The sequence below is a fragment of the Stenotrophomonas sp. YJH_SMC_43 genome (assembly GCF_059372535.1).
The window spans coordinates 395314-451341 of record NZ_JCAFVQ010000002.1 but is presented as its reverse complement, the minus strand read 5'-3'; the positions used below and the strand labels follow the sequence as shown (position 1 = coordinate 451341).

Annotated in this window: 51 protein-coding genes and 1 tRNA gene (2 of these 52 cut by a window edge); 24 read left to right on the top strand and 28 right to left on the bottom strand. The window is 66.4% G+C overall.

Annotated elements, in window-relative coordinates; all coding sequences use genetic code 11:
- From AC5QAH_RS08390 to radA, 3 genes are all read right to left on the bottom strand, one after another.
- A protein-coding gene (locus tag AC5QAH_RS08390; RefSeq protein WP_495232257.1) for a hypothetical protein crosses the window boundary here: on the bottom strand, positions 1 to 1388 show its 5' portion. The gene continues 919 nt to the left of window position 1, outside the view; the window shows 1388 of its 2307 coding nt (coding positions 1-1388); its start codon is at positions 1386 to 1388; its stop codon lies beyond the left edge, outside the window.
- 48 nt (positions 1389 to 1436) lie between these two features.
- Complete coding sequence (locus tag AC5QAH_RS08385; RefSeq protein WP_241873782.1) at positions 1437 to 3293, bottom strand: ATP-binding protein; 1857 nt, start codon at positions 3291 to 3293, stop codon at positions 1437 to 1439.
- Between the two features lie 238 nt (positions 3294 to 3531).
- Positions 3532 to 4908 carry a DNA repair protein RadA gene (radA, locus tag AC5QAH_RS08380; RefSeq protein WP_005408586.1) on the bottom strand — a complete coding sequence of 459 codons (1377 nt, stop codon included), beginning with the start codon at positions 4906 to 4908 and terminating at the stop codon, positions 3532 to 3534.
- Between the two features lie 150 nt (positions 4909 to 5058).
- Between radA and AC5QAH_RS08375 the strand changes: the two genes are divergently transcribed.
- Positions 5059 to 7116 (top strand): putative bifunctional diguanylate cyclase/phosphodiesterase, encoded by a 2058-nt coding sequence (locus AC5QAH_RS08375; RefSeq protein ID WP_010483277.1) that lies wholly within the window; start codon positions 5059 to 5061, stop codon positions 7114 to 7116.
- A 137-nt stretch (positions 7117 to 7253) separates the two neighbouring features.
- Here the strand turns inward: AC5QAH_RS08375 and cyoD are convergent, their stop codons facing one another.
- Genes cyoD through cyoA form a run of 4 tightly spaced genes read right to left on the bottom strand, consistent with a single transcriptional unit; the run spans position 7254 to position 11270 of the window.
- The gene (gene cyoD / locus AC5QAH_RS08370; protein WP_005408584.1) at positions 7254 to 7595 is read right to left on the bottom strand and encodes a cytochrome o ubiquinol oxidase subunit IV; all 342 of its coding nucleotides are present in this window, start codon (positions 7593 to 7595) and stop codon (positions 7254 to 7256) included.
- Positions 7595 to 8233: a cytochrome o ubiquinol oxidase subunit III gene (gene cyoC, locus AC5QAH_RS08365; protein ID WP_005408583.1), complete on the bottom strand. Its 639-nt coding sequence runs from the start codon at positions 8231 to 8233 to the stop codon at positions 7595 to 7597. Before cyoC ends, cyoD begins: the two co-directional genes overlap by 1 nt.
- On the bottom strand, positions 8230 to 10227 hold the full coding sequence (gene cyoB / locus AC5QAH_RS08360; RefSeq protein ID WP_005408582.1) for a cytochrome o ubiquinol oxidase subunit I: 1998 nt from the start codon (positions 10225 to 10227) through the stop codon (positions 8230 to 8232). The genes cyoC and cyoB overlap by 4 nt, the downstream gene beginning before the upstream one ends.
- Positions 10228 to 10229: 2 nt before the next feature.
- Entirely contained in the window at positions 10230 to 11270 is a 1041-nt protein-coding gene (cyoA, locus tag AC5QAH_RS08355) for a ubiquinol oxidase subunit II (protein ID WP_241873781.1), read from the bottom strand.
- Positions 11271 to 11621: 351 nt separating this feature from the next.
- Here cyoA and AC5QAH_RS08350 point away from each other — a divergent pair, with 351 nt between their 5' ends.
- Positions 11622 to 12257 (top strand): GyrI-like domain-containing protein, encoded by a 636-nt coding sequence (locus AC5QAH_RS08350; RefSeq protein WP_049482724.1) that lies wholly within the window; start codon positions 11622 to 11624, stop codon positions 12255 to 12257.
- A 13-nt stretch (positions 12258 to 12270) separates the two neighbouring features.
- On the top strand, positions 12271 to 12606 hold the full coding sequence (locus AC5QAH_RS08345) for a hypothetical protein (RefSeq protein ID WP_043396699.1): 336 nt from the start codon (positions 12271 to 12273) through the stop codon (positions 12604 to 12606).
- A 118-nt stretch (positions 12607 to 12724) separates the two neighbouring features.
- Here AC5QAH_RS08345 and AC5QAH_RS08340 read toward each other — a convergent pair whose 3' ends face one another.
- The 4 genes from AC5QAH_RS08340 to AC5QAH_RS08325 all read right to left on the bottom strand — a co-directional run bounded on the left by AC5QAH_RS08340 (position 12725) and on the right by AC5QAH_RS08325 (position 17452).
- Complete coding sequence (locus tag AC5QAH_RS08340) at positions 12725 to 13159, bottom strand: putative periplasmic lipoprotein (RefSeq protein WP_043396702.1); 435 nt, start codon at positions 13157 to 13159, stop codon at positions 12725 to 12727.
- A gap of 194 nt (positions 13160 to 13353) precedes the next feature.
- A tRNA-Thr gene (locus AC5QAH_RS08335) sits at positions 13354 to 13429 on the bottom strand.
- 50 nt (positions 13430 to 13479) lie between these two features.
- Entirely contained in the window at positions 13480 to 14484 is a 1005-nt protein-coding gene (locus tag AC5QAH_RS08330; RefSeq protein ID WP_191850892.1) for a 2-hydroxyacid dehydrogenase, read from the bottom strand.
- Between the two features lie 97 nt (positions 14485 to 14581).
- The gene (locus tag AC5QAH_RS08325; protein WP_313312160.1) at positions 14582 to 17452 is read right to left on the bottom strand and encodes an autotransporter outer membrane beta-barrel domain-containing protein; all 2871 of its coding nucleotides are present in this window, start codon (positions 17450 to 17452) and stop codon (positions 14582 to 14584) included.
- 254 nt (positions 17453 to 17706) lie between these two features.
- On the opposite strand from AC5QAH_RS08325, the gene AC5QAH_RS08320 reads away from it, so the two are divergent.
- Genes AC5QAH_RS08320 through AC5QAH_RS08300 form a run of 5 tightly spaced genes read left to right on the top strand, consistent with a single transcriptional unit; the run spans position 17707 to position 23710 of the window.
- On the top strand, positions 17707 to 18216 hold the full coding sequence (locus AC5QAH_RS08320) for an RNA polymerase sigma factor (protein WP_029379863.1): 510 nt from the start codon (positions 17707 to 17709) through the stop codon (positions 18214 to 18216).
- A complete protein-coding gene (locus tag AC5QAH_RS08315; protein ID WP_049482715.1) occupies positions 18213 to 19181 on the top strand; it encodes a DUF4880 domain-containing protein in 969 nt (322 codons plus the stop codon). Before AC5QAH_RS08320 ends, AC5QAH_RS08315 begins: the two co-directional genes overlap by 4 nt.
- An 11-nt stretch (positions 19182 to 19192) precedes the next feature.
- Positions 19193 to 21991 carry a TonB-dependent receptor plug domain-containing protein gene (locus AC5QAH_RS08310; protein ID WP_495232256.1) on the top strand — a complete coding sequence of 933 codons (2799 nt, stop codon included), beginning with the start codon at positions 19193 to 19195 and terminating at the stop codon, positions 21989 to 21991.
- A 46-nt stretch (positions 21992 to 22037) separates the two neighbouring features.
- Positions 22038 to 22994, top strand: a complete 957-nt coding sequence (locus tag AC5QAH_RS08305) for a hypothetical protein (RefSeq protein ID WP_010483300.1) — start codon at positions 22038 to 22040, stop codon at positions 22992 to 22994.
- Positions 22991 to 23710, top strand: coding sequence for a hypothetical protein (locus AC5QAH_RS08300; RefSeq protein WP_049455613.1), 720 nt, complete (start codon positions 22991 to 22993; stop codon positions 23708 to 23710). Before AC5QAH_RS08305 ends, AC5QAH_RS08300 begins: the two co-directional genes overlap by 4 nt.
- An 82-nt stretch (positions 23711 to 23792) precedes the next feature.
- On the opposite strand, the gene AC5QAH_RS08295 is transcribed toward AC5QAH_RS08300, so the two are convergent.
- The 7 genes from AC5QAH_RS08295 to murJ all read right to left on the bottom strand — a co-directional run bounded on the left by AC5QAH_RS08295 (position 23793) and on the right by murJ (position 33478).
- Positions 23793 to 24458, bottom strand: coding sequence for a lysoplasmalogenase (locus AC5QAH_RS08295; RefSeq protein ID WP_313312153.1), 666 nt, complete (start codon positions 24456 to 24458; stop codon positions 23793 to 23795).
- Positions 24455 to 26338, bottom strand: a complete 1884-nt coding sequence (locus AC5QAH_RS08290; RefSeq protein WP_143994794.1) for a M61 family metallopeptidase — start codon at positions 26336 to 26338, stop codon at positions 24455 to 24457. Before AC5QAH_RS08290 ends, AC5QAH_RS08295 begins: the two co-directional genes overlap by 4 nt.
- A 182-nt stretch (positions 26339 to 26520) precedes the next feature.
- Entirely contained in the window at positions 26521 to 27471 is a 951-nt protein-coding gene (gene ispH, locus AC5QAH_RS08285) for a 4-hydroxy-3-methylbut-2-enyl diphosphate reductase (RefSeq protein WP_010483308.1), read from the bottom strand.
- A gap of 27 nt (positions 27472 to 27498) precedes the next feature.
- On the bottom strand, positions 27499 to 28023 hold the full coding sequence (gene lspA, locus AC5QAH_RS08280) for a signal peptidase II (protein ID WP_188488382.1): 525 nt from the start codon (positions 28021 to 28023) through the stop codon (positions 27499 to 27501).
- Positions 28023 to 30854 carry an isoleucine--tRNA ligase gene (ileS, locus tag AC5QAH_RS08275; RefSeq protein WP_495232255.1) on the bottom strand — a complete coding sequence of 944 codons (2832 nt, stop codon included), beginning with the start codon at positions 30852 to 30854 and terminating at the stop codon, positions 28023 to 28025. The genes lspA and ileS overlap by 1 nt, the downstream gene beginning before the upstream one ends.
- Positions 30851 to 31798 carry a bifunctional riboflavin kinase/FAD synthetase gene (locus AC5QAH_RS08270; protein WP_495232254.1) on the bottom strand — a complete coding sequence of 316 codons (948 nt, stop codon included), beginning with the start codon at positions 31796 to 31798 and terminating at the stop codon, positions 30851 to 30853. The genes ileS and AC5QAH_RS08270 overlap by 4 nt, the downstream gene beginning before the upstream one ends.
- 75 nt (positions 31799 to 31873) lie before the next feature.
- Entirely contained in the window at positions 31874 to 33478 is a 1605-nt protein-coding gene (murJ, locus tag AC5QAH_RS08265; RefSeq protein WP_495232253.1) for a murein biosynthesis integral membrane protein MurJ, read from the bottom strand.
- Positions 33479 to 33595: 117 nt separating this feature from the next.
- Between murJ and rpsT the strand changes: the two genes are divergently transcribed.
- A complete protein-coding gene (gene rpsT, locus AC5QAH_RS08260) occupies positions 33596 to 33865 on the top strand; it encodes a 30S ribosomal protein S20 (RefSeq protein WP_005408560.1) in 270 nt (89 codons plus the stop codon).
- Between the two features lie 216 nt (positions 33866 to 34081).
- Here rpsT and cgtA read toward each other — a convergent pair whose 3' ends face one another.
- The 3 genes from cgtA to rplU form a co-directional block, all read right to left on the bottom strand.
- Complete coding sequence (gene cgtA, locus AC5QAH_RS08255; protein WP_392422527.1) at positions 34082 to 35134, bottom strand: Obg family GTPase CgtA; 1053 nt, start codon at positions 35132 to 35134, stop codon at positions 34082 to 34084.
- Positions 35135 to 35327: 193 nt separating this feature from the next.
- On the bottom strand, positions 35328 to 35591 hold the full coding sequence (rpmA, locus tag AC5QAH_RS08250) for a 50S ribosomal protein L27 (RefSeq protein WP_005415704.1): 264 nt from the start codon (positions 35589 to 35591) through the stop codon (positions 35328 to 35330).
- Between the two features lie 18 nt (positions 35592 to 35609).
- Positions 35610 to 35918 (bottom strand): 50S ribosomal protein L21, encoded by a 309-nt coding sequence (rplU, locus tag AC5QAH_RS08245; protein WP_005408557.1) that lies wholly within the window; start codon positions 35916 to 35918, stop codon positions 35610 to 35612.
- A gap of 337 nt (positions 35919 to 36255) precedes the next feature.
- Between rplU and uvrA the strand changes: the two genes are divergently transcribed.
- The 3 genes from uvrA to AC5QAH_RS08230 all read left to right on the top strand — a co-directional run bounded on the left by uvrA (position 36256) and on the right by AC5QAH_RS08230 (position 40464).
- A complete protein-coding gene (uvrA, locus tag AC5QAH_RS08240; protein WP_126560280.1) occupies positions 36256 to 39246 on the top strand; it encodes an excinuclease ABC subunit UvrA in 2991 nt (996 codons plus the stop codon).
- On the top strand, positions 39246 to 39653 hold the full coding sequence (locus tag AC5QAH_RS08235; protein WP_010483330.1) for an acyl-CoA thioesterase: 408 nt from the start codon (positions 39246 to 39248) through the stop codon (positions 39651 to 39653). The genes uvrA and AC5QAH_RS08235 overlap by 1 nt, the downstream gene beginning before the upstream one ends.
- Before the next feature lie 85 nt (positions 39654 to 39738).
- Positions 39739 to 40464, top strand: a complete 726-nt coding sequence (locus AC5QAH_RS08230; RefSeq protein WP_495232252.1) for an enolase — start codon at positions 39739 to 39741, stop codon at positions 40462 to 40464.
- A gap of 72 nt (positions 40465 to 40536) precedes the next feature.
- On the opposite strand, the gene AC5QAH_RS08225 is transcribed toward AC5QAH_RS08230, so the two are convergent.
- Positions 40537 to 40983: a copper chaperone PCu(A)C gene (locus AC5QAH_RS08225; protein ID WP_010483333.1), complete on the bottom strand. Its 447-nt coding sequence runs from the start codon at positions 40981 to 40983 to the stop codon at positions 40537 to 40539.
- Between the two features lie 34 nt (positions 40984 to 41017).
- On the opposite strand from AC5QAH_RS08225, the gene AC5QAH_RS08220 reads away from it, so the two are divergent.
- The 4 genes from AC5QAH_RS08220 (at position 41018) to AC5QAH_RS08205 (ending at position 44758) form a co-directional block, all read left to right on the top strand.
- The gene (locus tag AC5QAH_RS08220; protein ID WP_010483336.1) at positions 41018 to 41794 is read left to right on the top strand and encodes an enoyl-CoA hydratase/isomerase family protein; all 777 of its coding nucleotides are present in this window, start codon (positions 41018 to 41020) and stop codon (positions 41792 to 41794) included.
- A gap of 87 nt (positions 41795 to 41881) precedes the next feature.
- A complete protein-coding gene (gene tesB, locus AC5QAH_RS08215; protein ID WP_005408551.1) occupies positions 41882 to 42802 on the top strand; it encodes an acyl-CoA thioesterase II in 921 nt (306 codons plus the stop codon).
- A 4-nt stretch (positions 42803 to 42806) separates the two neighbouring features.
- On the top strand, positions 42807 to 43316 hold the full coding sequence (locus AC5QAH_RS08210) for a pathogenicity-like protein (RefSeq protein ID WP_495232251.1): 510 nt from the start codon (positions 42807 to 42809) through the stop codon (positions 43314 to 43316).
- A 224-nt stretch (positions 43317 to 43540) separates the two neighbouring features.
- On the top strand, positions 43541 to 44758 hold the full coding sequence (locus AC5QAH_RS08205; protein ID WP_043396739.1) for an RNA polymerase sigma factor: 1218 nt from the start codon (positions 43541 to 43543) through the stop codon (positions 44756 to 44758).
- A 51-nt stretch (positions 44759 to 44809) separates the two neighbouring features.
- Here AC5QAH_RS08205 and AC5QAH_RS08200 read toward each other — a convergent pair whose 3' ends face one another.
- A complete protein-coding gene (locus tag AC5QAH_RS08200) occupies positions 44810 to 45370 on the bottom strand; it encodes an EF-hand domain-containing protein (RefSeq protein ID WP_099560426.1) in 561 nt (186 codons plus the stop codon).
- Positions 45371 to 45525: 155 nt separating this feature from the next.
- Here AC5QAH_RS08200 and AC5QAH_RS08195 point away from each other — a divergent pair, with 155 nt between their 5' ends.
- Positions 45526 to 46281 (top strand): arginyltransferase, encoded by a 756-nt coding sequence (locus tag AC5QAH_RS08195; protein ID WP_010483343.1) that lies wholly within the window; start codon positions 45526 to 45528, stop codon positions 46279 to 46281.
- A 38-nt stretch (positions 46282 to 46319) separates the two neighbouring features.
- The gene (locus AC5QAH_RS08190) at positions 46320 to 47537 is read left to right on the top strand and encodes an endonuclease/exonuclease/phosphatase family protein (RefSeq protein ID WP_342787326.1); all 1218 of its coding nucleotides are present in this window, start codon (positions 46320 to 46322) and stop codon (positions 47535 to 47537) included.
- Positions 47538 to 47683: 146 nt separating this feature from the next.
- Here the strand turns inward: AC5QAH_RS08190 and purT are convergent, their stop codons facing one another.
- Positions 47684 to 48871 (bottom strand): formate-dependent phosphoribosylglycinamide formyltransferase, encoded by a 1188-nt coding sequence (purT, locus tag AC5QAH_RS08185; protein WP_257471548.1) that lies wholly within the window; start codon positions 48869 to 48871, stop codon positions 47684 to 47686.
- A 137-nt stretch (positions 48872 to 49008) separates the two neighbouring features.
- On the opposite strand from purT, the gene AC5QAH_RS08180 reads away from it, so the two are divergent.
- Genes AC5QAH_RS08180 through AC5QAH_RS08160 form a run of 5 tightly spaced genes read left to right on the top strand, consistent with a single transcriptional unit; the run spans position 49009 to position 51707 of the window.
- Positions 49009 to 49890 carry an SPFH domain-containing protein gene (locus tag AC5QAH_RS08180; protein ID WP_019659308.1) on the top strand — a complete coding sequence of 294 codons (882 nt, stop codon included), beginning with the start codon at positions 49009 to 49011 and terminating at the stop codon, positions 49888 to 49890.
- A gap of 45 nt (positions 49891 to 49935) precedes the next feature.
- Complete coding sequence (locus AC5QAH_RS08175; protein ID WP_010483358.1) at positions 49936 to 50115, top strand: type II toxin-antitoxin system antitoxin; 180 nt, start codon at positions 49936 to 49938, stop codon at positions 50113 to 50115.
- Complete coding sequence (locus tag AC5QAH_RS08170) at positions 50112 to 50291, top strand: DUF4177 domain-containing protein (protein ID WP_010483360.1); 180 nt, start codon at positions 50112 to 50114, stop codon at positions 50289 to 50291. The genes AC5QAH_RS08175 and AC5QAH_RS08170 overlap by 4 nt, the downstream gene beginning before the upstream one ends.
- A 3-nt stretch (positions 50292 to 50294) precedes the next feature.
- Positions 50295 to 50888: a PH domain-containing protein gene (locus tag AC5QAH_RS08165; protein WP_197577189.1), complete on the top strand. Its 594-nt coding sequence runs from the start codon at positions 50295 to 50297 to the stop codon at positions 50886 to 50888.
- 9 nt (positions 50889 to 50897) lie between these two features.
- A complete protein-coding gene (locus tag AC5QAH_RS08160; protein ID WP_010483364.1) occupies positions 50898 to 51707 on the top strand; it encodes a M15 family metallopeptidase in 810 nt (269 codons plus the stop codon).
- Between the two features lie 159 nt (positions 51708 to 51866).
- On the opposite strand, the gene AC5QAH_RS08155 is transcribed toward AC5QAH_RS08160, so the two are convergent.
- From AC5QAH_RS08155 to AC5QAH_RS08140, 4 genes are all read right to left on the bottom strand, one after another.
- A complete protein-coding gene (locus tag AC5QAH_RS08155) occupies positions 51867 to 52238 on the bottom strand; it encodes a DUF423 domain-containing protein (RefSeq protein WP_010483366.1) in 372 nt (123 codons plus the stop codon).
- A 103-nt stretch (positions 52239 to 52341) separates the two neighbouring features.
- Positions 52342 to 53415, bottom strand: coding sequence for a polyketide cyclase (locus AC5QAH_RS08150; RefSeq protein ID WP_021203110.1), 1074 nt, complete (start codon positions 53413 to 53415; stop codon positions 52342 to 52344).
- 234 nt (positions 53416 to 53649) lie between these two features.
- Positions 53650 to 54291 (bottom strand): response regulator, encoded by a 642-nt coding sequence (locus AC5QAH_RS08145; RefSeq protein WP_005408537.1) that lies wholly within the window; start codon positions 54289 to 54291, stop codon positions 53650 to 53652.
- Complete coding sequence (locus tag AC5QAH_RS08140) at positions 54291 to 55493, bottom strand: sensor histidine kinase (RefSeq protein ID WP_010483369.1); 1203 nt, start codon at positions 55491 to 55493, stop codon at positions 54291 to 54293. The genes AC5QAH_RS08145 and AC5QAH_RS08140 overlap by 1 nt, the downstream gene beginning before the upstream one ends.
- 153 nt (positions 55494 to 55646) lie before the next feature.
- Between AC5QAH_RS08140 and AC5QAH_RS08135 the strand changes: the two genes are divergently transcribed.
- Positions 55647 to 56028: the 5' portion of a GNAT family N-acetyltransferase gene (locus AC5QAH_RS08135; protein ID WP_010483371.1), read on the top strand. The gene runs 215 nt beyond the window's last position; 382 of the gene's 597 nt are visible here — the first part of the coding sequence; its start codon is at positions 55647 to 55649; its stop codon lies beyond the right edge, outside the window.

Below are 56028 nucleotides of genomic sequence, written 5' to 3'. Positions count from 1 at the left end.
GCCAGCTGACGCAGGCCCTCGTCGTCGCCCTGCTCGGTCAGCCAGCGCATCAGCGTGTAGGCGGCCGGGCCATCATCCTGATCGTGTGCGCGCACGAATCGCCACAGCAATGCGCGCGCTTCCGCCTGCGCACCACAGGCGCTCAATGCCGAGGCAGCCATCTCAGCCAGCGCCTCGTCATCGGGCAGCTGCGCCTGTGCCTGCAGCAGCCACTGGGCCTCGCGCTCCGGATCGCGCGACTGGTTCTGCTCCCCCTGCTCGTTCAGCCAAGCCAGCAGTTCGCTGGCCGGCACCGGCAGCGGCGCAACGTCAGGCAATGCATCGATACGCCCGGCCAGGTCGGCCACCAATGCTGCCGCACCACGGTCCTGGCGCAGCTGCGCCAGATGGGTACGCGCCAGTTCCAGCTGGCGCAATGCCACCCAGCGTGCACCTCGCTGCAGCGCCAGTTCAAGGCTCAGCGCAGCAACTTCGATCAGCAGGCGGTGCGAGCCAACCTCGGCAAAATGTTCGATGACGGTGTTGAAGCGCGTGCCCAGATCCCAGGTATTGCGTGCAGGATCGCGCCGGCACAGCGCTGCGGCCGTGTTCGCCCACAGTCGCCAGTAGGTAGGCGTCAGTTCGCTCCACGGCACCAGCTGCTGCACGGCCTCTTCGTCGCGGCCCAGCTGGGCCAGCGCCCATGCCTTGGACAGGCGGCGCGGCACCGTGCAGTTGGCCGGCTCGTACTCGCCGGACGCGGCCACTTCGGCCTCTCGCTTCTCGATCAGCAACAGCGCTTCTTCGGCGCGGCCCATGCCCAGCAGGATCTTGATCTGCATTTCCGGGAAGCTGTCGAACACTTCCTTGCCGCAGGCCTCGATCGCATCCGACTGCACCTGCAGGTAATCCAGCGCATCCTGGCCGCGGCCATCATCCAGCAGCGCATCGGCCTTTTCGCAGCTCAGGCACTGGAAGCAGGCCCAGCTTGGATCGATGCGTGCAAGCGTTTCATCGCACACCTCGACACGTTCGGGAACCCAGCCCGGGCCATCGATGTTGCCGTAGCAGGCAGCCAGATCCTGGGTCACGCAGATCGACTGCGGGCACTCCATCGTGTCCTCACGATGCGCACGCTCGAACAGCGCCACGGCTTCGCCCAGCGCGCTTTCGCCTTCGACGCGGTTGCCGACGCGATTGCGCAGCGCCCAGTGGCCGACGTAGACGTCGACCCACGGGTTGTCCAGCGCCTTGCCCAGCGCACGCGCTTCAGGCAGCAGCGCGTCGACGCGGTCGACACGCAGTTCGCTCACCTCGTCGGCGAGACGGTTCAGCAGGTGCGCGTTCTGCGCCTGGCCCGCCTGGCGCAGGTCACCCTGCAGTTTTTCGACCCAGTTCCAGATGTCCATGGGGTAAGTGCTCCTGTCTAGCGAAGGCTGGATGAGAAGGTACGGTGCTCAGCGCAGCATCTGCTGCAGGGCACCGGCGATATCGGTAAAGGCGCCGTTGAGATCCGGGCCGGGCGTAGGGTTCGCGCGTGCCAGCGGGCGGCCCTGCGCGGCGACGATGATCTTCAGTGAGCGCAGCAGGCGGGCTGCGGCTTCGGCCTGTGGATGCCCCTCGCGCTGGGCGCGCAACAGCGCCTGCACGGCCGGGTTGTCGAGGTTGAGGTACAGCCGCGACGGTGCGCGCGATTCGATGCGCGCGGTGAACTGCCGGGCCAGGCGCAGCGCGGCCATCGAAACGCGCTTGTCGTTCTCGTCGTCTTCCAGGCGCTGCTTCAGCTCGGCTTCGCGGTCGGGCACCACCACCACCGGCAGCGACTCGGGGCTGAAGCGTGCCGGCAGCAGCTGTTCGCCATCACCGAGCTGCTCGCGCAGCCATGCCAGCTGCGCCTCGTCGAGGCTGTCATCGCTGCGGAACAGTGCACGGTTGCCCTGTTCGGTCCCCAATTCAACCAAGCGCAGGCCCTTGGCCTGGGCCCAACGGCGCAGGAACGGCACCACCGCATAGCGATGGCCGTGCGCGACCGGCACGCCCATCGCGCGGAACAGCATTTCCTCGAAGCCGCCGCCGTTGTCGAGGATCACGTGCACGGCGCCACGTGCGGGCAGCGCACTGGCCGGCAGGTCGCCCTGCGAGGTCGGCACGCGCACGTGCTCCAGCAACAGGTCGAACAGGCGATCATCGCACAGCGCTGCGCCCAGCAAGGCCTCATTGTGGCGCGTGAGAACGCGTCGCCAGGCCTCCGGCTGCTGCCGCGCGACGTCGGCCAGGCCATCAATCAGCGCTTCCAGCAGCGCATGCTGCACGGCGCGGTACTGGTCGTCGCGCTGCAGATCTTCGCGGCTGGCGGTAGGCGTCAGCCGCGAGGATTCGATCACCCCGCCAATGAACCCAGCCCAGGGCGGCAGCAGGTCGCGCGCATCGTCATCCAACAGCATGCCGCGCACGAACACCGACAGGTTGCGGTTGTCGCTGGTGCCGTAGGTAGCGCCGTCCTGCACCCACAGCAGGCCGGTGGCATCGCTGTTGCCATCGGCACGCAACGGCACGGTGACGATCGGCTCGAAATCATGCTCGAAGCGCGCTGCGAACTGCAGCGCCTGGCGGCGCGCCTGCACCGGATGCAGAGCAACATCCCCCTGCCCACGCCACGGCGGCGGCTCGGGATTGAGCGCCTCGCCCGCAGCGCCGATGAAGATCGGCTCGGACAGCAGCGCACAGTAACGGCCCAGCACCTCGTGCAGGCGCGCTTCGTTGGCCAGCGGCAGGAAATCCGGATGCAGCTCCAGTTCCACCTCGGTACCGATCGCACGTGCCGGCACCTCACTGACGGTGTACTGCTCGGCATTGCTGGACACGTACAGGTGACCCAGTTCCGGCGTCTGGTACGAGGTGGTACGCACGCTGACCCGGCGCGCCAGCACGAAGGCCGACAGGAAACCGAGGCCGAACATGCCGATCAGGCCTTCATCGTCCTCGCCGCCCTGGCGCAGGCCACGGGTGTAGCCGACGCCGACGGTGGCCAGGTAATCGTGGATTTCCTGGCGGGTCAGGCCGGCACCGGTGTCGGTGATGCGCAGTACGCCAGCGGCGGCATCGACCTGCACCGAAATGCGCGAAGGCACTTCGATGCCGGGCTGTTCGATGCGGCGACGGATGATCGAATCGTGCGCGTTCTGCACCAGCTCCCGCAGCGCCACCACCGGGGTGGAATACAGGTGCTTGCCCAGCACCGTCATCAGTCCATTGAGATCGACCCCGGCGCGACGGATTTCGGCGTTGGGGGCGGTGAGCGCGGTGTCCTGCATGTAATCGTTTACTCCTGGGCACGGAAAGACGCCAGAGGGCGTCTTCGTCGAGCGGGAAAAACTAGCACAGGGAAGCTGACCGTTGCTGCATTGGACATGTGTAGAGCCGAGCCGATGCTCGGCTGCTGTTCGCTCTTTGTAGCGTCGAGCCATGCTCGGCTGCTGTTCGACCACCCGTCGACATGGCTCGACGCTACAGAAAGCAGCCGGGCGTGGGCTCGGCTCTACAGTGCTGGCATCACGCCGCGTCGATGGCCTCGGACAGGCGCTCCACCGCGATCACTTCCATGCCTTTCACCGAACCGCCCTTCGGCGCATTGGCCTTGGGCACGATGGCGCGCTTGAAGCCATGGGTGGCCGCCTCGCGCAGGCGGTCTTCGCCATTGGGCACCGGGCGGATCTCGCCGGACAGGCCGACTTCGCCGAAAGCAATCGTCTTCTCCGCCAGCGGGCGGTCCTGCAACGAGGACAGTACGGCCAGCAGTACCGGCAGGTCGGCCGCGGTCTCCTGCACGCGGATGCCCCCGACCACGTTGACGAACACATCCTGATCGCCGACCAGCACACCGCCGTGGCGATGCAGCACCGCCAGCAGCATGGCCAGCCGGTTCTGCTCCAGGCCAACCGCGACACGGCGCGGGTTCGACAGCGGCGACGCATCAACCAGCGCCTGCACCTCCACCAGCAGCGGCCGGGTGCCCTCGCGGGTGACCATCACGCAACTGCCCGGTTGATGGGTGCTGCCACCGGACAGGAAGATCGCCGATGGGTTGGAGACCTCCTTCAGGCCCTTGTCGCCCATCGCGAACACGCCCAGCTCGTTGACTGCACCGAAGCGGTTCTTGAAGGCGCGCAGCAGGCGGAAGCGGCTGCCGCTCTCGCCTTCGAAATACAGCACCGCATCGACCATGTGTTCGAGCACGCGCGGGCCGGCGATGCCGCCCTCCTTGGTCACGTGACCGACCAGGAACACGGCGGTGCCGGTTTCCTTGGCGAAGCGCACCAGCCGCGCAGCACTCTCGCGTACCTGGCTGACCGAGCCCGGCGCGGCGGTCAGGCTCTCGGTCCACAGGGTCTGCACGGAATCGGCCACGATCAGCCGCGGTCCAGCCCTGGAGGCATGCTGCAGGATCGACTCGACGCCGGTCTCGGCCAGCGCATTGACGCCATCCAGCGGCAGCTCCAGGCGATGCGCGCGGCCAGCCACCTGCGCCAGCGACTCCTCGCCGGTGACGTACAGCACCGGCAATTCAGCCGCCATCTTCGCCACCGCCTGCAGCAGCAGGGTCGACTTGCCGATGCCGGGGTCGCCACCGACCAGCACCACCGCGCCTTCGACCAGGCCGCCGCCGAGCACGCGGTCGAACTCGCCGATGCCGGTGCTGACCCGGCGGTGCTCGGTCTGCTCCACGTCCTTCAGCGCGGTGATCTTCGGCGGGTCGATCTTGCCCGCCCAGCCGGCCCGGCGCGACGCCGGCGCCTTGGCCGCCGCCGCGCTCTCCAGCACGATTTCCGACAGCGAGTTCCAGGCGTTGCACTCGGTGCACTGGCCCTGCCACTTGCTGAATTCGGCGCCGCATTCATTGCAGACGTAGGCGGTGCGGGCTTTTGCCATTGGATGATTTCCAGCAACGGGAACAGGCGTGGCAGGATAGCCGAGCCGGGTCGCAGGTGCTGCGACCGCTCAAGTCCCGCCCCCCCGCGCCGATAGCTGTCGCGGGCGTGCGCCTTGCGGGCGCCCCCTCCCTCCCCCTCTGGATTCAACATGACTGGCAGTTACAGTCAGAGCCTGGTCGCCATCTCCCTGCTGGTGGCCATTCTTGCTTCGTACACGGCGCTGGACATGGCCGGCCGCCTGGCCACGGCCGAGGGCCGCGTGGCCCGCTGGTGGCTGGCCGGCGGTGCAGCGGCGATGGGCCTGGGTATCTGGTCGATGCATTTCATCGGCATGCTGGCCTTCGACCTGCCGATCCCGGTCGGCTACGACCTCGGCATCACCCTCTACTCGCTGGCCGTGTCGATCGGCGCCTCTGCCTATGCGCTGTGGCTGGTGTCGCGGCCCAGCCTGCCCTGGCGACGGCTGCTGGCCGGCGCCGTGCTGATGGGCCTGGGCATTGCCACGATGCACTACCTCGGCATGGCCGCGATGCGCATGCAGCCGGGCATCGACTATCACCCGGGCTGGTTCGCCGCCTCCATTGCGGTGGCCATCGGCGCCGCCGGTGCTGCGCTGTGGATCGCATTCCGCCTGCGTGCCGAGCAGCGCAACACCATGCGCCTGCGCGCACTGGCCTCGCTGGTGATGGGCCTGGCCATCGTCGGCATGCACTACACCGGCATGGCCGCGGCGCGCTTCCCGGAGGGCAGCATCTGCGGCGCGGTCGGCAGCGGTGGCATCGACACGCGCTGGCTGGCGGTGCTGGTGATCGTCACCACCGTGGCCACGCTGGGTATCGCCCTGGTCGCCTCGCTGTTCGACCGGCAGATGCGCGTGCGCACCGGCCTGCTGGCCGATTCGCTGGCGCATGCCAACAACAAGCTGATCCAGGCCGCCCTGCACGACCCATTGACCCAGCTGCCCAACCGCATGCTGCTGCAGGACCGCATCGAGCAGGCCATCGAGAAGGCGCGGCGCCGCAACCATGCGGTGGCGGTGATGTTCTGCGACCTGGACGGCTTCAAGGCGGTCAACGATGCCTACGGGCACCAGCTGGGCGACCGCCTGCTGGTGGCGGTGGCGCAGCGTATCGGCGGCCTGCTGCGTCCGCAGGACACCTTCGCCCGCCTCGGCGGCGACGAGTTCGTGATCGTGCTGGCCATCGATATTCCCGACGATGCGGTGGTGGTGGCCGAGCGGATCATCGCGGCGGCTGGCGAACCGTTCCTGCTGGATGCAGCCGAGCTGCAGGTCAGCGCAAGCCTGGGCATCGCCCTGTACCCGGATGACGCCGGCAACGAGCGCGAGCTGATGGCACACGCCGACGCTGCGATGTACCACACCAAGGAAACCGGGCGGAACGGCTATACGTTCTTCACCCCCTCGATGCAGCTCAGCGCCAACCGTCAGCTGCGCCTGCTGCAGGACCTGCGCAAGGCCGTGATGCGCAATGAACTGATCCTGCATTACCAGCCCAAGTTCCCGGCCGCGGGCGCGCCAGCCACCGGCGCCGAGGCGCTGCTGCGCTGGCAGCATCCGGAGCTGGGCCTGCTGGCGCCGGACGTGTTCATCCCCATTGCCGAACGCAGCGGCCTGATCCTGCCGATCGGCGACTGGGTGCTGGACCGCGCCTGTGCGCAGTTGCGTGCGTGGCACGATGCCGGACATGCCGAATGGTCGATGGCAGTGAACCTGTCGCCCTTGCAGTTCTCCTCCCCGGCCCTTCTGGACAGCGTGCGCGGGGTGCTCGAACGGCACCACATCGAGCCGGCGCGGCTGACCCTGGAGATCACCGAGACCACGGCGATGAAGGACGTCGACGCCAGCCTGGCGATCCTCAACGACCTGACCGCGATGGGCGTGCACATTGCCATCGACGACTTCGGCACGGGCTATTCCAGCCTGCTGTACCTGAAACGCATGCCGGCCACCGAACTGAAGATCGACCGCGCGTTCGTGCATGACCTGGAATGCAATGAAGAGGACGCCGCCATCGTCTCGTCGATCATCGCGCTGGGACGCACCCTGCAGCTGCAGGTGGTGGCCGAAGGCGTGGAGACGCAGGCGCAGCGCGAGTACCTGAGCGAACTGGGCTGCGACCAGTTGCAGGGCTACCACCTGGGCCGACCGATGGACGCCGAGGAATTTCTGCGCCGGGTGGGCTGAGCCGATGTGCGGAGCAAGCTCCGCACCCACCTCATCAGTAGATCCACGCCGTGCGTGGATGTTCCTCGCCGCCCCCCCACGGCAAACAGAAAGGCCGCCCGAGGGCGGCCTTTCTGCGTGACAACGTCGCGAAGACGTCAGTGCATCATGTGCACGTTCATGTTGTGCATGACCCACAGGGTGCCGACCACGATGATGCCGATCACCACCACGGTGAAGGCCGCAGCGTTGACGTTCCAGCGGCTTTCCGAAGAGCGGTCCAGGTGCAGGAAGAACACCAGGTGGACCAGCATCTGCAGCACCGCGGTGATCGCGATCACCACACCGTTGACGGTGCGCGAGAAATCACCCGACATCACCATCCAGAACGGGATGACGGTCAGCACCACCGCCAGCACGAAGCCGATCAGGTACGACTTCACGGTGCCATGGCTTTCGCCGCCGGTGCCGTGGTCGTGTGCATGGTTGTCATGTGCCATTACAGGGCTCCATTGAGGTAGACGACGGAGAACACGCCGATCCAGATCAGGTCCAGGAAGTGCCAGAACAGGCTCAGGCACGCCATGCGGGTCTTGTTGGTCGGGGTCAGGCCGTACTTCTTCAGCTGCACGAACATTACCAGCAGCCACAGCAGGCCGGCGCTGACGTGCAGGCCGTGGGTACCGACCAGGGCAAAGAACGCCGACAGGAAGGCACTGCGGTCCGGACCGTAGCCCTGGTGGATCAGGTGCTGGAACTCCCACACTTCCATGCACATGAAGCCGAAGCCCAGCAGCCAGGTGATGCCCAGCCACAGGTACATCTGGCCCATCTGCTTGCGGTGCATGGCGATCATGCCCAGGCCGAAGGTCAGCGAGGAGGTCAGCAGCAGCGCGGTTTCCCATGCAACGAACGGCAGTTCGAACAGGTCCTTCGCGGTGGGGCCACCATCGGTACCGCCCGCCAGCACCACGTAGGTGGCGAACAGCGAGGCGAAGATGAGGCAGTCGCTCATCAGATACACCCAGAAACCGAAGACGGTATTGCCGCCGGTGTCGTGGTGCTCGTGGTCGTCATGGCCATGGGCCGCCGCGTGCGCGGCGTGCCCGTGGCTCAGGGTCGAGGTATTGGTGCTCATGCCTTCAGCTCCGACTTCACCAGGCCCTGGGCTTCCAGGTGCTTGCGGTGTTCGTTCTCGATGCGTTCCACCTCGGCGGCCGGGACCCAGTAGTCCACGTCCTGGTCGAAGGTGCGGTAGATGAACGTGGCGATCATGCCGACGAAGCCGACGATGGCCAGCCACCAGATGTGCCAGATCATCGCGAAGCCGAACACCAGGCTGAAGGCACCGATGACAACGCCCGTGCCGGTGTTGCGCGGCATGTGGATGTCGGTGTACTTGGCCGGCTTCGGCCAGGCTTCACCACGCTGCTTGCGCTCCCAGAAATCGTCCAGCTCGGTGACTTCCGGCAGCGTGCCGAAGTTGTAGAAGGCCGGCGGCGAAGAGGTTTCCCACTCCAGCGTACGGGCATCCCACGGGTCGCCGGTCAGGTCGACGGTCTTCTTGCGGTCGCGGATCGACACGGCCACCTGGATGATCTGGCACAGGATGCCGGCACCGACGATGAACGCACCTGCGGCGGCGATCAGCAGCAGCGGCTCGTAAGCCGGGTTGACCGTGCTCTGCAGGCGGCGGGTCATGCCCATGAAGCCCAGCACGTACATCGGCATGAAGGTCACGTAGAAGCCGATGAACCAGCACCAGAACGCGCACTTGCCCCAGAACTCGTTCAGGCGGAAGCCGAACATCTTCGGCCACCAGTAGGTGATGCCGGCGAACATGCCGAACACCACGCCGCCGATGATGACGTTGTGGAAGTGGGCGATCAGGAACAGGCTGTTGTGCAGCACGAAGTCGATGGCCGGAATCGCCAGCATCACGCCGGTCATGCCGCCGATGACGAAGGTGACCATGAAGCCGATGGTCCACAGCACCGGGGTGGTGAAGTGCACGCGGCCGCGGAACATGGTGAACAGCCAGTTGAAGATCTTCACGCCGGTCGGGATCGAAATGATCATCGTCGTGATGCCGAAGAAGGCATTGACGTTGGCACCCGAGCCCATGGTGAAGAAGTGGTGCAGCCACACGATGAACGACAGCACGCCGATGCAGGCGGTGGCGTAGACCATGCCCTTGTAGCCGAACAGCGCCTTGCGCGAGAAGGTCGCGATGACTTCGGAGAACACACCGAACGCCGGCAGGACCAGGATGTACACCTCCGGGTGACCCCAGATCCAGATCAGGTTGATGTACAGCATGGCGTTGCCGCCACCATCATTGGTGAAGAAGTGCGTACCCAGGTAGCGGTCCAGGGTCAGCAGCACCAGGGTGATGGTCAGCACCGGGAAGGCAGCCACGATCAGCACGTTGGTCACCAGGGCGGTCCAGGTGAACACCGGCATCTGCATCAGCTTCATGCTGGGGGTACGCATCTTCAGGATGGTGATGAAGAAGTTGATACCGCTCAGCGTGGTACCCAGGCCTGCGACCTGTAGACCCCAGATGTAGTAGTCCATGCCGACGCTTGGACTGTATTCGATGCCCGACAACGGCGGGAACGCCAGCCAGCCGGTGGCGGCGAACTCACCGATCCACAGCGACAGCATGATCAGTACCGCACCGGACACGAACAGCCAGAAGCTGAGCGAGTTGACGAACGGGAACGCGACGTCGCGCGCACCGATCTGCAGCGGCACGGCCAGGTTCATCAGGCCGGTGATCAGCGGCATCGCCACGAAGAAGATCATGATCACGCCGTGGGCGGTGAAGATCTGGTCGTAGTGGTGCGGCGGCAGGTAACCCTCGGACCCGCCGACGGCGAGCGCCTGCTGGGTACGCATCATGATGGCGTCGGAGAAACCGCGCAGCAGCATGACGAAGGCGACGATGAGGTACATCACGCCGATCTTCTTGTGATCCACCGAGGTGAACCACTCCTTCCACAGATAGCCCCACAGCTTGAACTTGGTGATCAGGGCCATGACGCCCAGGCCACCCAGCACCGCGCCGACCAGGGTGGTCAGCACGATTGGATCGTGGGGGATCGACTCAAGAGAGAGTTTTCCCAACATGTTCATTCTCCCGAACCCGCGTGGCCGGCATGGCCCGCGTGTTCGTGTTCGTTGGTATCCAGGTTTTCACCCGATTCCTTGGAATCATGTGCGTCACTGGGGGCATGGCCCTCGTGCGCTTCATGGCTGGCGGCATCGGCAGCGGCGGCACCAGCGTGCGAGTGCTTCATGCCGTAGTGCTTGTTGTCGCCCATGTGCTTGGCGATGACCCAGTCGAACAGGCCTTCTTCGGTCTTGCCGAAGTAGGTGACCGGGTACCACTCGGCGTTGCGTGCTTCACCCAGCGCCTTGAACGAGGCCTTGTCCAGGGTCTGCTCGCCGGCACGGACCTGGTCCAGCCACTGGCGGTATTCGGCATCGGTGACCGAGTAGGCGGTGAAGTGCATCTTGGCGAAGCCCGCGCCGCTGTAGTGCGAGGACATGCCCGGGAATTCACCGGTCTCGTTGGCGATCAGATGGAGCTTGGTCTCCATCGCAGCCATCGAGTAGATCATGCTGCCCAGGTGCGGGATGAAGAAGGCATTCATCACCGAATCGGACGTGATCTTGAAGTTCAGCGGCGTGTTGACCGGGAACTTGATTTCGTTGACGACCGCCACCTTCTCTTCCGGATAGATGAACAGCCACTTCCAGTCCAGCGAGATCGCCTCGATGGTGACCGGCTTGACGTCCGAATCCAGCGGCTTGTACGGGTCCAGTGCGTGCGACGAACGCCAGGTCAGGACCGCCAGCACCAGCACGATCATGCAGGGAATGGACCACACCACCACCTCGATCGCCGTCGAGTGGGACCACTTCGGCTCGTAACGGGCCTTGGTGTTGGAGGCGCGATACTTCCACGCGAAGGTCAGGGTCATGATGATGACCGGGATGACGACCAGCAGCATGAGCACGGTGGCCGTGATCAGCAGGGTCTTCTCATCCTGGCCGATCTGGCCCTTCGGACTGAGGATGGCCACGGCATCGCAGCCGGTGAGCATCACCAGCAACGACAGCAGCAGGCCCGGGCGCAACCAGCGCCCAAGGGTTTTCAACGGAATCATCGGTCGATCCAATTGCGAGGGAATGCCGTTCCCCGCCCTGCCTGTTCCGGCCAAAGCCGGTCCCACCGGTCCGGAAGACAGGTAGGGAGGTGGGGTCGAGTCAGCCTTTCAATTTTAGGCCGTCACCCACCATTTAAGAAAGGCATTGACAATGATCGAGCGCAGGAAAGGCCCGTTTCTGGCTGCGACACGTTGTCGCACCGCACGGGCGCGGCGGGCAGAACACCCGAGGGCGGCATCCTAGCATCGGTTGCTGGCCGGCGGTCCGCCCTCGTTCGGCAAAGTCATCTGAACCTGTTCAGGCGTGCTGGCGGGTGCTTGGCGTGGGATGCTCGGCGCAGGAGGAAGCCCGTGGACAGGATCGACTTCAAGAAGCGCGACCGGGCGCTGTATCAACCGCCCGCCGGCAAGTTCGTACGGGTCGATGTGCCGCCCCTGCCCTACGTGATGGTCGATGGTCGCGGCGATCCGAACACGGCCCCCGCCTACCTGCAGGCCGTGCAGTGGCTGTATTCGGTGAGCTATGCACTGAAGTTCGCACTGAAGGCCACGGGCCAGGACTACGTGGTGCCACCGCTGGAAGCACTGTGGAGCGCCGAGGACCCGGCCAGCTTCGTCGCGCGGCGGAAGGATGAGTGGGTCTGGACGGTGATGATCCGCACGCCCGAGGGCATCGACCCTGCACAGTGGCAGGCCGCGATCAGCAAGGCGCGCACGAAGCTGGGAGAGGCTCCACCCAGCCTTCGCCATCAGATCCTTGCCGAGGGCCCAAGCCTGCAGACCTTGCACGTGGGCGCCTACGACGACGAAGGCCCCACCCTGGCGCAGATGCATGACGAAGTGATGCCCGCACTGGGATACACCTTTGCCGGCCCCCATCATGAGATCTACCTGAGCGACCCGCGCAGGACCGACGCAGCGCGGTTGAAAACCGTGCTGCGACAGCCGGTGCGGCCGATCGGGCCTGATGAGGATTCCCGCATATGAGACAAGGAATGCCATGCGCCTGATCAACCGATTGCTGCACTGGACCACCCTGCCCGCCGGGCGCCGCCTGATGGCCGTGCTGGGTGCCGCGCTGGTGATCGTGCTGGCCTGCAATCCGGATCTGCTGCCGTTGTTGCCGGTCGTGGATGCGCTGGGGCTGGACGTGCTGATGCTGCTGCTGGCTGCGCAGGTGGTGGCGGTCCTGCCTTGGGTGCGGGAGCGGGCCACGTGCGGAACCAGAGTGCTCGCACGCCTGCTGATCGCCGCATCGGCGGGAGCAGCAGGTGGTTATCTCCGGCAGCTCGCGTGGTGGCTGGCGCGGGACGCGGTGATCGCTGGACGTAAATGAAGGTGTGTTCCCATCGGTGACGTTGCAGACCGCCCCCTTCCCTTGGGCAGAAACAGAAAGCCCGCGCAAGGGCTGGGGCGTTCCGTTGATGGACCTGCTCGCCTTGCGTGGAGCGCGCCTAGAACGCGGTCGGACCGATCTGAATCACGCCATCATGGGCCAACGCGAGACGGATCTTGGTCCTGCCACCCGCCGTGACCATTTGGGAAATCTCGCGCCTATGCGCCGATTCATCCCCCCACGAACAGAGCCCTTTGCCCGCGAAAATTGCGCTGACAATGCGATTCCCGGAGGGAACAGACAGCGAGACAGACTCTCCCCGCTGCAGATGGGCTGCCAGGGTGCCGTCGATATACAGTGCAAGCGGGCACGCCCCACCAACCGCGCCAACGTCGCGCGTAACGATTACCTGTCCGGAAGCACTGTCACCTATCCCATTGAAGGCGAAAACCCGCTCGGCAGGCACCGGTTGCGCCTGTTCGGAGCTGATCTGACGGGTTGCACAGCCGGCAAGAACGACGCACGCCATCAGACTCACCACGATCTTCTTCATGACACCCCCTGTTGATTGAAACTGACTTGCCCGATCCAGCCCAGGGCCGCAAGCAATCCACGACGGCAATGGTAATGACCCCGACTGAGCCAGTACATGCCTGCAGTTCCATCGGACGCTTCCGCCAGGGCCGGGCCGCGCCAGCACAGCCCAAACAAAAAGCCCCGACCTAGGCCGGGGCTTTTCATTACAACTGGTGCCGGAAACAGGAGTCGAACCTGCGACCTACGCATTACGAATGCGCCGCTCTACCAACTGAGCTATTCCGGCGGAGCCCGCGATTTTACGGGCTGGGCGCCCCGGCGGTCAATCCACCCGGCTCAGCTCGCCTCCACCCGGTTCGAACACACCCGCCCCTCGGCGAAATCCCGCAGGTTCCCCAGCGTGATTGCCGAGATCTCCTGCAGCGCATCTACGGTGAAGAACCCCTGGTGGCCGGTCACCAGCACGTTGGGGAAGGTCATCAGGCGCTGGAAGGCCTCATCATCGATGATCTCGCCGGACAGGTCCTGGAAGAACAGCGCGCTTTCCTGCTCGTAGACGTCGATGGCCAGATGACCCAGCCGCCGCGACTTCAGCGCGCGGATCACCGCATGGGTATCGACCAGCGCGCCGCGCGAGGTGTTGACCAGCATCGCGCCGGTCTTCATCCGCGCCAGCGAGGCGTCGTTGATCAGGTGCTGGGTATCGGGCGTCAGTGGGCAATGCAGTGACACGATATCGGCGCGCGCCAGCAGTTCATCCAGCCCAACCATGTCACCCACGCCGGCGAAGGCCGGCGACGGGTACGGGTCGTGCCCCAGCACGATGCAACCCATGCCCCTGAAGATGCGCGCGGTGGCCAGCCCGATCTTGCCGGTACCGACGATGCCCACGGTGCGGCCATGCAGGGTGCGCCCGAGCAGGCCATCGAGCATGAAGTTGCCTTCGCGCACCCGGTTGTAGGCGCGATGGGTCTGCCGGTTGAGGGTCATCACCAGCGCCAGCGCATGCTCGGCCACGGCTTCAGGCGAATAGGCTGGTACGCGTGCGACGAACAGATCCAGCGCTTCCGCAACCGCCAGATCCACGTTGTTGAAACCTGCGCAGCGCAGCAGCACGGCCCGCACCCCCATCGCATGCAGGGCATGCAGTACCGGCGCATCCAGGCGGTCGTTGACGAACACGCATACGGCTGCGCAATCCTGCGCCAGCGCCGCCGTATGCACGTCCAGCGCCACATCGAAGTACACGAACGCAAAGCCGTCCTCAGACGCATCGCGCTGGTTCGCCTCATCAAGGAAGCGGCGGTCGTAGGGACGGGCACTGAAGACGGCGATCTGCATGGATGGGCCTGGGTGGAATGCCATACCGACCATACCGCAGCAGCGCCCGCGTTGGGATGGCACCGGCGATGCCGTCATCGCCGGTGCCGGGTGCCATTTAGAACCGGTAGCCCAGGCCCAGCATCACGCCGTTCTGGATCTGCCCGTCGCGGCGCTCACCCACGTAGTCGGCCATGATCGACAGGCGCTCGCTGGCGCGACTGGTCACGCCGACGTTCCAGGCCAGCACCTGCTCGCCCACCGCCTGGCTGCTGGCGCCGAACACCAGATCCGGTGCCGCGGCGAAGCCGGTGCTGTAGCGGGCCTGCGAATCGCCCAGCTCCTTCTGCCAGACCACCCGGGCGCGCGGCGTGATGCGCTCACCGTTGTTGCCCTCAAAGGTCTTGAACAGCTGCAGGCCCGCACCCACGCGGATGCTCTCCAGGCTGCCACTGCGGCCAACCAGCGCACCAGCGCCCTGCCCTTCGTTGAAGCGGGTGGCCGAAGTACGCGCGTAGTCCACCACCGGCAGCAACGGCTGGATCACCAGGCCCTTGCCGGTGGTGAACGAGAACGCATGTTCAACACGCGCGGAGATCGCATCGTTGCTGTACTTCGCGCGCAGGGGCTGCTGCAGGCCATCGATACCGCCGATGCTGCGACGGGTGTCATGCCGCAGATCGGTGTAGCGCACGGCCGCCGACAGATAGCCGCGCGCGTACGTCGCATCGAGGTAACCGCCCACGTCCAGCGCGCGCACATCACCGGTGAAACCAGAGCCATCGCTGGCCTTGGTCGACATGTCCGCCGCGGCCACGCTTACGCCCAGGGTCACGCGGTCATCGGCCACGCGGGTGTCGGCACCGACCACGATGCCGCCGATGTTGTGGCTCAGGCCGGCCACGCCACCGTCGGCATCGATGCGGCCATGGCTGGCGAAACCACGTGCCCAGATGCCATGGCTGCGTCCGGCATCACCGCTACCCGCAACGCTGCCCGGCGCCGGCTCGACCAGGTGCATCGCCAGCTGGTTGAACAGGCTGCCATGGCGCATGCCCGGCTGGGAGGAGACCGACTGCGCCACCTGCGAGGCCAGGCCATCGGCATCGCCGCCGCTGCGCATGGCCGACTGGTGCTGCTGCACGACGTTGCCGATGCTGCCCACCAGCGCGGTGTCGGCCAGGCGCAGGCTGGCGTGCGCATCACCGCGCAGGGCACCGGCCTGTTGTGCGATCACATCGCGGTCGGCGAACTGCAGTGCGCCCAGCAGCGATTTCAGTCCCTTGTCCTGGCGATCGGAAGCAGTCGCCAGCGCACGGCCCAGGCCGTCGCCGGACGTACCGTTGGCGAACAGGCCCAGCTGGTCAAAGCCCGGGTTGGCGGTCAGCCACAGGCCATCGGCCGTCTGCTTCACGTTGAAGCTCAACAGCGAATTGTGGCGGGGACGGAACACATCACCGCTGATGCTGGCGCTGTAGCTGGTGTCGCCCAGGCGCACGGCCTCTTCGAAGCCGCCCTGGTAGATCGGGCCCTCAACCAGGTCACGACGGAAGTCCTGGCCGTAGTAGCCCTGCGCCACGTTCAGTTCGAGGAAGGCACCCTTGGAGATCACCAGTGCCCCCTCGGTCTGCTCGTCATCGAAGAAGGTGCCCACGCGCAGGCGGCCGGCGGTGGTGCCACCATTCTCTGTAACGTCGAACAGCACCTTGCCGCCCGGCATGATGTTGACGTAGCCATGGGTGACCAGGTCGCCACCGCGCGGCATCAGCGTGCCGAACACGCGCAGGCGGTTGAAACCGTCTTCGCGGTACGACGGGCCGGTGCCGTCCAGCAATGCAGCGCGGTCCATCGCCGTACCCGCCACGTCGCCATGGCCGACCAGCATGCCTGCGCCGAGCACGCGCACTTCCGATGCGCGCAGGGCACCGCCTTCCAGCGCGATGGTGCCATTGTCGACCAGCATGAAATCCGCACCCGTCGTCGTGGACGTGCGCCAGGTGGCGCCGTTGGTCACCCGGATCACGCCCATGGCGTTGTCCAGCGTGGAGACATCCAGATCAGCCAGCCGCAGCTTGGACAGCAACAGGTCCTGGATGTCCGGGTCACTGAGGTAACCCTGCACCGACAGCGCACCGATGCCCTGCGGACCCTTGCTGGATGCGTTGTAGATGCTCTGCGCGAGATTGATGTAGGTGGATCGCCAGTCGGTATTCCAGCGCGCGAAATCATCATCGACGAACGCCTGCAACTGGCGTCCGGTACGCAGGTAGCCGGGGTTGATGTCGCCGGTCACGTTGGCGGTGACATTCAAGGTGTCGCCCGGATCGCGGTACCCGCTCGCGGTGATGATCCTGTTGCTGTAGATGTCCTGGCCGGGGAACGACTCCAGCTTGCTGCCACTGCCATCGGGGTCGAAGGTGACCGAGGAACCGGTGCTGCGTGCCGGATCGCGGAACACCAGCAGGCCGTTCGGCTTCACCACTTCGTACATGGCCTTGTGCAGCAGCCCGGCATCCATGCCACCACCGTAGTTGCCGGTATAGATCTGGGTCATGCGCGGCGACGGCGTGTAGATCACCTTGCCGCCGCTGCTGGCCGCGTGGATCTGCACCGAGTCGATGAGCGGCAGATCGCCGGCCAGATAGCGTTCGACGCCACCGGACTGCATGATCGAGCAGGACGAGATGCAATTGCCGGACACGATGGTGTTCAGTCCGGAGGTGCGGATGATGCCCTGCAGCCACTCGCCGGCGATCAACGCACCACCATTGGACGTGCGCAGCACCACCTCACGGACCGGCCGGCCTTCGGCCTGCGCCTTGGCCAGCAGTGCCGGCAGGGACACCACGTCGGCGTAGGTCACATCGCCACTCAGGAAGATGCGATCGCCCTGCACGTGATAATTCATTGCCATGACGTCATCCACCACGGATATGGCGGCAACGCCCATCAGCCCGGCCAGGGCCAGGCTCAACTTCGAATACTTCATGTGTTCTCTCTCCACCCGCAACACGCGGGTAGAACGATCAACGCCGCAGTGGGGTGATCTCCCCCAGTGGAACGGATCGTGAAAAATGAATACATTCACAATGAGAATCCGATCGATGCACACTCTTCCCCATCCGGTCATCGTCGCGTAAAACTCGATGACGCATTCGCCACCGACAGTCGAGGCCAGCCCTGTCCACCCCGTCTCCCCTGATCCATCGCGCGCCGGAGCTACCCGCACCTGCGGATGCCTTCATCGCGTTCGTACGCGAAGAGCGCGCACCGCTGTGCGCGTTCCTGCGCACGCGGGGGGTCGGGCCTGAGGATGCGGAGGATATCGCGCAGGACTGCATGGAGCGGCTGATCCGCTACCGCGCACAGGGCCCGGACGAACTGCGCCTGCTGCTGTATCGTATCGCCCGCAACCGCCTGGCAGACCGCGGCCGCTCGCCGCAGTCGCGGCCGCATCTGCCGCTGGCCGAACACGATGGCAGCGACGAACCGTCCAGTTCCTCGCCCGATCCATTGCGCCAGGCCGAGTCAGGGCAGATGCTGTCCCTGCTGCGGCAGGCCCTGTTCAAGCTGCCCGAACGCGCACGCGAGGTCTATCTGCTCAACCGCATCACCGGCATGAGCTACACGCAGATCGCGCGGCATTGTGGAATTACTGCCAAGACCGTGGAAAAACATATCGCCCGGGCCCTGCAGGGCCTGCGTCAGGAGTTGGGATCGGATCCGCTGCACAACGACAGGGACGGCCAATGAGTGGCACCCCGCACAGGGATGATGCACAGCTGTTTGAACGCGCCAGCGCCTGGGTAGCCCGCCTGGAAGCCCCGGACTGCACGTCGGTCGAACGCGAGGCGTTCGAGGACTGGCTGGCCGAAGATCCGGCCCACGTCAAAGCCTGGGTGCAGGCCGAAGCCCTGTTCCAGCAGGGTGCGGCGCTTGCGGCTGACCCTTGGCTGCGCACCGCCGCGGCACGGGCGGCGCGTCCGCCGCGCCGGCGCTGGCTGCCGGGCGTGGCCGCTGCCGCCGGTGTCTGCATGGCGATCGGCATCGGCTGGATGGTTGCCATCGACGGCAACCCGACGCCGCAGGTCTACGCCAATGATTCGCACCAGCCACAGCAGCAGACGCTGGCCGATGGCAGCGTCGCCATGCTGGATGCCGGCACCACCCTCCGCGCCCGCTTCGGCTGGCGCCATCGTGATCTGGTGCTGGAGCGGGGCCGGCTGCAACTGCAGGTCGCACCGTCGAACAAGGCGCTGAAACTGCACGCCGGCGACAGTACGATCCGTGACATCGGCACGACCTTCCAGGTGGAACGCCTGCGCGACGGCCTGGTCGAGGTCGCGCTGCTGGAAGGTGCCGTGGAAGTCAGCAACGGCGCAGCGCAGCACACGCTGGCGCCTGGCCAACAGCTGCAGGTACTGCCCTCCGGCCGCATCCAGCCGGGCCCTGCCCTCTCGTCCAACGCAGCCGCTGAAGGCTGGCTGCGGGGGCAACTGGTGTTCGATGCCACGCCCCTGTCGATCGTGGTCGAGCGCATGAACCGTTATGGCCGCACGCCGCTGGTGATCGTCGATCCGGAGATCACCGACCTGGCTGTAAGCGGCACCTTCCGCGCCGGTGATGCACAGGAGCTGCTGTCGGCGCTGGAACTGGGTTGGTCCGTGGCTGGCCAGACGCGTCCGGATGGCGCGCTGGAACTGCGCCGCACCTACTGAGGAGACCGGCAGTGAAGGCAGGTCCGGGTGCGCTGCAGTGGGGGCTGCTCCGCGCCCTGCTATGCCTTGCACTGGATGTTGCCGCACTACCGATGGCCGATGCCGGCGAGCCCGCCGGCACGCTGGAGATCGACGTGGGTGCGGGCCCACTGGTGCCGGCACTGCAGCAATGGGCCCGGCAGAGTGGCACCGCCCTGCTGTTCGACGCACGTGAACTGGATGATCTGCGCACCACTGGCACACGTGGCCAACGCGATACGGGGGCCTCCCTGAAGCTGCTGGTCGCCGGCCTGCCGGTGAACATCCTGCGCACGTCCTCGGGTGCCTTTGTCGTGCGACGTGTCCATCCCGAGCCACCTGCCACGCCACCGAAAGCGGTCGCAGCCCCGCGCCTGCCGCACCCGGCTCCCAGGTCCGCCGACACGCCACACCAGGTGGAACTGGCACCCATCCACGTCACCGGCAGCCGGCTGCCGCGCTCTTCGGTGCAGACCACACTGCCGGTCACCACCATCGATCGCGACGACATCCTGCGCAGTGGCTACGGCAATCTGTTCGACCTGCTGCGGCACCTGCCCGGCATGAACGGCCATCCCGCCATGAGTACCTCGCGCGGCGGCGATTCGCAGTACCTGCCGGTGGGTGCAGCGGCCACCACCAGCCTGGACGGCATGGGCCCGCGGGCGACGCTGTTCCTGGTCAACGGCCGGCGCCTGCCGCGTTATCCCATGGTGTCGCTGGAACAGGGCGGGCTCACCGACCTCGGCGGCATTCCGCTGAGCTTCGTCGACCGCATCGAACTGGTACGCGGCGGTGCCTCGGCCATCTATGGGGCCGATGCCATGTCCGGCGTGGTCAACATCATCCTGCGCGACCAGGCCGATGGGCCCGAAGCCATGCTGCAGACCGGACTCAGCAGCCGCGGCGATGCGGGCCAGTACCGCCTGCAGGCCGCCACGGGCGGCGCGCGTGGCAATGGGGACCGCTGGTTTGCCGGCCTGGATCTGCACCGTGTCGAGCATGTCGCCGGTGACCAGCGTGACTGGCATGCGGAAACCTCGCTGTATCCGATCGGCGCGATCTTCGGCAACTGGTACGTGCCCGCCCGACGCTGCGAGCCGCCCCTGAAGCGGCGCGAGGATGGCTGCTGGTTTGACAGCGCGCGCCCGCGTTCGCTGCAGCCCGCCTCGGATACCGCGTCGGCCTACCTGCACTACCGGCATGAACGTGGCGAGGGACGCTATGCCTTTGTCGAGGCACGGGCCAGTCACAACCGTCAGCGCTTCGACCTGGGCCCGACTGCCGTTGCCGTAGTCTCGCGCGGAATCACCTTCAACAGTGTGCTGCGCGAGGCCGGCAACGTGCGCCCCAGCGTCCGCGCCACCGATGCGGACGTCACCGTCGGCATCGGCCGTGACCACGGCCGGCGCAGCTGGGAGGTGGGCATCAGCGCGCAGCGCAGCGAAGTCACCTTGTCCACTGCCGGCACCGTGCGCACGACGCGCCTGCTTGAAGCAACGCAGGCGCGCAGGTTCACCCCCGGTTTCGACGCGCCGCCGGCGGCCGAGGCGGACACGCTGTTTCCGTCCATCCGCAACCGCGGCAGCACCGCACAATGGCAGGGCTGGTGGGGTGTGCAGCGTGAACTGATGGCAATGCCCGGGGGCAATGCGCAGCTGGCCACCGGCATCGACCTGCGCCATGAACGCTGGGTCTCGCGTCCGGATGTGCTGCTGAGCCAGGGCGACCTTGCGCTGGGCCTGCCGCAGCAGCAACGCCGCCTGTCGCGACAAAGCAGTGGCGTCTATACCGAGCTGGGCCTGCCGCTGGCACCCACGCTGCGCGCGGACCTGGCTGCACGCTGGGACCGCGACGGCGGCTTCATGGCGTTCTCGCCTCGTGCCGGGCTGCGCTGGAGCCCGACGCCGCACTGGTCGTTCCTGCTGGCCAGCGGGCGCGGTTACCGTGCACCGAGCCTGTTCGAGCAACGGCGGCCTCCCGGCTACTTCGGCTCGATCACGCTTCCGGTGTCCAATGCCCTTCCGGAATGTGCAATCGCCACCCGCGGTGGCGGCTGCAGCGTCACGGCCAACGTCGTAGAGAACGATGCACTGAAGGCCGAGCGATCGCGCAGCCATTCGCTGGCAGCCACGTGGACACCCAACGACACGTTCTCGCTGTCGCTGACCCACAACATCGTGGAACTGCGCAACGAGATCCTCGCCCTGCAGCCCAGCGATGCGGTGTGGAATCGTAGTACCTGGGAACTGGATGAAGACGGCCACCTGAGCAGCCTGCGCCTGTCGTTCGACAACATCGGCCGCACCACCTCCCGCAACTGGGTGCTGCGTGGCGAGTACCGCATCGACAGCGGCAGCAACGGCCAGTGGTTGTTGTCGCTCGATGCGCTGAAACAGCAGGAGCTGCGCCGCCGCCGTGACCACGAGGCCGCCGTGGACCTGCGCGGCCACGTGACACCCGAGCTGGCTGCGGTGTTGAACGTGCAATGGCAGAACAGCAACTGGGACATCGCCCTGCGCGGCAACCAGGTCGGGCGCACCCGTGCCTGGCTGCCCGGGGCCGAGTGCCCGCAGGATCAGGTCGATCGGAACCAGTGCATGAATCCACGCCAGCTGCGCTGGAACCTGCACCTCGCACGTCGGCTGGGGCCGCGCCTCGTTGCAGCGCTGGATGTGCACAACGTACTCGATGCGCAACCGGTGAACTATCTGGTCGGCAATGGCGGACAGATGCCGGGCCTGGACGATCCGCTCGGCCGCTACTACCTGCTTACCCTGCAGTTCCGCTGAAGCGTAGTAATCTACGCGCCCTGTTCCACCGCGGTCCCCTTCCCCCATGAAAGCCTATCTCTGGTTCTGGGGCGCGTTCCTGCTGTTCTTCGCGTTGCCTTTTCCCTGCATTCTCTATTTCGGCACTTCGTGGCCGGTGGCGTTGGTCGACCGCAGCGCGCCGTGGCCGGCACTGTTGCTGCTCGCACTGTCGCTGGCCTTGTGGCTGACGCTGCTGTTCGCCTTCCTGCACTACCTGTTGCTGGGGCCACCGCGCGCACTGCACCGGGTGCAGTCGATCCTGGCCGACGGTGAACCGCGCAGTGCGCTGATCGAACAGGCCGAACAGACTGGCGTGCAGGTGCGCGGCTTCGCGCAGTGGAAACTGCAGTTGTCCTTCAAGAACCTGTCAGGTACGCCGATCCGCGAACAGATGCTGGTGGTCGACAGCAAACCCCAGCTGCATCGCTTCGAGGTGGGCAGGCACATCGATGCGCGCCTGGGCCGGACGCCCGGGGCATTCCCCAACATCGTGCTGGACGGTGCGCAGCCCGAACTGAATGTCGCCAGCCTGTGGCGGCGTGGCATCGGTGCAGCACTCGGCATCGCAGCCGTTGCCGCTGCCTATGTGTTGGCCTACCGGCTGCAGAACGAGGGGCTGGGCTGGACCTTCCTGTCGTTCGGTCACCCGCTGCTGGTATGCCCGCTGGTGCTGTGTGGCTATGCGCTGGGGCTGCGCCTGCTCGGCCGCCTGCTGCACGCCGATGCCCGCGGTGATGCGCTGAAGTATCGCGGCATCGGCGTGGAGGCCCGGGTATTGAAGGTCCGTCAGACCGGCACCTACCTCAACGAACAACCACAGGTGGAGTTCCAGCTGGAATACATCGACCGCGAAGGCAGCGTGCAGCAGGCCCGCGTGCGCCGCTTCATCCCGCTGATTGAACTGGCCAACATCCCGCGCGAGCACGTGACGCTGCTGTACGACCCGGATGACCGCAGCAACGTGCGGCTGGAGGGAATATGAAACAGCCTCCCTCCACCCGCACGGTGTTCCTGGTACTGCTGCTGGTTCTGGCGGGCGCGGCCATTGCCGGCGGCGCAGTGCAGACCATCAGCGAAACGCTGGGGCATTCGGTACAGCCGGACCGGCTGCCCCCCTCCGTCCCGTCTCAGTCACAGCGCGAACAACCCGTATCGCTTGTGCCGTCCCCGGCGCCCTTCCCCGCGGCGAGTACCGCTGCGGCGCCCGAGCGCAACAATCGCCTGTTCGATGCGGACTACCTGCTGGCTGCCCGTCAGGCACTGGAGCAGCTGCCGGCACTGGCCGGCCAGCGGCTGACGGTCTTCCACAGCATCCACTTCTACGACGATGGCCGCATCAACCTGGATCTGGTCGATCCGCAACAGCCTGGCCACGTCGACAGCTATCACTTTGAACGTGGCCAGTGGCGCAAGGGCAATCCGGTGAACCCGCAGCAATTCGCGCCGACCATCAGCCTGCAGCGCAGCAGCACATCCCTGGCCAGCATCGATTTCGAGGCCGTGCCGCGCGTGGCGCAGGCATTGCAGGAACAACGCAATGCCCTGCAGAACCCCGCATCCGAAGTCGGCCACGTGTATGTGATCGTGCGCAAGGGCGGCAAGCTGGTGTGGCTGCCGGACGAAGTGGCCGGTGACCGCGAATCCGTGCGCCTGCAGTTCGATGCGCAGGGCACTCTGCGCGGCGTGCACCGCCGATAGGCCACACAAAAAGGGGACGGAGGGGATTAAGTCGTATTTGCCTTGGTGCGGTTTGCGACTTAATCCCCTCCGTCCCCTTTTTCTATTTCACCGAGCGGGCGATGGCGTACTGCGCGCCGTAGTAGGTGGACAACACCAGCAGGCTGGCCAACGGCAGGCCACCGGCGAAGCGGTCCCAGGCCAGCAGGGAATCGCTGGCCACGAACAGCAATGCACCTGCCGCGGCCCAGCGGGCGCTTCGGGCGTCCACGGCACCGGGCTGCGGGCTGCGCCACTGCCGTGCCAGGGCCAGCACCGCCATCGACGCCAGCACCACCACGTAGGCCAGCACCGGCACACGCATCGGCACCGGCAGGTGCGGCCACAGGCCCATCACGTTGAGCACGGCAAATGCACCCAGCAGCACAGCGGCGCCGAGCAGCCCACGCCCGGCACGCAGGCCATCGCGGAAGGCGACGATGTAGCAGACATGCGCCAGCAGGAACGCGACCAGTCCCGGCACGAACGCATCCATCGGCAGCATCAGCGCGATGTCGCCCACGCACGAAAGCAGCATGCCGGCCAGCACCGCACGGCGGTAGAACGGCTGCGCCGGATCATGCACACGCCAGGCGATGGCCGCGATCAGCAGCGTGGTCGCGGGCTTGGCCAGCCAGTGCAGCCATCGCCCATCGCCGTGCAGGAACGCGCCGACGATGGCGAGGATCGCCATCAACAGGACCACGCCATCGCGGGCGCGCGACTTCATCGCGCCTTCCACAGATCTGCAAGGCGGTCGGGCTTGCCGGTGATGCGCTCCAGCACCGGGTACTGCAGGCCACCGTGGTAAGCGATGCTCATGGTTTCAATGCGGTCGAACTGCTTCACCAGCAACATGATCGGCGCCTTGTCCTTCGCTGCCGCAGCCACCGCGTCCTTCAAGCGCTGGCTGCTGTACTCGCGCCCGCCCACCGCGATCACCTTCATGCCAGGTGCAAGACCGGCGTTGAAGGCCGGGCTGTCCCAGATCACATCACCGACCGTGCCGTTGTCGAGCACGGTCGCACCCAGCGAGTACGCCAGCAGCGCCGCCTTCGCACGCTTCTCCTGCGCCTTGTAGGCATCGTTCGGGGTATCGCGGTAGACCAGCTTCCAACCCGCCAGCTCCAGGCCGCCAGTCAACGAACCGTGGCCGTCCAGGCGCCCGCGCAGGAACGTGGCCCAGTCGTACGGCGCGATGCCGTTCAAGGTCGCGACCACGTCATTGAAGGTGTACGGATTGACGTCCCAGTCGCCATTGCCGACGCCGAAAAAGGCGCGCGCGAAGTCGTCCAGGCTGCGGCGGTTGCCGCTCAGTTCGCGCAGCTTGCCCTCCACTTCCAGCCACAGCATCTGGCCGCCGGAGTAGTAGTCCTCGCTCATCTGGTAGTTGCGATACGGCAGCGTGCGACGCTGGGCGATGGTCGGGTCATTGGTGGTGTCCTGCAGCGGACGCCAGGCCAGGCCCGGGCGGCCACGGTCATAGGTCGCGGCCACATTGGCCAGCATGTCGCGCGCCTGCGCAGCCGACCACAACCCCGAGCGTGCTGCCAGCACCTGCCCCCAGAACTGGGTCTGCCCTTCGTACACCCACAGCAGGCTGTCGCCCATGGGCACGTTGAAGTTGGCGGTGGCCAGGTCGGCGCCGCGACGGTACTTGCCGTTCCAGGAATGGGTGTACTCGTGCGGCAGCAGGTCACGCATCCACGCGTTGCTGTCCCACTCGGTGAAGTAGCCCGGATCGGCACTGTTCTCGCTGGAACGGTGGTGCTCCAGGCCGATGCCACCGAGGCGGTCGGTCAATGCCAGCAGGAACTCATAGTGGTTGTAGTGGCGCGCACCGTAGAGCTTGTCGGCCTGCTGCACCAGCGCGCGGTGCATCGTGATCTGCGCCTCGCTCGGCTTCAGCGACTTGGCGTCGTCGGCAAACACATTGAGGTGCACCGGCACCTTCGCACCCGGGTCGAGATCGATGCGCTGGTAGTGCTCACCGGCGAACAACGGCGAATCGACCAGGTGGTCGTAGGAGATCGGCTTGAACACCACGGTGTCGCCGTCGCGGCGCGCGGTTTCCAGCGCAGTGGCGAACGACCAGCCCTTGGGCAGGGTCACGCTGGCCTGCGCCTGCAGCTGCCGTGCATCGATGCCGGCCGGATACAGCGAATTGGCATTCCACTGCAGGTTGAGCATCTCCGGGGTCATCACTACCCGCCCCTGGCTGCCACCCTGCGAAGACAGGAAATCGAAGTGGGCGACGATCTCGCTGACGCCCTCCGGTACGTTCACCTTGAAGGCATAGACGTTGTACTGGTCGCGCTGCCAGGCCAGCGGCCTGCCGTTGGCGGTCACGCGCAGGCCGGCCAGCTTGTCGATCGGGCCGGTGGGCGAATGGTTGCCGGGAATCCACTGCGGGTACAGCAGGGTCATCGGGCCGGGCTTGGCCGGTACGGTGGCGGTCACCTTGAAGATGCGACGGGCCAGATCGCGCGCGTCGACCTCGATGCGCAGCAGGCCGGCAGCCGCCGCGTTCGCCGGTGGCGAGGTCTGCGCCAGTGCAGGCGTGGCCGCCAGCGCGAACAGCAACGACATCGCCAAGGCTCGGGTCTTCATCGGGCAACTTCCAACAACGGAGAATCTTCCGATGCTAGGCCTGTAAGGTGCCCCGCCCCATGGCCAAAGGTCATGGGCAGGCCGCCCATCCTTGCATGCGAAAAAGCGTGCGAACCCAGGTTCGCACCCGCCAGAGCAGTTTCAGTAGATCCACGCCATGCGTGGATGAGGCGCTTCCGCGGTCAGTCGACCAACCGCAACCGCAGTTCCTTCGGCAGCGCGAACACCATCGATTCCGGTTCGCCGTCCAGTTCGCCCACGCCGCTGGCGCCCAGCTCGGCCAGGCGCGCGAGCACGCCGTCGACCAGCACCTGCGGCGCCGAGGCACCTGCGGTCACGCCGATGTGCTGCTTGCCTGCCACCCACGCCGGATCGATCTCGTGCGCGCCGTCGATCAGGTACGACTCCACGCCCTCACGGCGGGCCAGCTCGCTCAGACGGTTGGAGTTGGAGCTGTTCGGCGAACCGACCACCAGCACCAGGTCGCAGCGCTTGGCCAGGTCGCGCACGGCGTCCTGGCGGTTCTGCGTGGCGTAGCAGATGTCGTCGTTCTTCGGGCCCTGCATGGCCGGGAAACGCTCGCGCAGGGCATCGATGATGCCGCGCGTATCATCCACCGACAGCGTGGTCTGGGTGGTGTAGGCGAAGTTTTCCGGCTGGTTGATGTGCAGCGTGGCAACCTGCTCCACGTCCTCCACCAGGTAGATCTGGCCGGTGCCGGCTTCGCGGTTCCACTGGCCCATGGTGCCTTCCACTTCCGGGTGACCGGCGTGGCCGATCAGCACCACGTCACGGCCGGCACGGCAGTGGCGGGCGACCTCGAAGTGCACCTTGGTCACCAGCGGGCAGGTGGCGTCGAACACCTTCAGGCCACGACGATCGGCTTCCTGGCGCACGGCCTGGGACACGCCATGGGCGCTGAAAATGACTGTGTTGTTGTCCGGCACTTCATCGAGTTCTTCGACGAAGATCGCGCCGCGCTGCTTCAGGTCGTCGACCACGAAGCGGTTGTGCACCACTTCATGGCGGACGTAGATGGGCGCGCCCAGCGTTTCGATCGCGCGCTTGACGATCTCGATCGCACGATCGACACCGGCACAGAAACCACGCGGGTTGGCGAGCAGCACATCCATCAGTTCAATCTCCCGGCAGCGGCCGGCTTACGGTTTCGGATTGGCATTATCCGCCTTTTTGGCGGACTTGCCGTCGAACAGGCCAAACAGGGCGATGCCGATGGCACCCGCCACGATGGCCGAATCGGCGATGTTGAACGAGGGCCAGGTGTAGCTGCCCACGTACCACTGGATGAAATCAACCACGTGACCGTGCACCTGGCGGTCGATCACGTTGCCGATGGCGCCGCCGATGATCAGTGCATACGGCACCGCGGCCTTCCAGTTGCCACGGGCGGTGCCGCGCAGCCACCAGGCCATCAGGCCGCTGATGGCGATCGCCAGCACGGTGAAGAAGTGCTTCTGCCAGCCACCGGCGTCGCTCAGGAAACTGAACGCTGCACCGGTGTTGTAGGTGCGGTACCAGTTCCAGAAGCCATCGATGACCACCACCGGCTGGAACTCCGGCAGGCTCGACAGCACCCAGGCCTTGGACCACTGGTCCAGGCCGATGATGGCGGCCGACAGCAGCAGCCAGACCAGGGCGTTCGGGTGCGGACGGGGCGCGGCCATCAGAACCAGCTCCGCACTTCGCCGGCGCCGGTGATGTTGCTCACGCAGCGGCCGCACAGTTCGGGGTGGTCGGCGTTGCTGCCGACATCGGCGCGGTGGTGCCAGCAGCGCACGCACTTGGCCTTGGTGGTCGGCTGGGCGCTGACGAACACCTCGTCGGTGGTCGCCGGGCGCACCTGCACGTCGCCGCTGATGAACAGGAAGCGCAGTTCATCGGCCAGCGGCTGCCAGCGCGCGGCCTGCTCTTCGCTGGCGGCGATGGTGATCTCCGCTTCCAGCGCGGCACCGATGGCGCCGTTGGCACGCATCGGCTCGAGCACCTTGGCCACCTGCTCGCGCACGGCCAGCAACTGGTCGAAATCGGCGGCGTTGAGCTGGGCATCGGCCGGCAGCGGCGCCAGGCCGTCGTACCAGGTGGTGAACAGCACGTGCCCGGCGCGTTCGCCCGGCAGGTAGCCCCACAGCTCGTCGGCGGTGAAGGTCAGGATCGGCGCGACCCAGCGGGTGAATGCTTCGGCGATGTGGTACATCGCGCTCTGTGCCGAACGGCGACCGTGCGAATCGGTCGGCATCGTGTACAGGCGGTCCTTGGTCACGTCCAGGTACAGCGAGCCCAGGTCCACGCTGCAGAAGTTCAGCAGCAGCTGCACGATCTCGGCCATGTTGTAGCCGTCGTAGGCTGCCTTGATCTTCTCCTGCAGCTCCCACGCGCGATGCACGATCCAGCGGTCCAGCGCGACCATCTGGTCCAGCGGCTGCAGGTGCTGGGCCGGATCGAAACCGTCCAGGTTGCCCAGCAGGAAGCGTGCGGTGTTGCGCAGGCGGCGGTAGGCGTCGGCATTGCGCTTGAGGATCTCCTGCGACAGCGACATCTCGTTGCTGTAGTCGGCCGAGGCGATCCACAGGCGCAGGATGTCCGCGCCCAGCTTGTTCATGATGTCCTGCGGCTCGATGCCGTTGCCCAGCGACTTGGACATCTTGCGGCCGTGCTCGTCCACGGTGAAGCCGTGGGTCAGGCACTGCTTGTACGGGGCGCGCTTGTCGATCGCCACGCCGGTCAGCAGCGAGGACTGGAACCAGCCGCGGTGCTGGTCGGAACCTTCCAGGTACAGGTCGGCCGGCTTGCCGAAGCCACGCGCGGCAAGCACGCCTTCATGGGTCACGCCCGAGTCGAACCAGACGTCGAGGATGTCGGTGACCTTCTCGTAGTCGGCCGCTTCGGCACCCAGCAGTTCGGCGGCATCCAGCGAATACCACACGTCGATGCCCTCGGCTTCGACGCGGTCGGCGACCTGCTGCATCAGCTCCACCGAACGCGGGTGGATCTCGCCGGTCTGGCGGTGGGTGAACAGGGCGATCGGCACGCCCCAGGTGCGCTGGCGCGAGATGGTCCAGTCCGGACGGCCGTCGACCATGCTCTGGATGCGCGCCTTGCCCCAGGTCGGGAACCAGCCGACGGTGTCGATGGCGGCCAGCGCATCGTTGCGCAGGTTGGCCTTGTCCATCGAGATGAACCACTGCGGGGTGGCGCGGAACACCACCGGCGTCTTGTGGCGCCAGCAGTGCGGGTAGCTGTGGCGGATCGGATGGAAGGCCAGCAGCGAACCGTTGTCGCGCAGCACGCCGACGATGGCCTCCTGCGCCTTCCACAGGTGCTGGCCAGCCAGCACCACGTCACCGGCCGGCGGGGTCGATTCCAGGTACACGCCACGGCCGTCGATCGGGGTCACCTGGCCGGCGTTGTACTTGTCCAGCAGGCCGTACTTCTGGCTGACCACGAAGTCTTCCTGGCCGTGGCCGGGAGCGGTGTGCACCGCACCGGTACCGTCCTCGTCGGACACATGGTCGCCGTTGAGCACCAGGATCTCGCGCTCCGGGTAGAACGGGTGCGCCAGCAGCTGGTTTTCCAGCGCCGCACCGGTGGTTTCACCGTGCAGCACCACTTCGTCCACGCCATAGCGCTGCAGTGCGCGCTCGGCCAGCGCGGCGGCCAGCACCAGCCAACGGCGCTTGCCGTTGTGCGCCGGGCCTTCGGCCAGGACGTAGTTGATTTCCGCGCCCAGCGACACCGCCAGCGAGGCCGGCAGCGTCCACGGCGTGGTGGTCCAGATCGGCACGGCCACTTCGACGTCGGCCGGCACGCTCACGCCGAACGCCTGGCCGATGGCCTGCGCATCACGCGCGGCGTAGGCCACGTCGATCGCCGGCGACTCCTTTTCCTGGTATTCGATCTCGGCCTCGGCCAGCGCCGAGCCACAGTCGAAGCACCAGTACACCGGCTTGGCGCCACGCACCAGATGGCCGTTGGCCACGACCTTGGCCAGCGCACGGATCTCGTTGGCCTCGAAATCGAAGCTCAGGGTCTTGTACGGGTTGTCCCAGTCACCGGTCACGCCCAGGCGCTTGAAGTCCACGCGCTGGATGTTGATCTGCTCTTCGGCGAACTCACGGCACTTCTGGCGGAATTCAACCGCGTCGAGCTTGGTGCCGACCTTGCCCCACTTCTTTTCAACCGCGATCTCGATCGGCAGGCCATGGCAGTCCCAGCCCGGCACGTAGGGCGCATCGAAGCCGGCCAGGTAGCGCGACTTGACGATGATGTCCTTCAGGATCTTGTTGACCGCGTGGCCCAGGTGGATGCGGCCGTTGGCGTATGGCGGGCCATCGTGCAGCACGAACAGCGGGCGGCCGGCGGCGTTGTCGCGCAGCTGCTGGTAGAGCCCCTGCGCTTCCCACTGCGCCAGAATGCCCGGCTCGCGCTTGGGCAGGTCGCCGCGCATCGGGAATTCGGTGGCTGGCAGGTTCAGGGTGGTCTTGTAGTCCTGGCTCACGCAGTGGCTCGCAATCTATGTTCGGAAAGGATGGCGCGCGCCTGTTCGGCGTCGCGGTGCATCTGGTCGGTCAGCGCCGCCAGATCATTGAATTTCTCTTCGTCGCGCAGCTTGGCGACGAATTCCACTTCGATGTGGCGCCCGTACAGGTCGCCCTGGAAATCGAACAGGTGGGCTTCCAGCAGCGGCTCCACGCCCTCCACCGTCGGCCGCGTGCCGAAGCTGGACACCGACGGCCACGGCTGGTCGAACACGCCGTGCACCCAGGTCGCGTAGATGCCCGACAGCGCCGGGGTCTTCGGGAACCGCAGGTTGGCGGTGGGGAAGCCCAGCGTACGGCCGAGCTGGCGCCCGCGCACCACCCGCCCGCTGATCGCGTACGGACGGCCGAGCAGGTCGCCGGCACGGGCGAAGTCGCCCTCCTGCAGCAGCTGGCGGATGCGGGTACTGGAAATGCGCTCGCCATGCAGGTCGACCGCTTCGATCTCGCCGGCGCTGAAGCCCAGTTCGGCACCCATCTCCTGCAGCAGGGCCAGGTCGCCGCGACGGCGGTTGCCGAAGCAGAACTCCGGCCCGATCCAGACCTCACGCGCACTCAGGCGATTGACCAGCAGCTGGTGCACGAAGGTCTCGGCCGGCATCGCCGCCATTGCCGCGTCGAAACGCAGCAGGCCGATCGCATCGACACCGAGCTCGCGCAGGATCTCGACCTTGCTGCGGGCCAGGGTCAGCCGCGGCGGCGGCGTGCCCTGGGCGAAGAATTCACGCGGCAGCGGCTCGAACGCCACGGCCACCGCGGCCACGCCCAAGGCGCGCGCGCGGGCAACCGCGTGGCGGACCAGCGCACGATGACCCAGGTGGAGGCCGTCGAATGCACCGATACAGACCACGCTTCCGTTCGGGAACAGCTCCCCGCCCTCGACGCTTCTGAACAGCCTGCTCATCAACTCTCGTTCCGGCCCGACCGGGGCCGCCGCTTCAATGGTGTAACCCTGAAGTATAGCCGCCACAAGCGGCGATCAATGCCCACGCAGGTCGCGTGGGCGGAAGCCCATCGCCAGCATGGCCACCGCGTAGGTCGCGCCGCCACCGCCGACCAGCAGTGCCAGGGCACCGATCCGCTCCCATACGCTCATGGCCGAGAAGCCCGGCAGCCAGTACAGCAGGGCCAGCAGCACACCGACCATGGCCGCGCAGGCCAGCAGCAGGCGGGCCAGATAGCCGCCCCAGCCCGGCCGGCGCTGGTAGACGTCGGTCTTACCCAGCCAGTACCACAGCAGGCCCAGGTTCAGGTAACTGGACAGTGCGCTGGCAATGCCCAGCGCCAGGTGCAGGCCCGGCTGCTTGCCGATGGCCGCCATCACGCCCTGCGCCTTCAGTTCGTCCGGCACCATCACCTGGTACAGCACGGCCAGCAGGGCGAAGTTGAACACCATGTTGGCCACCAGCGCGGCCACACCGGCGCGTACCGGAGTCTTGGTGTCCTGGCGGGCGTAGAACGCCGGCAGCACCACCTTCAGCAGGGCGAACGCCGGCAGGCCGAAACTCAGGCCGTACACCGACAGCGCGGTCATGCGGGTATCGAAGGCGCTGAACTGGCCGTGCTGGAAGATGGTCGCGATCAGCGGTTCGGCCAAAAGCAGCAGGCCCAGCATGGCCGGCACCGAAATCAGCAGGGTCATGCGCAGGCCCCAGTCCAGCGAGCGCGAGAAGCCCTCGCGGTCGGTACTCACGTGGTGGCGGGCCAGCGCCGGCAGGATCACCGTGCCCAGGGCCACGCCGAACACGCCCAGCGGCAGCTCCAGGAAGCGGTCGGCCAGCGACAGCCAGGACTGCGAGCCGTCGGTCAGCTTGGCCGCGATGACCGTGTCCAGCAGCAGGTTGATCTGCGCCACCGAGGAGCCGAACAGGGTCGGCACCATCAGCGTCATCACCTTGCGCACACCCGGGTGGCTCCAGCCCCAGCGCGGCAGGGCCAGCAGGTTGATGCCCTTCAGCGAGGGCAGCTGGAACAGCAGCTGCAGGATGCCGGCAGCCAGTACCGCCCAGCCCAGCGCCAGGATCTGCTTCTCTGGTGTGCCGCCCAGCCGCGGCGCCAGCCACAGCGCACCGGCGATCATGCACAGGTTGAGGATGACCGGGGTCAGCGCCGGCATCGCGAAGCGCTGGAAGCTGTTCAGCGCGCCGCCGGCCAGCGCGGTGAGCGAGACGAACAACAGGAACGGGAAGGTCAGGCGGAACAGGTCGACCAGCAGGCCCTGCTTCACCGGGTCGGTATCAACGCCGCTTGAGAAGACCGAGGCCAGCTGCGGCGCGAAGATCAGCGCCAGCGCGGTGACCAGCATCAGCACCCCACCCAGGGTGCCGGCGGTGCGGGCCATCAGTTCACGCAGTTCGGCGTGGCTGCGGGTTTCCTTCACTTCCGTGAACACCGGCACGAAAGCGGTAGCGAAGGAGCCTTCGGCGAACAACCGGCGCAGGAAATTGGGTACCCTGAAGGCAACCCAGAACGCATCGGTGACCGCATTGGTGCCGAACGTGGTGGTGATCACCTGGTCCCGGACAAGTCCGAGCACCCGCGAGACCATGGTCATGCTGCTGAACGACAGCAGGCCTCGCAACATCTTCGGTGAACTCACTCAGCGTCCCTCTTGACAATCGACTTGACGTGCATTTCTCGGGCCATCATACTAGCTAGCTTGCTGTTCCCATAACACCGATTTTTTCAGGAAACCACCACCGTGGCCAATATCAAGTCCGCCAAGAAGCGCGCCAAGCAGACCGTCGTGCGCAACGCGCGCAACGTGGCTCAGCGCTCGATGCTGCGCACCGCTGTCAAGAAAGTGATCAAGGCGCTGGACGCCAACGATGCCGCCGGCGCCGAAGCCGCCTTCGCCGTTGCCCAGCCGATCCTGGATCGCTTCAGCGCGCGTGGCCTGATCCACAAGAACAAGGCTGCTCGCCATAAGAGCCGCCTGAACGACCGCATCAAGGCCCTCAAGGCCGCCTGATCCGGCGTTGCCGCCCTGCCCTTCGGGGTTGGGCTGCAGACAAAAGCCCGGCCCCGGCCGGGTTTTTTGTTGCCTGCGATCCAGCTTATGTAGAGCCGAGCCCACGCTCGGCTGCCGTCTGCGCGGAAAGCCGAGCATGGCTCAGCTCTACAGGAAAGGCAGTCCCAACAAAAAACCCGGCCGAAGCCGGGTTTTTTGCACGGAACCACAACGGCATTACTGCGCGTTGCGGGCTTCCAGTTCGTCTTCCTTCTGGCGATCGAAGAAGGCCATGATCCGGCTCATGATCGGGAAGGTGCCTTCGCGGCCCAGCGCGGAGACCAGGAACCACGGCTCCTTCCAGCCCAGCTCGGCGACGATCTGCTCGGCCGCGGCCTGCGCCTCGTCTTCGAACATCAGGTCAGCCTTGTTCAGCACCAGCCAGCGCGGCTTGTTCAGCAGCTCCGGATCGTGCTTCTCCAGCTCGCGTTCGATCGCACGCACCTGCTCCACCGGCGAAATCCCCTCCACGCCGCCTTCCATCGGCGAGATGTCCACCAGGTGCAGCAGCAGGCGGGTGCGCTGCAGGTGGCGCAGGAACTGCGCACCCAGGCCGGCGCCGTCCGCAGCGCCTTCGATCAGGCCCGGAATGTCGGCGATCACGAAGCTGCGGTGGTTCTCCACCTTCACCACGCCCAGGTTCGGGTACAGCGTGGTGAACGGGTAATCGGCCACCTTCGGCGTTGCAGCCGAAACGGCACGGATCAGGGTGCTCTTGCCGGCATTGGGGAAGCCCAGCAGGCCGACGTCGGCCAGCAGCTTCAGCTCCAGCTTCAGCGTGCGCTCCTCACCCGGCTCGCCCGGCAGCGCCTGGCGCGGCGAGCGATTGGTCGAGCTCTTGAAGTGCATGTTGCCCAGGCCACCGCGGCCGCCCTTGGCCACCAGCAGGCGATCGCCGTGCTGGGTCAGGTCGCCGATGACTTCATCGGTGGCGACGTTGATCACCACGGTGCCGACCGGCACGGTGATGGTCAGGTCTTCGCCGCCCTTGCCATAGGCCTGGCGACCCATGCCGTTCTCGCCACGCTGCGCCTTGAAGATGCGGTCATGGCGGAAGTCGACCAGGGTGTTCAGGTTTTCGTCGGCGCGGATGTACACGCTGCCGCCCGCACCGCCGTCGCCGCCGTCCGGGCCGCCGAGCGGAATGAACTTCTCGCGACGGAAGCCAATGCAGCCGTTGCCGCCGTTGCCGGCGAACACTTCGATTTCTGCTTCGTCTACCAGTTTCATTGTTTCGATGCCTGCGATGGGCGCGGCCTGCCAGCCGCCGCCTTGAATGTCATGCCAGCCACTGGCCGGCAACCCGGCCTGGCCGGTCTTGCGTCCACTCTAACGAAAAGCCCCGCCGAAGCGGGGCTCTTCATGCAGCGTGCTCTTCATCCAGCACGGCCATGCCGAGGCACGGGTGCCGGCGATGCCTGGATCAGGCGTCGGCCGAGACGATGCTGACGGTGCGGCGCTTCTTGGCGCCCTTGACCGAGAACTCCACCTTGCCGTCCACGAGGGCGAACAGGGTGTGGTCACGGCCCAGGCCAACGCCCGAACCCGGGTGGAACTGGGTGCCGCGCTGACGCACGATGATGTTGCCGGCTTCGATGGCCTGGCCGCCGAAGATCTTGACGCCCAGGTACTTCGGGTTGGAGTCGCGACCGTTGCGCGAGGAGCCTACGCCCTTTTTATGTGCCATGACTGCTTCTCCTGATGCTTAGCCGGCGATGCCGGTGATCTCGATTTCGGTGTAGTACTGACGGTGACCCTGACGCTTCATGTGGTGCTTGCGGCGACGGAACTTGATGATCCGGACCTTGTCAGCACGACCCTGGGACAGGACCTTGGCGGTGACGGCAGCGCCCTTCAGCGCATCGCCCAGCTTCACGCCGTCGCTGTCACCCAGCATCAGGATGTTGTCAAACTTGATCTCGCTGCCGACTTCGACTTCGAGCTTTTCAATGCGGAGCTTTTCGCCCTGCGCCACGCGGTATTGCTTACCGCCGGTGACCAGTACTGCGTACATGACCAGGCCTTCCTCTGTAGTTATTGTGGTCTGAGCTGCCGCCATCGAGGGCGGACAGGAGCGGAATTGTACGCAGATCAGCGGGCGCGGGTCAAGTCAACCCCTGCACAGCCCGGGGCCGGCCCTGTAGGGCCGAGCCATGCCCGGCTGAACGGTCCGGGGCCCAGGCAGCCGGGCATGGCCCGGCTCTACACAAAGCTGTCGGCCTGTCTCATCAGGTGAGACATCGGGCTGGCATTGTCGCCCATTGCCCCCATCTGGTCACCTCGGTAGGCTGACCGATTGCCGTTCCCTGCTGGCCCGGCACCCAGCCAACGCCCCCACAACCGGATCCCCCATGGCGATGGATTTCATCCGCATCCGCGGCGCGCGGACGCACAATCTGAAGAACCTCGACCTCGACCTGCCCCGCGACAAGCTGATCGTGATCACCGGCCTGTCCGGTTCGGGCAAGTCCTCGCTGGCGTTCGACACCATCTATGCAGAAGGCCAGCGCCGCTACGTCGAATCGCTGTCGGCCTATGCGCGCCAGTTCCTGAGCGTGATGGAAAAGCCGGACCTGGACCACATCGAAGGCCTGTCTCCGGCCATCTCGATCGAGCAGAAGTCGACCTCGCACAACCCGCGTTCGACGGTCGGCACCATCACCGAGATCTACGACTACCTGCGCCTGCTGTACGCCCGCGTCGGCACTCCGCGCTGCCCGGACCACGGCTATCCGCTGGAAGCGCAGACGGTCAGCCAGATGGTCGATCAGGTACTGACCCTGGACCCGGAACAGCGCTACATGCTGCTGGCCCCGGTCATCCGCGACCGCAAGGGCGAACACGCCCAGGTGTTCGACCAGCTGCGCGCGCAGGGCTTCGTGCGTGTGCGCGTGGACGGCGAGCTGCATGAAATCGATGCGGTGCCGCCGCTGGCGCTGCGCCAGAAGCACACCATCGAGGCGGTGATCGACCGCTTCCGCCCGCGCGAGGACATCAAGCAGCGCCTGGCCGAGAGCTTCGAGACCGCGCTGAAGCTCGGCGATGGCATGGCCTCGGTGCAGAGCCTGGACACCGCCGACGCCACGCCGGCACTGTTCTCCTCCAAGTACTCCTGCCCGGTCTGCGACTACTCGCTGCCGGAGCTGGAACCGCGTCTGTTCTCGTTCAACGCACCGATGGGTGCCTGTCCCGGCTGCGATGGCCTGGGCATCGCCGAGTTCTTCGACCCTTCGCGCGTGGTCGTGCACCCGGAGCTGTCGCTGGCCGCTGGTGCGGTGCGTGGCTGGGACCGTCGCAACGCCTACTACTTCCAGCTGATCGCCTCGCTGGCCAAGCACTACAAGTTCGACGTGGACGCCGCGTGGAACTCGCTGTCGGCCAAGATCCAGCAGGCCGTGCTGTACGGCAGCGGCGACGAAACGATCACCTTCACCTACTTCACCGAAGCCGGTGGCCGCACCCAGCGCAAGCATCGCTTCGAGGGCATCATTCCCAACCTCGAACGCCGCTACAAGGAAACCGAATCGCCGGCGGTGCGCGAGGAGCTGTCCAAGTACATCAGCGAACGGCCGTGCCCGGAATGCAACGGCGCGCGCCTGAACAAGGCGGCACGCAACGTGTTCGTGGCCGATCGTCCGCTACCGGAGCTGGTGGTGCTGCCGATCGACGAGGCACTGAAGTTCTTCAGCGAACTGAGCCTGCCGGGCTGGCGCGGCGAGATCGCCGCGAAGATCGTCAAGGAGATCGGCGAACGCCTCGGCTTCCTGGTCGATGTCGGCCTGGATTACCTGACCCTGGAGCGCAAGGCCGACACCTTGTCCGGAGGCGAGGCGCAGCGCATCCGCCTGGCCAGCCAGATCGGCGCCGGCCTGGTCGGCGTGATGTACGTGCTCGACGAGCCGTCGATCGGCCTGCACCAGCGCGACAACGAACGCCTGCTCGGCACCCTCACCCGCCTGCGTGACCTGGGCAACACGGTGATCGTGGTCGAGCATGACGAGGATGCGATCCGGCTGGCCGACTATGTGCTGGACATCGGCCCGGGCGCGGGCGTGCACGGCGGCGAGATCGTCGGCCAGGGCACCCTGCAGGACATCCTGGAGGCACCACGCTCGCTGACCGGCCAGTACCTTTCGGGCAAGCGCGCGATCGAGATCCCGGCGCGCCGGCACACCCCGAACCCGAAAATGACCCTGCATCTGCGCGGGGCGACCGGCAACAACCTGAAGGGCGTGGACCTGGCGATTCCGTCGGGGCTGCTGACCTGCGTGACCGGCGTGTCCGGCTCGGGCAAGTCGACCCTGATCAACGACACCCTGTTCTCGCTGGCCGCCAACGAGATCAACGGCGCCTCGCATCCGATCGCTCCCTACAAGGAGATCGATGGCCTGGACCTGTTCGACAAGGTGGTGGACATCGACCAGTCGCCGATCGGCCGCACCCCGCGTTCGAACCCGGCCACCTACACCGGCCTGTTCACTCCCCTGCGCGAACTGTTCGCACAGGTGCCCGAAGCGCGTGCGCGTGGCTATTCGCCGGGCCGCTTCAGCTTCAACGTGCGCGGCGGCCGCTGCGAAGCCTGCCAGGGTGATGGCCTGATCAAGGTCGAAATGCACTTCCTGCCGGACGTGTACGTGCCGTGCGATGTCTGCCATGGCAAGCGCTACAACCGCGAGACGCTGGAGATCCTGTACAAGGGCTTCAACATCAACGACGTGCTGGAAATGACCGTCGAGGATGCGCTGAAGCTGTTCGAGCCGGTGCCGTCGATCGCGCGCAAGCTGGAAACACTGGTCGACGTCGGCCTGAGCTACATCAAGCTGGGCCAGAGCGCGACCACATTGTCCGGTGGTGAAGCGCAGCGCGTGAAGCTGTCCAAGGAACTGTCACGCCGCGATACCGGCCGCACCCTGTACATCCTCGACGAGCCGACCACCGGCCTGCACTTCCACGACATCGAAGCGCTGCTGGGCGTGCTGCACAAGCTGCGCGACGAAGGCAACACGGTGGTGGTGATCGAGCACAACCTGGACGTGATCAAGACCGCCGACTGGATTGTGGATCTGGGACCGGAAGGCGGCCATCGCGGTGGCACCATCCTGGTCACCGGCACGCCGGAGGACGTGGCGGCCTGCCCGCAGTCGTACACCGGCCAGTTCCTGGCCCGCATGCTGCCCTCCACCAGCGCGCGCCCGGAGCAACCGGCTGCGGTGGCCAACAAGCCCGACGCCCGTCCGCCACGCAAGGTGAAGCCTGAGAAGCCGGCGAAGAAGGCGGTGGCTGCCAAGAGCACCGGCAAGACCAGCAAGACCGCGACGACCCGCAAGAAGAAGGACGCCTGATGAGCAGCGAACACAAGATCCTGGCCCGCATCCCGATCAGCGTGCGGTGGCGCGACATGGACAGCATGGGCCACGTCAACAACGCCAAGTACATTTCCTATCTGGAAGAAGCCCGCGTGCGCTGGATGCTGGGCGTTGAAGGCGTGTCGATGACCGACCGCATCGCACCGGTGGTGGCCGCGACCAACGTCAACTACCGGCTGCCGATCGTGTGGCCCAACGACATCCTGGTCGAGCTGTTCGTCGAGCGCCTGGGCAACAGCAGCGTGACCATCGGCCACCGCATCGTCGACCAGCAGGACGATTCGAAGCTGTATTCCGACGGTAACGTGGTGGTGGTCTGGATGGATACGCAGACCGGCAGGAGCGCACCGCTGCCGGAGGCGATCCGCAGCGCGTCGAGCTGATCCGCTTCTGGTAGATGCCGACCTTGGTCGGCGTCTGGTCCGCCGGGCATGGCCCGGCGCTACCGTTGCAATTCAAAGGATTGACATGATCCATCAGACTGAACTGAGCGACCTGCTGCCCGGCATGGTCCCCTTCCCCACCGACGTCTTCCCCGCTGACCAGGCGTGGCTCGCCCAGCATCTGCTGCCGCTGCTGAAGATCGACCTGGGCGTGCTGCGCCCGGAACTGGCCGGCCAGGTGGCGACGATGCTGTGCCCGATCGAGCCGTACGAAGGCTGCATCGGCGACAACACCGAAGAACACCACAACGAGTTCACCGGCAGCAACTGGATCTCGTTCGAATTAACGGACGACAACCGCATGCGCTTCCTCGGCAACGAGGGCTATTTCCAGGGCGACGCAGTAGAAGACGAAGACGCGCGTGCGCATAGTGCTGAGATGCGCGGCAGCCATGCCAAGGCCCAGGCCTATTTCCAGCAGCACGGCAGGCTGGCCAGCTATTCGCGCTATGGCGATGGTGAGCCCGGCGAGCAAGCGTGGCTGGATGCGCTGGGCGGCGCGATTTCGTATGGCAACTGGACGGAGACTGCAGAGATCCCGACAGCATTTGGGATCTCAATCCTCCCTCCAATGCATGACCGTGATCGCACGCCAGACATGGAAGACGTAACCATCACCCGCAATGGCAACAAGTTCTTCGCCGTGGCCGAAGTCGCCGGCTACAACTGGTGCGCCACCGGTGCCGATGCGATCGTGATGCTGTACGAGCCGGAAAGCCGCACGGTGCTGTTCTCGTACGACTGGACGTAAGCCCCCGCAGTAGTGCCGGCTGCTGGCCGGCATTTCCTGTGCTGCCGGCCAGCGGCCGGCACTACCATCCCGCTACGGCGCAGCCTTGCGCACGGTCAGCGCCGCACTCGCTTCGCCACCGCCTTCCAGCTGCAGCCGCAGCGGCAGCGCCTGGCCTTCCTTCAACGGGCCCTTGCCCTGCATCAGCATCAGGTGCAGGCCACCGGGCTTGAGCTCGGCACGCGCGCCCGGTGCCAGTGGCAGGCGCTCGATCGCGCGCATCCGGCTGACCCCATCGACGATGGTGGTTTCGTGCAGCGACACATCGCCAAACACCGCACTGCTTGCGCCGGTGATCACCACCGCCTTGCTGCAGCCGTTGTGGATCACGCCGTAGCCGGCGGTCATCGGCATCGCCGGATTCGGTGGCAACCGCGCCCAGCCCTGCTCCACCGTGACGCAGGCCGGTTCCGCCGCCGAAACCGATGCTGCGGCCGCACACAGAACCAACAGTACGCCAACGAATGGTTTGGTTATCATCGTCCAGGTTCCTTCTTCGCAACGAGACCGCAGCATGACGACGCTCATCGAGGTGATCAACCATGGCCCCATTCGCGAACTGCGCCTGGCGCGGCCGCCGGTCAACGCACTGGACACCGAACTGTGCCGGCAGTTGATCCATGCCATCGAGCTGGCCATGGCCGAAGACGCGCACGGCATCGTGCTGTCGGGCAGCGAGCGAATCTTCACCGGCGGCATGGACGTGCCGCACCTGCTCTCGCATGGAGATGACAAGCACAAGTTGCTGGACACCTGGAACGCCTTCTTTGGCGCCGTGCGCACGCTGGCCGAGAGCCGCATTCCGGTGGTCGCGGCGATCACCGGCCACGCCCCGGCGGGTGGCTGCGTGCTGGCCCTGTGCTGCGACTACCGCGTCATGGCGCGCAGCGCCGATCCGTCGCGACCATATGCCATCGGCCTGAACGAAGTGCAGGTCGGCCTGATCGCACCGGAGGGCATCCAGCGCCTGCTGCGCCGTGCGGTGGGCGTGCACCGCGCCGGTGTCCTGCTGACCACCGGTTCGCTGGTGCCGGCCGAACAGGCGCTGCAGATCGGCCTGGTCGACGAACTGGCCGAAGGTGACCTGGTGGTCGCGCGTGCCGTGGCCTGGCTGCAGAACCTGCTCAAGCAGCCGCGCCAGCCGATGCTGCTGACCCGCGCCATCGCCCGCGCGGACCTGCACGTGGCGCTGCAGCCGGACCTGATCCAGCTCGACCGCTTCGTCGAGGCCTGGTTTGCGCCGGACGCACAGAACGCCCTGCAGGCGCTCGTGGCCCGCCTCGGCAAATAGCGGTTGCCTCGCCCGGGGTCAGATCCCTTTCGCCGGGCGAAAGGGAACTGACCCCTGACCGGTATAATCAGGCCCTCTTTCACTGCCGTGGCCGCCCCCTTGAACGACACGCCCGAACCCGTCGTCTCCGAGCTGATCGACCTGCTCACCCTGGAGCGGCTGGAGGACAACCTGTTCCGCGGGCAGAGCCGCGACATCGGCACCAAGTACGTGTTCGGCGGGCAGGTGCTGGGCCAGGCGCTGGCCGCGGCCCAGGCCACGGTCGACAACGGCCGCCACGTGCACTCACTGCACGCCTACTTTCTGCGCGCCGGCAACATCGACCACCCGATCGTCTACGACGTGGACCGCACCCGCGACGGCGGCAGCTTCTCGGTACGCCGGGTCACTGCGATCCAGCACGGCAAGGTGATCTTCTTCTGCGCGGCCTCGTTCCAGCAGGCCGAGACCGGCGCCGAGCACCAGCACAAGATGCCCGAAGTGCCGCAGCCGGAAGACATCGAACCGAACCGTCCGCTGCCGGCCGAAGTGCTGGAGCGGCTGCCGATCAAGGTGCAGCGCTGGCTGTCGCGCGGCGGCCCGTTCGAGTTCCGCCATGTCTACCCGCGTGACGAACTGAACCCGCCCAAGCGTCCGCCCTACCACCAGGTGTGGCTGCGCCTGAGCGAGCCGGTCGGCGACGCCCCGGAACTGCACCAGGCGCTGCTGGCCTATGCCTCCGATTTCCACCTGCTGGGAACGGCAACCTTCCCGCACGGCATCAGCTATTACCACCCGCACGTGCAGATGGCCTCGCTCGACCACGCGATCTGGTTCCATCGCCCGTTCCGCGCCGACGACTGGCTGCTGTACTCCCTGGACAGCCCCAGCGCGCAGGATTCGCGCGGCCTGGCCCGCGGCCAGTTCTTCACCCGCAACGGCGTGCTGGTGGCCAGTACCGCGCAGGAGGGCCTGATCCGCGTGGTTCCCGACCAGGCCGCGGCCGCCGCCGTGCCGGCCAAGGAGTAAACCGATGCGCCAGATCTTCAGCAGCCAGCGCGTGGAAACCGTCGAAGGCGTAGCCGACCTGCTGCGCGAGCACGGCATCGACGTCAAGGTGACCAACGGGCGCTCGTACAAGACCCGCCGCCGCGGTCAGTTCAGCTATACCGACCTTGGCAACGCCAACGCCTACCCGGCAGTCTGGATCGTGCGCGCCGACGATCAGCCGCGCGCACGCGAAATCCTGCGCGAGGCCCGCCTGCTCGACACCACCCGCCGCGACCACCCAACCGCCGAGTTCGCCTTCCGCGACACCGCCGAAACGAGCGGCAGCGGCCGCGGCTGGGCCTGGCGCATCCGCATCGCCCTGCTGGTGGTGATCGCCGGCGTGGCGCTGGTGATCGGCCTGCGCCATCGCGGCGCCCCGGCACCTGCCGCACCGGCCCCTGCCCCGCAGGCCCAGCCGCAGCAGGCGCAACCGGCCCCTCAGGCCGCGTCGGAAGAGGAAGAAATCCGGGTCCGTATCCAGCCCTCCAAGTAAGAGGCGGTAGCGCCGGGCCATGCCCGGCGAGCACAGCGGCCTGGCAGCAGGGTCGCGACTTCACCGTAACCCGTCAGGATTGGAGCCCCCTTGTTGTTCAAGGGGGTGCGCCAACGGCGCGGGGATGAGGTGGAATGCGCGGACCGCAGATGCATCAGCATCTGCGGTCACATTGGGCGCGCAGCTCCGTCATGGGACACAATCCCAGCAGGAGAGCCGCCGCCATGACGACGTTCGCCGCATCGATTGACCAGACCCTGGAACGCGAACTGCCCGCTGCCGCCAGCGGTTGCCAGCACGCCTACGGCCGCATCGTGCTGGCCTGCCAGAACACGGTCACCGCCATCGCGCTGGCCATCACCCGCGACCGCCAGGCCAGCGAGGACATTGCCCAGGAAGCCTTTGTGAAGGGCTGGCAGCAGCTGCACCAGCTGCGCAGCGCGACCAGCTTCCTGCCGTGGCTGCGGCAGATCACCCGCAACCTGGCCCGCGACTGGCTGCGCGCCCAGCGTGGCCGTCCACTGACCGGCGAGGCGGCCGAGGTGGCGATGGGGATGGCCGCAGATCCGTCGCCGGGCGCCGCCGATCGCCTGCAGCGGGTGGAGGAAGAAATCGCCGCCGAGGACATCATCTCCACCCTACCCGCCGACAGCCGCGAAGTGCTGTTGCTGTACTACCGCGAAGGCCAGCGCTCGCAGCAAGTGGCCGACCTGCTCGGTCTCAGCGACGCGGCGGTGCGCAAGCGCCTGTCGCGCGCCCGCACCCTGGTGCGCGACGGCCTGCTGCAGCGCTTCGGTGAGTTCGCACGCAGCAGCGCGCCGAGCGCTGCATTCGCCACCGCCGTGGTGTCGATGGTCCTGGTGGCCGCACCCGGCACCGCCAGTGCCGCGATCCTGCTCAGCACCGGCGTCGGCGTGGGCGGCAGCAAGCTGGGCCTGGGCGGCGTCAGTGCCGCAGGCGGCGCAGCCATGGGTTCACTGACGGCCGCCGCCAGCCAGCTGCACCTGATACCCGCCAGCAACTGGGCCGCCGTTGCCGGGGGCGTCGTCGGTGGCATCATCGGCAGCTATCTGGGGGGCCGCTTCCTGCTGCGCTTCGCAGACACCCCGCAGGAACGGGCGGCCGTGCGACGGTTCGTGCACCTCAATACGTTCACTGCGATGGTCGTCTGCACCAGCCTGTTGGTTTCGCTGATGCTGCAGGTGCCGCTGTGGCTGCAACTTGCCATTCTCGTCATCGGCCTGGGTACGGTGAACTACCAGTGCCTGGTGCCGCTGCAGCGCGTGATGGCCCCCATGATCGCGCGTGATTCGGCGCGGCGCGGCCGCAGCGGAACCAACTGGCAATACGAATCCGTCTACGGGCGCACCGGCATCATCGGCGCGAACGTCTTCGTGATCGCCCTGGTGGTGTATGCATTGATGCGCAGCGGAAACGTATAACGGACAACGCCGGCAGTCTGCCGGCGTTGTCGTCATTCACTGCGTCGACCCTCAGCGCTGCGGCGCCGGTGCGCCACCGTCTCGCGGACCGCCATGGCGCGGGCCACCGTGCATCGGGCCCTTGGCGGCGTCGAACTCGGCCTTGCTCAGCTGGCCGTCCTTGTTGGTGTCGGCGGCAGCGAACCAGGCATCACGATGCTGCTTCATGCGCAGCTCGCGGTCGGCCTTGTCCAGATAGCCGTCCTTGTTCAGATCACGCTGGTCGAAGCGCGCGGCCAGGCGCGGATCGGCCTTGGCTTCCTCGCGGCTGATGCGGCCGTCCTTGTTGACGTCCAGCTTGGCCCAGCGCTCACCGCCGTGGCCACGGCGGCCATGCTTCCAGCGCGGCAGCTCATCGCGCGAGAGCTTGCCGTCCTTGTTCTTGTCCAGCTCGTCGAACTTCGCGGCCAGGCGCGGGTTGGCAGCGGCTTCGCCGCGGTCGATGACGCCGTCGCCGTTGGTGTCCAGTTTGGCCGGACGCTGCGCGGGCGTAGCCGGGGTGTCGGCAGCGAGCGCGATACCGGAAGCGGAGGTGCCGAGCAGCAGGGCCAGCAGCAGGGGGGTACGGATCATGAGGTCACTCCTGGGGATGGGAACAGCGTCGGGGTGATCACTTCACCCTCGGGGACAACAACGCCCGGGCGCGACATCGGTTGACGCCGCTGCCGGTGCCATTCATCCGGCGGACAGTCGCCGCCACTGCGACAACCTGGGGCTATGCTGTGCCCATGGCGATGCATGGCGACAGAGACGACGAACTGCGACTTTTCCAGACCGGCGAGCACCCCTGCGGGTACTGGTCGGACCGGGTGGCACGCGACCTGGTGCTGGACCCGAACGACCGCCGCCTCGGTGCGCTCTATCCGCTGGCACTGAGCTGGGGCTTCCGCCGCAGCGGCGATCTGGTCTACCGGCCCCATTGCGCGCACTGCCAGGCCTGCGTGGCGGTGCGGATCCCGGTGGCGCGCTTCGCTCCGGACCGCAGCCAGCGCCGCTGCGCCGCCCGCAATGCAGACCTGGAGGTACGGATCACCGCCGCCACCGCCCGCGACGACCTGTTCGCGCTGTATCACCGCTACCTCACCCACCGTCACGCCAATGGCGGCATGGACGACCACGGCCCGCACGAATTCGAGCAGTTCCTGATCGGCAGCTGGTCGCACACCCGTTTCATGGAAATGCGCCTGCCCGGCCACGACGGCCAGCCCAGCCAACTGCTGGGGGTGGCGGTGACCGACGTCACCGAGCACGGCCTGTCGGCGGTCTACACGTTCTTCGACCCGGACCACGCCGCGCGCGGGCTGGGCACCTTCGCGATCCTGCAGCAGATTGAATGGGCGCGCCGCGAGGGCCTGCCACACGTGTACCTGGGCTACTGGATCCGCGGCCACCAGAAGATGGACTACAAGCGCCGCTTCCATCCGCTGGAGGCGTACGACGGCCGCCGCTGGCACGATTTCGACAACGAACTGGACGGGCGCTGACAAACCGCTGACACCAGGCCAGGTGCACAATACGGCCCATGAACATGACCCGCCGCCATCCCCTGATCCTCGCCCTGGCCCTGCTCTGCGGCGCCACCGCCCCTGCCTTCGCCACGTCCCCCGCGATGACCGAAAAGCCGTCCACTGCGCTGCGCCTGGCTACCTACAACACCTCGCTGTACTCCGACGACGCCGGTGGCCTGATCAAGGAACTGGAAGGCGACAGCGAGCACGCACGCAAGATCGCCGCGGTACTGCAGCAGGTGCGCCCGGATCTGGTGCTGCTGAACGAATTCGATTTCGACGACGCCCATCGCGCCGCCGACCTGTTCCAGAAGCGCTACCTGGAAGTCGCCCAGCCCGGCGGCGGCAAGCCGCTGCACTTCGCCTACCGCTATCTGGCCCCGGTCAATACCGGCGTGCCCAGTGGCCTGGACCTGGACAACAACGGCGTGGTCGGCGGCGAAGGCCGCAGCCGCGGCAACGATGCGTGGGGCTACGGCCTGCACCCGGGCCAGTACGGCATGCTGGTGCTGTCGCGTTACCCGATCGATGAAGCCAAGGTACGCAGCTTCCAGCTGCTGAAATGGAGTGCGATGCCGGGTGCCATCCGCCCGGTCGATCCGCGTACCGGCCAGAGCTTCTACAACGACCAGGTGTGGTCGCAGCTGCGCCTGTCGTCGAAGTCGCATTGGGACGTGCCGGTGAAGACCCCGGCCGGCGTGGTGCATGCGCTGGTCTCGCACCCGACCCCGCCGGTGTTCGACGGCCCGGAGAAGCGCAACGCGGCGCGCAACCACGACGAGCTGCGCCTGTGGCAGGAGTACCTTTCCAAGGGTGACAAGCCGTGGCTGTGTGACGACAAGGGCCAGTGCGGTGGCCTGGCGCAGGACGCACGCTTCGTGATCCTGGGCGACCTCAACAACGACCCGGTCGACGGCGATGGCCGCCATGAGGCGATCGTCGAGCTGATCGAAAACGACCGCGTGCTGCGCTACCCCACCCCGCGCAGCGTCGGCGGTGAGCAGACCAGCCTGGCCTATGCGGCCAAGGGCATCGAGCGCAAGGGCGCACCGTTCCACGCCACCGGCGACTTCGGCCCGAAGTCCGGCACCATGCGCCTGGACTACGTACTGCCCTCGACCGGTTTCGAGTACATCGGCAGCGGCATCTTCTGGCCGGCCAATGAAAGCCCGGAGGCGAAGATCGCCGACGGCAGCGACCACCACCTGGTGTGGGTGGACGTGAAGCCGTAAGGCAGATTGCGCTGTAGAGCCGAGCCCACGCTCGGCTCTCGCGCGCGGCACGGATTGAAAAGCAGCCGAGCGTAGCGTGGGCCCGGCTCTACAGGAAACTTACGCAGCGCAGGGAAAGCCGCCGGGCATGGCCCGGCGCTACCGCTTTACGGGCGCAGTTCGACGCCGATGGCGTCGGCGGCATCACGCGCGATGGCGCGTGCTTCGTCAATGGTTTCCGCGCGCGCCAGGGTCACGCCCACGCGGCGATGGCCGTGCACGCTCGGCTTGCCGAACAGGCGCACGGCGGTGTCCGGCATCTGCAGGGCGGCGGCGACGTTGTTGAAGTACGGCACGCCCTCGCCGTGCGCCAGCAGCGCGCACGAGGCCGACGCGCCGCTCTGGCGGATCACCGGAATCGGCAGGCCGAGAATGGCGCGCGCGTGCAGCGCGAACTCGCTCAGCTCCTGCGATACCAGCGTCACCAGGCCGGTGTCGTGCGGGCGCGGCGACACTTCGCTGAACCACACCTCATCACCCTTCACGAACAGCTCGACACCGAACAGGCCCCAGCCACCGAGGTCGTCGGTGATCGCGCGCGAGATCTCTTCCGCGCGCGCCAGTGCCGCGCTCGACATCGGCTGCGGCTGCCAGCTTTCGCGATAGTCGCCGTCCTTCTGCAGGTGGCCGATCGGTGCGCAGAACGAGGTGCCGCCGGCGTGGCGCACGGTCAGCAGGGTGATCTCGTAATCAAAGTCGATGAAACCTTCGACGATGCAGCGGCCAGCACCGGCACGGCCACCGGTCTGCGCGTACTCCCAGGCCGGGGCGATGTCCGCCTCGCTGCGCAGGGTGCTCTGGCCCTTGCCCGAGGACGACATCACCGGCTTGACCACGCACGGCAGGCCGATGGCGGCCACGGCAGCACGGTACTCGGCCTCGGTATCGACGAAGCGGTACGGCGAGGTCGGCAGGCCCAGGGTTTCGGCGGCCAGGCGGCGGATGCCTTCGCGGTCCATGGTCAGGCGTGCAGCACGCGCGGTCGGGATCACCCGCAGGCCCTGCTCCTGTTCCAGCTGGACCAGGGTCTCGGTGTGGATGGCCTCGATCTCCGGCACTACCAGGTGCGGCTGCTCCTGGGCGATCAGCGCGCGCAGGGCCATCGCGTCCAGCATGTCGATCACGTGCGAGCGGTGTGCGACCTGCATCGCCGGCGCGTCGGCGTAACGGTCGGCGGCGATCACCTCCACACCCAGCCGCTGCAGCTCGATGGCCACCTCCTTGCCGAGTTCGCCCGAGCCCAGCAGCAGCACGCGGGTGGCGGAGGGGGACAACGGAGTTCCAAGCTTGGCCATGGCAGTTCCAGCAGCGATGTGAAGGCGGGTGGGCATTCTAGCTGGCCGGGCACCCGGGCCATGGCATCCGACGAACGGTAGTCGACAAGTGATATCACTTTGATATCTTCACTTCGAACCCTCAAGGACGTACCGCCATGAAAGAGAAGTCGCTTGCCTCCCTCAACGGCCTCGGCACCCTGGCCGGATCCCTGCTGGCTGCGCTGGCCGGCGGCGCGCTGTTCGTGCTGGGGGTGGCGGCCAAGGCCAGCACCGGCTCGCCCAACCTGCTGCTGATGCTGGCCGGCGTGCTGGTGGTCGCTGCCGCGGTCTTCATCCTGGCCGGCCTGTACACCATCCAGCCCAACCAGGCGGCCGTGCTGAGCCTGTTCGGCAAGTACGTCGGCACCGTCAAGGACAACGGCCTGCGCTGGAACAACCCCTTCTACGCCAAGCGCCGGGTCAGCCAGCGCGTGCGCAACTTCGAGAGCGGCAAGCTGAAGGTCAACGAGCTGGACGGCAGCCCGATCGAGATCGCCGCAGTGATCGTCTGGCAGGTGGTCGACGCCTCCGAAGCGGTCTACAACGTGGACGACTACGAGAGCTTCGTGCACATCCAGTCCGAATCCGCGCTGCGTGCGATGGCCACCAGCTATCCCTACGACCAGCACGAGGACGGCCAGCTGGCCCTGCGAAGCCACGCCAGCGAGATCTCCCAGCACCTGAAGAACGAGCTGGCCGAGCGCCTGGCCGACGCGGGTGTGCAGGTGATCGACGCGCGCATCAGCCACCTGGCCTACGCCGCTGAAATTGCCCAGGCCATGCTGCAGCGCCAGCAGGCCAACGCCGTGATCGCCGCACGCACGCGCATCGTGGCCGGTGCGGTCGGCATGGTCGAGATGGCCCTGGCCGAACTGCAGAAGAACGGCGTGGTTGAACTGGACGAGGAGCGCAAGGCGCACATGGTCAGCAACCTGCTGACCGTGCTGTGCTCGGACCGCGGCACCCAGCCGATCGTCAATGCCGGTTCGCTGTATTGAGCCACACTCGCAACGGGGCGCCCCACCGCCCCGCCAGGAGCCCCCATGAGTGAGAAGAAAGCCTATCCGCTGCGCATCAACGCCGAGGTCCTGGCCGCGGCGCAGCGCTGGGCCGACGACGAGCTGCGCAGCCTCAACGCGCAGATCGAATACGTGCTGCGCGACGCCCTGCGCAGGGCAGGACGCCTGCCGAAACCCACGCCATCGCCGGAGGACAAGGAATGAGCACGCGCTGGAGTTACCAGACCATCGAAGTGAAGACCACGATGATGGGCACCCTGAAGGCCGAGGACATCCAGAGTGAACTGACCCGCCAGGGCCAGCTTGGCTGGGAACTGGTCAACGTCATCATCCCGGCCCCGATGCGCCCGGCGATGCTGGTGTTCAAGAAGGAGGCCTGAACCATGGGCGGCAGCGACCCCAAACCCTTTGACGTGGCCGAGAGCTCGCCGCTGCGCGTGCTCTGGATCGTGCTGCCGCTGCTGGCTGCCTTCGTGGCCTGCCTGTACGCACAGCTGTACAAGGCACCGGCAGGCGCCCCCTGGATCGAAGTGACGCTGTCGCCGCCCTGGTTCCGGATGGGCGGCAGTGCGGCATGGAGCCTGGTCGTCATCGCTGTACTCGCTGTCGGGCTGGGAGCCGCATTCTTCCGCCGCCGCGTGGCGCTGGCCGGCAACCTGCTGGACGTGCGCTCGACGATGTATCGGCGGCGCGTGCCGGTGGCGCAGCTGCGGCTGGACCAGGCCGAGGTGGTCGACCTGCAGCGTGACCGCCGCTACGGCATCCGTGTCAAAACCAATGGCTATTCAATGCCGGGCTTCTACTCGGGCCACTTCCGCCTGCAGGGCGGCGGCAAGGGCTTCGCCCTGGTCACCGACCGTGCGCGCGTCCTCGCCCTGCCGGTCAGTGATGGCAGCACGCTGCTGCTCAGCGTGGACCGGCCACAGGCCCTACTCGATGCACTGCGCAAGGTGGCCGCGTCGGCGCCACGGCAGTAAGCTGCGGCGATGCAACGACGCGCCCCCCTGCTGATCAATACCGAGGCCATCGAGCTGTGGCCCGCCCACCTGCTGCGTGCACGCAGCAACCTGGATGCACGCCTGCTGTCGCAGGCGCACTGGGTGCTGCGGCGCAAGCGCGATGGCCGCTACCTGGCGGCGGTACTGGCGCAGGGTGTGCACGCCATGGTGCCGCGCCTGCCACGCGAGCCCGGGGTCGAGGAAGCACTGGCGCTGCTGGATGCCGCGGCAGCGCGGCCCTTCGCCGCCGGGCTGGAAGAACAATGGCTGCCGCTGGCCGGGTTGCAGCAGCGCCTGCAGCAGCTTGGCCTGGATGCACAGCGCTACGCAGACGGCAGCGGCTTGCCGCTGGAATCCGAACCGTGCCTGCTGCACTTCGCCGGTCGCGACCGCTTCGCCCGCCCATTGTGGCTGCGCCGTGGCGCCGCGCAGGGCTGGCGGCGGATGCAACTGCACGCGGCACAGGACGGAATTGCGCTGGACGCGATCTCCGGCTTCCGCAGCCATGCCTACCAGCTGGGCATCTTCGAACGGAAGCTGGCGCGCGGCTTGAGCGTGGCAGAGATCCTGAAGGTGAATGCCGCACCGGGGTTCAGCGAACACCACAGCGGCCACGCGCTGGACATCGGCACGCCGGGCGACGCGCCGGCCGAAGAATCGTTCGAAGCCACCGACGCGTTCGCGTGGCTGCAGGCCCATGCCGGTGAACACGGCTTCCATCTGAGCTACCCCCGCGACAACCCGCACGGAATCGTCTACGAACCGTGGCACTGGTGCTGGAAGCCGGCCAACGGCTGAGCCCCTCGTGGCGAAAGCCTGGGGCAATCAGTGCATGGCCGCAGGATGGAACAAGAGAGCAAAGACAAAAGCGGGTCGCTTCGCTCGAAGCCGAGCATGGCTCGGCTCTACAGAAGCTGACGGCGCAGCGGTGTCGTGCTTGGCCGATCTCCGCTGCCGTCACCGCCTCAACGCATTGATCCCCAGCAACACCCATCCGGCCATCATGCTGGTGCCGCCAATCGGTGCCATGCGCGTCGGCCACTGCCACAACGCGCCGCCCACCAGGCTGCCGGAAAACAGCAGCACACCCAGCAGCAGCACGTACAGCGCCAGGTGCGCGATCGCTCCCTGCGCGCGCGGTCCGAGCGCCACCAGTACCGCACCATGCGCGAACGCATACAGCGCCGCCATGTTCAGATGCTGCTGCGCCAGCGGGTCGGCCACACCGTGCGAGGCGTAGGCCGACAGGCCGATCGAGGCGGCGGCCAGCAGCGCACCCAGGCAGGCCAGCAGCGAAGGCTTACGTGCGCGACGTTCGAGATTGAACATGTGGGCTCCTTGCGCAGCGCCCTTGCCGGGCGCCAGATGAAAAAAAACGCGCCGCAATGAGCGGCGCGTTTTCGTGTCCAACACTACATGGGTCAGCCGAAGCTTACTTGACGGCCCAGTAGATGTCGTAGGTACCTTCCGGGGTGAACGACTTGTCGATGCCGTCCTTCCAGGTTTCGTACGGACGGTCGATCACTTCGTTGCCGGAAGTCACGGCCCAGGCACGCAGACCGTTGCGGGCCACGTCCAGACCCGCCATGTGGCCGGTGTAGGCGGCATGCGCCGAACGGTGCGGAGCCACATGCACGTACTTGACCGGAGCGCCACCGTCGATCTTGACGGTCAGCTCTTCAGCGGTGGCACCTTCAGCACCCTTCTTCTTCACCGGCTGGGCGATGTCGAAGGCGTACTTTTCCTGACCGAAGTCGGTGGTGATGATGCGGAACGGACCGGCGGCTTCAAGGCCATTGGCCTCCATCACGCGCTTGATCCACTCCTGGTTGTCCTTGATGGACTTGGTGATCGTGTCCTGACCACGGTCCACGTTACCGGCGTTGACGACCAGCAGGTCTTCAGCCGGCACGTCGACGATGCCCAGATCGGTCAGCGGGGCTTCCGGGGTGCGGTAGTCCACGTTCGGGACGGTGGCCAGCATGTTGGCCATGCGCGACAGACCCATCTTGATGTCGTCGCCGATCTGGCGGCTGACATACAGGCCTGCATAACGGCCGAACAGGTCAAAGCCGTACTTCACCGAGTAGTCCTGGGTGATCTTGACGTTGCGGCCACCCTTGCCGGTCGGCTCCAGCGTGAAGGTGGTGATCTTGTCGTGACCCTTGGTGGCGTCATCGATGGCGATCGCAACACGCTTGTTCTCTTCGGCTTCGGTAATCTTCCAGGAACCGGTGCCCAGGTCCTTGGAGGTGAAGTCGAGAGTGGCACCGACGCCGGAGGCCGGGCCGGACAGCTTCAGTTCAACGGCGGGATCGCGCAGTACCAGCGGGTTCCAGTCCTTGAAGCGGCGCAGGCTGCTGACCGTGTCGTACACGATCGTCATCTTGCGGTTGGTCTCGATGCTTTCGGTGATGTGACGCTCGCCCGGCAGACATACGCCAATGATGACGAACAGGCCAGCCACGATCCCCAAGGCGATCAGGAACTCGATAATACGGGTCATTCAGAGAGTCTCCGGGGCCGATCCCACGGCCGGGTTGATTGAAGCGAAGCGCCAATCCTAGCAGGCTTCGCGGGCATTGTTTATCGGGATTGGCGCACCGGTTTCCCTGCCGGCTGCGTATTTGTATGGACAAAGAATTCGAAGGGTACCGCATACCGATACCCGTGAAGTAGGGGGCAACCCCACCCGAGGGCCATGCCTGGGCCTCAAGTCATTGTCCTGAAAAGGTTTTCCTCAGACCAGCTGAAGCTCGAACGCCTTCAGTACGGCACGCGTACGGTCGCGCACGCCCAGCTTGGACAGGATGTTGGACACGTGGTTCTTGATGGTGCCTTCGGCCACACCCAGCGAATTGGCGATCTCCTTGTTGGAGAAGCCACTGGCCATCAGGCGCAGGATCTCGGTCTCGCGGTCGGTCAACGGGTCCGGCCGGTCCAGGCTGACGAACTCGTTGCGCATGTGCTCCAGGCCGGACAGCAGGCGCTGGGTCACGGCCGGCTGCACCAGCGAACCGCCTTCGGCCACGGTGCGGATGGCACCGACCAGCTGCGCCAGGGTCACGTCCTTGAGCAGGTAGCCCTTGGCACCGGCCTTGAGCCCGGCCAGCACCAGCTGGTCGTCGTCGAAGGTGGTGAGGATGATGGTCGGCGGCAGCTGCTCCTGGCGCGACAGCACCTGCAGCGCCTCCAGCCCGGACATCACCGGCATGCGCATGTCCATCAGCACCACGTCGGGACGCACCTGCGGTATCAGCTCGACCGCCTGCCGGCCATCGCCGGCCTCGGCCACCACCTCGATACCGTCGTCGAGCGCCAGCAGGGAGCGGATTCCCTGCCGCACCAGGGTTTGGTCGTCGACCAGGCAGACGCGAATCATCAACGCACTCCTTCAGGAACCTTGGTAAGGGTGGCCACCAGCACCGTTGCCGGCACCGTCGCCCGCAACCGGAAGCCTTCACCGGGGCGGGTTTCGACCTGCAGCTGGCCACCACATTGTTGCAGGCGCTCGCGCATGCCGCGCAAGCCATTGCCCACATTGACCATATCCGCGCCGACACCGTCGTCGCGGGCCTCCACCACCACCCGGTCGGGGGCTTCACGGTACACCTTGATCCACAGGTGGCGGGCGCCGGCGTGGCGCACCGCGTTGGTGATGATCTCCTGGGTGCAGCGCAGCAGCACGTGGGCCCTCTGCGGGTCCTCCACGTTCAGCGGATCCTCGATGTCCAGCTGGATGTCCAGCGAAGGCACATTCTCGGTCAGCGGGCGCAGTGCCGCGGCCAGATCGATGGCGCCGGTCTCGCGCAGCTGGCTGACCACCTCGCGCACGTTGCCCAGCAACAGCTTGGCCAGGGCGTGCGAGCGCTTCACATGGTCCAGCGCCTGACCCTCGGCCAGGTGGCCGGCCACTTCCAGGTTCAGGGTCAGCGCAGTCAGCTGATGCCCCAGAAGATCGTGCAGCTCACGCGAAATGCGGGTTCGCTCATTGACCCGGGCGCTTTCGGCCAGCAGGGCGCGGGTGGCGCGCAGCTCCGAATTGAGCCTTCGCTGCTCGTCGCGGGCCTGGGTCTGCTGTCGCGCGACAAGGCTGGTCACGAAGATGAACATGGAAAAGCCGCCATACAGCAGCGATTGCATCACGGCTTCGAACAGCGGGAAGTGCAGCAGCATGTAATAGACCGGGGCCACCGCCAGCTGGCTGACCAGCAGCCACAGCACGCACAGGCGCGCCGACAGCATCCACGGAATGACGCCGGCAGCCACCATCATCAGGATGCTGCCAAGGCCGGAACCACTGAGGTAGCTGACGCCGAGCGCAGAAACCGTCAGCAGCAGCAGCAGGCCGCGGTCCAGCCAGGTGGTGTGACTGTCGCTGTCGCTGCGCAGGAGGCGGGTCAGCCAGTAGTACGCGGCGCCGAAGGACAGGTAGGCGACGAACAGCAGGATCGCCCAGCTGCCCATATCGCTGCGGCTGTGCAGGTTCTCGAACTGCGAGTACGCCAGTGGCAGGCCGACCATGACCCAGGTAAACAGGCCGGCCAGACGGAGGACGCGGGTATGGCTGAGGACTCCCAACATGCCAGCACTCTACGGGCCCGGCCTGCGTCGCGCACTCCCACGGAAGTCATGCATCTGCGGCCCCCTGTTCATGCCGCAGCCCACCCCGGGCATGCAATAATCGTGCGCAGGGTCCAATTTGACGGACCAACCGCGTTACCCCACGGAGTCACAATGTCGATTGTCATCCGCGACGTGCGCGAGCACGAGCTCGATTCCGTCCTGGCTTTGAACAACAACGCTGGCCTGGCCATCCTTCCCCTGGATGCGGCCCGCCTGCGCCTGTTCTACGAAACCGCTGAGTATTTCCGCGTCGCCGAGCGCGACGGCAACCTGGCCGGTTTCCTGATCGGCTTCGGCAGCGACAGCCAGCACGACAGCAGCAACTTCGCCTGGTTCAAGCAGCAGCTGGACACCCCGTTCTTCTATATCGACCGCATCGTGGTCGCCAGCCGCCGTCGTGGCGGTGGCGTCGGCCGTGCGTTCTATGCCGACGCGCAGAGCTTCGCCGAGCTGCGCTACCCGCAGATGACCTGCGAAGTCTTCCTCGACCATG

What these genes read in the sequence shown, in the direction of transcription:
- AC5QAH_RS08165 (WP_197577189.1), top strand. Translation starts at nt 50,295, where the DNA reads ATGGGCGGCAGCGACCCCAAACCCTTTGACGTGGCCGAGAGCTCGCCG.
- AC5QAH_RS08340 (WP_043396702.1), bottom strand. Translation starts at nt 13,159, where the DNA reads ATGAAGAAGATCGTGGTGAGTCTGATGGCGTGCGTCGTTCTTGCCGGC.
- purT (WP_257471548.1), bottom strand. Translation starts at nt 48,871, where the DNA reads ATGGCCAAGCTTGGAACTCCGTTGTCCCCCTCCGCCACCCGCGTGCTG.
- AC5QAH_RS08305 (WP_010483300.1), top strand. Translation starts at nt 22,038, where the DNA reads ATGAAAGCCTATCTCTGGTTCTGGGGCGCGTTCCTGCTGTTCTTCGCG.
- AC5QAH_RS08345 (WP_043396699.1), top strand. Translation starts at nt 12,271, where the DNA reads ATGCGCCTGATCAACCGATTGCTGCACTGGACCACCCTGCCCGCCGGG.
- AC5QAH_RS08145 (WP_005408537.1), bottom strand. Translation starts at nt 54,291, where the DNA reads ATGATTCGCGTCTGCCTGGTCGACGACCAAACCCTGGTGCGGCAGGGA.
- AC5QAH_RS08175 (WP_010483358.1), top strand. Translation starts at nt 49,936, where the DNA reads ATGAGTGAGAAGAAAGCCTATCCGCTGCGCATCAACGCCGAGGTCCTG.
- AC5QAH_RS08230 (WP_495232252.1), top strand. Translation starts at nt 39,739, where the DNA reads ATGATCCATCAGACTGAACTGAGCGACCTGCTGCCCGGCATGGTCCCC.
- radA (WP_005408586.1), bottom strand. Translation starts at nt 4,908, where the DNA reads ATGGCAAAAGCCCGCACCGCCTACGTCTGCAATGAATGCGGCGCCGAA.
- AC5QAH_RS08195 (WP_010483343.1), top strand. Translation starts at nt 45,526, where the DNA reads ATGGCGATGCATGGCGACAGAGACGACGAACTGCGACTTTTCCAGACC.
- AC5QAH_RS08315 (WP_049482715.1), top strand. Translation starts at nt 18,213, where the DNA reads ATGAGTGGCACCCCGCACAGGGATGATGCACAGCTGTTTGAACGCGCC.
- AC5QAH_RS08325 (WP_313312160.1), bottom strand. Translation starts at nt 17,452, where the DNA reads ATGAAGTATTCGAAGTTGAGCCTGGCCCTGGCCGGGCTGATGGGCGTT.
- AC5QAH_RS08150 (WP_021203110.1), bottom strand. Translation starts at nt 53,415, where the DNA reads ATGACCCGTATTATCGAGTTCCTGATCGCCTTGGGGATCGTGGCTGGC.
- AC5QAH_RS08200 (WP_099560426.1), bottom strand. Translation starts at nt 45,370, where the DNA reads ATGATCCGTACCCCCCTGCTGCTGGCCCTGCTGCTCGGCACCTCCGCT.
- AC5QAH_RS08160 (WP_010483364.1), top strand. Translation starts at nt 50,898, where the DNA reads ATGCAACGACGCGCCCCCCTGCTGATCAATACCGAGGCCATCGAGCTG.
- AC5QAH_RS08290 (WP_143994794.1), bottom strand. Translation starts at nt 26,338, where the DNA reads ATGAAGACCCGAGCCTTGGCGATGTCGTTGCTGTTCGCGCTGGCGGCC.
- murJ (WP_495232253.1), bottom strand. Translation starts at nt 33,478, where the DNA reads ATGTTGCGAGGCCTGCTGTCGTTCAGCAGCATGACCATGGTCTCGCGG.
- AC5QAH_RS08220 (WP_010483336.1), top strand. Translation starts at nt 41,018, where the DNA reads ATGACGACGCTCATCGAGGTGATCAACCATGGCCCCATTCGCGAACTG.
- rpmA (WP_005415704.1), bottom strand. Translation starts at nt 35,591, where the DNA reads ATGGCACATAAAAAGGGCGTAGGCTCCTCGCGCAACGGTCGCGACTCC.
- AC5QAH_RS08205 (WP_043396739.1), top strand. Translation starts at nt 43,541, where the DNA reads ATGACGACGTTCGCCGCATCGATTGACCAGACCCTGGAACGCGAACTG.
- cyoD (WP_005408584.1), bottom strand. Translation starts at nt 7,595, where the DNA reads ATGGCACATGACAACCATGCACACGACCACGGCACCGGCGGCGAAAGC.
- AC5QAH_RS08170 (WP_010483360.1), top strand. Translation starts at nt 50,112, where the DNA reads ATGAGCACGCGCTGGAGTTACCAGACCATCGAAGTGAAGACCACGATG.
- AC5QAH_RS08270 (WP_495232254.1), bottom strand. Translation starts at nt 31,798, where the DNA reads ATGAGCAGGCTGTTCAGAAGCGTCGAGGGCGGGGAGCTGTTCCCGAAC.
- AC5QAH_RS08295 (WP_313312153.1), bottom strand. Translation starts at nt 24,458, where the DNA reads ATGAAGTCGCGCGCCCGCGATGGCGTGGTCCTGTTGATGGCGATCCTC.
- AC5QAH_RS08300 (WP_049455613.1), top strand. Translation starts at nt 22,991, where the DNA reads ATGAAACAGCCTCCCTCCACCCGCACGGTGTTCCTGGTACTGCTGCTG.
- AC5QAH_RS08375 (WP_010483277.1), top strand. Translation starts at nt 5,059, where the DNA reads ATGACTGGCAGTTACAGTCAGAGCCTGGTCGCCATCTCCCTGCTGGTG.
- AC5QAH_RS08330 (WP_191850892.1), bottom strand. Translation starts at nt 14,484, where the DNA reads ATGCAGATCGCCGTCTTCAGTGCCCGTCCCTACGACCGCCGCTTCCTT.
- lspA (WP_188488382.1), bottom strand. Translation starts at nt 28,023, where the DNA reads ATGGCCGCGCCCCGTCCGCACCCGAACGCCCTGGTCTGGCTGCTGCTG.
- AC5QAH_RS08235 (WP_010483330.1), top strand. Translation starts at nt 39,246, where the DNA reads ATGAGCAGCGAACACAAGATCCTGGCCCGCATCCCGATCAGCGTGCGG.
- rplU (WP_005408557.1), bottom strand. Translation starts at nt 35,918, where the DNA reads ATGTACGCAGTACTGGTCACCGGCGGTAAGCAATACCGCGTGGCGCAG.
- cyoB (WP_005408582.1), bottom strand. Translation starts at nt 10,227, where the DNA reads ATGTTGGGAAAACTCTCTCTTGAGTCGATCCCCCACGATCCAATCGTG.
- AC5QAH_RS08385 (WP_241873782.1), bottom strand. Translation starts at nt 3,293, where the DNA reads ATGCAGGACACCGCGCTCACCGCCCCCAACGCCGAAATCCGTCGCGCC.
- AC5QAH_RS08225 (WP_010483333.1), bottom strand. Translation starts at nt 40,983, where the DNA reads ATGATAACCAAACCATTCGTTGGCGTACTGTTGGTTCTGTGTGCGGCC.
- ispH (WP_010483308.1), bottom strand. Translation starts at nt 27,471, where the DNA reads ATGGATGTGCTGCTCGCCAACCCGCGTGGTTTCTGTGCCGGTGTCGAT.
- cyoC (WP_005408583.1), bottom strand. Translation starts at nt 8,233, where the DNA reads ATGAGCACCAATACCTCGACCCTGAGCCACGGGCACGCCGCGCACGCG.
- AC5QAH_RS08180 (WP_019659308.1), top strand. Translation starts at nt 49,009, where the DNA reads ATGAAAGAGAAGTCGCTTGCCTCCCTCAACGGCCTCGGCACCCTGGCC.
- cgtA (WP_392422527.1), bottom strand. Translation starts at nt 35,134, where the DNA reads ATGAAACTGGTAGACGAAGCAGAAATCGAAGTGTTCGCCGGCAACGGC.
- AC5QAH_RS08190 (WP_342787326.1), top strand. Translation starts at nt 46,320, where the DNA reads ATGAACATGACCCGCCGCCATCCCCTGATCCTCGCCCTGGCCCTGCTC.
- AC5QAH_RS08210 (WP_495232251.1), top strand. Translation starts at nt 42,807, where the DNA reads ATGCGCCAGATCTTCAGCAGCCAGCGCGTGGAAACCGTCGAAGGCGTA.
- AC5QAH_RS08140 (WP_010483369.1), bottom strand. Translation starts at nt 55,493, where the DNA reads ATGTTGGGAGTCCTCAGCCATACCCGCGTCCTCCGTCTGGCCGGCCTG.
- cyoA (WP_241873781.1), bottom strand. Translation starts at nt 11,270, where the DNA reads ATGATTCCGTTGAAAACCCTTGGGCGCTGGTTGCGCCCGGGCCTGCTG.
- AC5QAH_RS08155 (WP_010483366.1), bottom strand. Translation starts at nt 52,238, where the DNA reads ATGTTCAATCTCGAACGTCGCGCACGTAAGCCTTCGCTGCTGGCCTGC.
- uvrA (WP_126560280.1), top strand. Translation starts at nt 36,256, where the DNA reads ATGGCGATGGATTTCATCCGCATCCGCGGCGCGCGGACGCACAATCTG.